A 57,671-nucleotide genomic window follows, 5' to 3' on the forward strand; every position below is an offset into this window, starting at 1 on the left:
AAGCGCGTGCGTTTTACGTATCAGCGAGCCAAGATTATGAAACAAATTACCGCGCAGTCACTCGCACAGTAATTACATCTTATAATCAAGTTGTTTCAGATATTGCGACTTACAAAGCGCTAGAGCAAGCGGTTGTTTCAGCTCAAAGTGCCCTTAAAGCAACTGAAGCCGGTTTTGAAGTAGGTACTCGTACCATTGTTGACGTACTAGTGAGTACGCAAAATTTATACGATGCAAAACGTAACCTTGCTGATGTGCGTTACCGTTATGTGTTATCTACCCTTCGCTTAAAACAAGCTGCGGGTACACTAACAAGTGAAGATTTGGTTGCTATAAACCAAGGTTTAAAATCAGCTTAACTTTTACAGCTAAACATAATATAGATTTATTCGAAGCCAGCATGTAGCTGGCTTTTTGTATTTTATAGCGCTTAGCGTTAAACTATCGTTTTTATTCTCAGAGAGATTTTTGTGGTCACCTCATCTCCTTTTAAAGCATCTTTTTTAGGCCCTCGATACTGGCTAACGTGGGTTGGCGTTTTATTTTTATACTTAATTTCTTGGCTACCACAAAAGCTACAGCTGGCAATGGGTAAGCAACTTGGCCGCTTAGTCCATAAATTTATGAAGCGCCGTCGCCATATTGCAGAAGTAAATATTAAGCTGTGTTTTCCTGATATGAGCGAAGCAGATCAAAAAGACCTTGTACTCAAAAATATGGAAAACACCGGCATTGCAATGGTTGAAACCGGCATGGCTTGGTGGTGGCCGCAGTGGCGAGTAAAAAGTGTATATGGCTCAATCAAAGGTTTGGAACACTTTGAGCGCGTACAGGCATCTGGTAAAGGTGTTTTATTACTTGTACCTCATATTCTGCATCTTGAAATGGCGAGTCGTGTAATGGGATTAAAATGCCAAGGTTTAGGCTTTTACCGCCCTCACAACAACGCTCTAATGGAATACTTTACAACTAATGGCCGCCTTCGTTCTAACGAATACCTAATTGGCCGAAAAGATGTAAAAGGTTTACTAAAATCATTAAAAAACAAAAAAGTATGCTATTACTTACCTGACCAAGATTACGGCCGTAACCGCTGTGAGTTTGTGCCATTTTACGCCGTCCCTGACACAGCAACGACAACAGGTACTCTTATGTTTGCTGGCAGTAAAAACTGCGAAACTATGAGCTTAATCTCGCGTCGTGACGAAAATGGAAAGTATCATTTAGAGGTAGTACCTGAGCTTGAAAACTTCCCAAGTGGTGATGATAAGGCTGATGTAACACGTGTAAATCAACGCATGGAACAATCTGTTAATGCAGCACCAGAGCAATACATGTGGCTACACCGTCGCTTTAAAACTCGACCGGATAAAAATACCCCTTCTTTTTACAAAAAGTAATGGTATAACAATAATAGGAACAAATAAGGTGGGTAATAATCATGTGGTTTTGGATTAGACATTTATCATTTGCAGCCGTGCTAATAGCACTCGCCGTATACTTCTTAGTGGGTGATGGTTCTGTATTTGATATTAAAAAATCTAAAAATGCAGCCGCCGAAGGATTATCACGCTTTTACTCCTCCATTCGTAACCAAGTAAAAAGTAATAAAGAACGAGATCAATTTGTTTTAAAACTTAAAACACCAGAACAAACCTTGGATAGAGTATTGGCTGAACGTGCGCGAACAGTAGATCCAATGCCTACAAATTGGACTGGAGAAGTTGAACCTAGGCGCTTTGAAAATGGCACAACTCTTAAAGATGTACTTAATCAATATGCTAAAAACGAGGGGATTGAGCTCTACTGGTACTTAAGTAAAGATTACGTAGTTAAAGATCATTTTAGAGTAGACAGTAACTTTACTTCAGCACTGTACCAAATTGGGCGCGCTATAAATGATGACTTTGAGCATGAGGTTTATACTTACTTTTGCCATAAACAAAGAGCAGCGGTTATTACCGAGTTACCATCAGAATTTGTACGTACAAACTGTTTAAAACTAAAGGTTTAAGGGTTTACACATACAAAAACCCAAGCAAGCGCTTGGGTTTTTCAGTTCAATTCAATTCAATTCAATTCAAAAATACTATTCCAAATATTAGTTACGTTAGTAATATCTTGTAAAAACGTTTCTCGCGGGATCAATTTGCCTTTTTGCTCCAAGCTCAACACGTGATAACACGAGCGATAATCAATATACGCTTTTATCAACTGCTGCTTTTGCTCTTTAGTAATACAACCTATATTTGCCGCATCCGTTAATATTCTTACGTTATCTGAGTAAACTGTAAGCTGTTCAAACTCGTTTGCGTGTTTAAGTACTAAATATTGCGTAATAAACTCAATATCAGCCATGCCACCAACATCTTGTTTTAAATCAAATTTCTCAGCATTTCCCTTCGCTAGATGGTCGCGCATTTTTTCGCGCATTTTTATTACATCAGCTTTTAGCACGGTATCATCGCGTTGCTGGCAAAGTATATTTTTACGAATTTGTGAAAAACGATCTATCAGATCGTTTTGACCTAAAATTAATCGAGCCCGAACAAGTGCTTGATGCTCCCACGTCCATGCTTGAGTTTGCTGATAGTGATTAAAGCTCTCTAAATTGATAGCCAATAAACCAGAGGCTCCTTCAGGACGTAATCGTGTATCAAGCTCGTATAAAATGCCCGATGCAGTACGGGTATTAAATAAATGCATTAGGCGCTGAGCGAGCTTTAAATAAAACTGGCGAGAATCTATCGGTTTTTCACCATTAGTTAAGCTTGAGCCATCATGATTATGCACAAACACCAAATCTAGATCTGAGTCGTACCCGACTTCTAAGCCACCTGTTTTACCATATGCAATAACAGCAAAACCTTTATTTTCATCATCTGTGCCAGGGGGCATACCAAAGCGCTTAACAGTGTTATGCCATGCAATATTAACAGCTTGGTCAACAATCGCCTCTGCCAGTACGGTTAAATGATCGCTTACTTTCATTACGTCAAGAACACCGGTTGCATCGGCGGCAGCAATTCGTAATTGATGCGTTTGCTTAAATTGCCTAAGCGACTCCATTTGCAGTTCTAAATCGTCATGCTCTATTCGTAAAAAATACTGTCTTATTTCATCTTTATACGCTGTGAGCGGGGTTGGCTTATAAAGAACTGCGGGGTCTATTAGTTCATCAAGTAATATGGGGTAGCGAGAAATATGCTCCCCTATCCATTTGCTATGACAACACAGTAAAACAAGTTGCTTTAATGCACCTTGGTTTTCGTAAAGCAATTCTAAATAGGCAGTACGCGAAATTATCTTATTAAAAATTTGGCAAACCATTGTGAAAGCTGCTGCACTGGCATTAAAGTCATTTAATTGATTTAGTAAAACAGGCATTAACTTATCAAGAGTGTCACGCCCTCGGTTACCTATATTTACCTTAGACAGCCTTAATTTAAAATCGTTAAGGGGTGCTTGCCATTCATCTCTGGCCTCTTTTAAAAAGCTCACATCACCATGATCCCAAGCACTAATAAATGCGCCTTCACAGGTATCAAGTGGCACGGTTTCCTCGCCAATCACAAGTGCAAACTCACCGTTAACTTGTTTCATCACCTTTTCTATAGTGTTTAAAGTGGCAGAAAAATCAGCTTGTTCTAATAATAAATTTAAGCGCTGCTGATTCAATTCATCATCGGGGAGTGTTTGCGTTTGCTGATCGTCAAATATTTGAAGGTACTGCTCAACTTTACGTAAATAAAGGTAATTGCGCCTCAGCCCGCTTGCTTCTTGCTCATCTATAACTTGGTTAAGTGCCAACTCATTTAATGCTTTGAGTAAAGATTGGGTTTGTAAATTAGCCTCTCGCCCACCTCTTACCATTTGCAGGGCTTGCACTATAAATTCAACTTCACGAATACCACCAGCGCCTAGTTTTATATTATTAGTTAAGCGTTTACGGCGAACCTCTTGTGCAATCATTAACTTCATTTTACGCAAGGATTCAATCACCGAAAAATCAATATACCGGCGGTAAACAAACGGCTTTAAGAGCTTAATAAATTCATCCCAATACTTATTAGGAGTGCCAATTAAGCGCCCTTTTAACATGGCGTAGCGTTCCCAGTCGCGCCCTTGTTCTTGGTAGTAATCTTCAATGGCATTAAAGCTCATAACCAAAGGGCCGCTTTCGCCAAACGGGCGTAGGCGCATATCAACTCTAAATACTTGCCCATCACCGGTGGCTTGGTTAAGTGCTGCAATCAGTTTTTGTGCAACTTTGGTATAAAACACTTGGGCCTCAAGGCTTCTGCGGCCACCTTGGGTTTTTGTGCTGCGCGGATACGCAAAAATAAGATCAATATCAGAGGAATAATTTAGCTCCTGTCCGCCAAGCTTCCCCATCCCCAATACCATTAGCGGCATTGCTTGGTTTTGCTCATCAAGCGGTTCACCATTTACTTTTGCCACCTGTGCATGCGCCCATTGGTTGGCGCTATTAATTAGCATGTCAGCCAGTTGGCTTATATAATTAATACTATCGGCAATGGGGTTATTACAGCATAAATCTAAAAAGGCGACTTTAAGCCAGTACTTTTCACGATATTGACGAAGTACTTTATGGCACTGTGCTTCATCAAGGTCAGCTAAATCCAGGTTTTTAAAAGGAGAGTCTATTACTCTATTTTGTATTTCGTCTTTGCATAATAGCCAGGTATTTAAATCAGGTTGTGACTCTAAACTGCGCCAAGCAAAGTCGCTTAATGCTAATAACCTTACAACTTCACTTTGTTTACTTTGCTGCGGGTATAACTGTTCAAAGCGCATCAAGCCAAGTTTTTGTAATTGAATAGGAAGTTGCTTTACGTTACTCATCAATCCTCTCTTTTATATCATCAATAACCGTACTAGAATGATTAAAACCTAGAAAGGTTAACTTAATTAGGATCACCATGTCATATTTGTCTTTATCTAACACTAGTTTTATTGCGATTGCCATTAGTTTTGCGGTTATTTGCATAACTATTTTTTGTTTACGAGTTGTCACTCAAATCAAAGCAAAACAAGCGCTTAAAGATGAGTTAGCGCAACACGACAACTTTGCCATGGGTATTAGTTTTGCATCTGAAATATCGGTTGTTATAGCCACTATAGCCTTTTTATTTGACGAAATAAGCGTAAGCACTGCACAGTCAAACCCGTTAAAAGTATTAATTATTATTGTTCTCTTATTCACTTTTATAAAAGTGGGCCATTTAATTCACAGAAAATGGATACTCCACAGATTTAATGAAGAAGCTGCCATACTAAAACAAAATGTATGTGCTGCATTGGTAGACTCAGGAATGTTAATCGCTAACTGTATTATTGCACTGGGCTTGTACACGTGGACCCACACGCAAGGGTTTAGCAACTTACTTATTGCTTGCGTTAGCTTTTTTACACTTCAGGGGATGTTTGCACTTGATAGCAAAATACGAGAACACCGTTTTGCAAAAGCAAACCAAGGTGCGTCACTACAAAGTAACTTTAACCTAGAAAATACATCTATTGGTATAAGATATGCTGGAAAATCAATTGGCTTAGCGTTGGCTGTATATGCTGGTTTATCTAGCGCAGCATTTCAAAACGGTAAAATGGTTGAAAACATATTTACACTTGTAATGCATTGCGGTGTAATGTGGATACTACTTTACGGCTTAACGTATGTGATAAAAGTTATCTCTTTACCAAATATTGATACGGCTCTTGAAATAGACCATCAAGATAATATTGGGGTAGCATGCATAGAATTTGCTGTTTTTTGTGCTATTGGTTATTTACTTATTAGTATGTTTTCTCTTTAGACCTTTTTTACTGAAAATACAGCAATTAAAACGTCTGCATTTAAGTAATAATGGTAATTACTTAGATGCAACAAGGTCCTAGCTCTATGCCGCCTGAAATAACGAACTATTTGTTAATTGACATAGACAACGAATTTAGCCGCGCATTTGCCGAATACTATGTAAATAGTAATGGCATAACAAAAGCGAGTACACTTATTGCTGCAGGCAGTAATACCCGCCAATTAGTAAAAATGATGTTTGACGAGCTTATTAAAGACTACAGTTATTGCGATCTTGAAAACGAAATAAGCGTTTCTGAGTTAATTAATTATTTAAAAGATCATCACGATTTACACGGAGTCCTTTTCAATAGCACCGATTATTTACTCGCAAGTGATAAGCAGCGCTTTATTTATAACTCCTTACATGAAGAACGCTTTTTAATAAATCTTGATGATACAGGCTATACACTCAGCCGGGTTACCGACGAGACGTTAACGGAACCTTCGCAAAATCATCACGATATAGCGCATACCCCACAAGATTTAATAGATCTCGCCGAACAACTTAATAAAAATAAATAATTGCGCACAGCCCCCAGCTTACTTACCATAGCAATATATATTTTACGCTATGTAGTAAGTGACGCCCTATGCGAGTTCCTCATATTTATCAAACATCGAGTATTGCCCTAAACACCCCTGTAACTTTAGATGACGATGCTGCAGGGCATATTGGCAGAGTGCTGCGCATGAAAGTAGGCGAGCATGTATCTATTTTTAATGGCGAAGGTGGCGAATACCTTAGTGAAATAATTGAGGTAACAAAAAAAACAGTCGTCGTAATGCCATTAGAACTTAACCCTCACGATGTAGAATCTCCACTTAAAATTCATTTAGGTCAGTGTGTATCCCGTGGTGATAAAATGGATTTTACAATTCAAAAGTCAGTTGAACTAGGTATTACCGAAATCACCCCTATTTTTAGTCAACGCTGTGGTGTGAAACTAATGGGCGATCGTCTTGAGAAAAAACACCAACAATGGCAAAAAATTGCAATTGCTGCGGCTGAGCAGTCAGGGCGTAATTTTGTGCCAATTATTCACCCACCTATAGATTTAAAACAATGGCTTGCACAACAAACCGATGCAATTAAGCTCACTCTTCACCCTCGTGCTGAGCACAGCATTAAAACCATTACGGTACCTAAAGATGGCGTACGCTTTTTAGTAGGCCCAGAAGGTGGCTTTACCGACGATGAAATGGCACTAACCAAACAACTAGAGTTTGTAGATATTCGCTTAGGCCCGCGCGTTTTACGAACGGAAACAGCCGCTTTAACGGTCTTAAGTGCATTACAACTTCAATTTGGCGATTTAGCTAATTGAAATAACTAAAAGCACCCTCATATAAACAGTAACATTTATAGTAAGGCACAGCGCATGGCAATTAAGTTAGGTATTATTTCAGATCCTATTAGTGGATTTAACATCAAAAAAGACACCGGTTTTGCAATGATGATGCAAGCGCAAGAACGTGGCTACGAAATTTATTATATGGAGATGGACGATTTATCTCTTCGTAAAGGCAAGTCGTACGCTACAGCGTCTAAAGCGCAAGTGTTTAATAATGCAGAAAAATGGTATGAGCTTGAAGAAAAAGCCACTATAGCCCTTGCCGATCTTGACGTAATTTTAATGCGTAAAGACCCTCCTTTTGATACTGAATACATTTACGCGACGTATATTTTAGAACGTGCTGAACAAGAAGGTACGTTAATAATTAACAAGCCACAAAGCCTTCGCGATGCTAACGAAAAGCTGTTTACAGCATGGTTTAGCGAGCATACGCCAGACACACTTGTTACACGTAGCCAAAAACAAATTCGTGAATTTTTAGCACAGCATAAAGACATTATTTTAAAGCCGCTTGATGGCATGGGTGGCGCATCGATTTTTCGCATCAGAGAAGACGATGCCAACATTGGTGTAATTTGTGAAACGTTAACCGAGCACGGCAGCCGCTTCGCAATGGTGCAAAATTACATTCCAGAGATCAAACAAGGCGATAAGCGCGTACTAGTAGTTGATGGCGAAGTTATTCCATATTGTTTAGCGCGTATACCACAAAATGGTGAAACACGCGGTAATTTGGCTGCAGGCGGTCGAGGTGAAGCCCGTCCACTTAGCGAATCAGATTTAAAAATAGCGCAAGCTGTTGCACCAACGCTCAAAGAAAAAGGCTTAATATTTGTAGGTTTAGATATTATTGGCGATAAATTAACTGAAATTAACGTAACTGCACCAACGTGCGTACGCGAAATTGAAGCTGCTTATGATATTTCTATCACAGGTATTTTATTTGATGCAATTGAGCGTAAATTAGGTAAGTAATTACCACAATAAAAAGCCCATTAGTTTAAGCCTTTCATGCAATTAATGGGCTTTTTATGTCAATTTAAATAACTATGCCATACTCAAAGTTCATTAACTAAAAAGGGTGAAATCTATGCAGTCATTAGAAAATCATTTTTTAATCGCGATGCCGTCAATGCAAGACCCTTTTTTTAAACGTGCTGTTACCTATATTTGTGAGCACAATGAAGATGGGGCTATGGGCTTGGTAATAAACCAACCTATTGATGTTACTGTTGGCGAACTTTTAGATAAAATAGAAATTGATAACGACAAAACGCAAAACGCAGCAAAAGTAAGTGTGTTTGCAGGTGGACCCGTTAAAACTGACCGTGGTTTTGTACTGCACTCTCCCCAATCGGGTTATTCAGCAAGTCAAAAACTCAGTAGCGATATTATGATCACTACCTCAAAAGACGTTCTAGCAAACTTAACCACTGCACAAGCACCAGAGCAGTTTATTATTACACTTGGTTATTCAGGCTGGGAGCAAGGACAACTCGAACAAGAGTTACTTGATAACAGCTGGTTGATCATAGAAGCCGATCCGAAGATCATTTTTGATACCCCCGTTGAAAAACGATGGGAAAAAGCAGTTTCAATGTTGGGCTTTGATATTAGCCAACTCAGCCCTGAAGCTGGTCACGCATAATAGTAACTAACCCTTAGCAAACTTAAACAAGATACACATGACAAAAAAATCGCTTAAGCCGCAAGGCGAACGCACTGTAATGGGCTTTGACTTTGGCACCAAAAGTATTGGTATTGCTATTGGGCAAGAGTTAACCGGCAGTGCGTCTAGCCTTAAGGCTGTAAAAGCACAAGATGGCATTCCTAACTGGGACCATATCGCCGTACAAGTAGCCGAGTGGCAGCCTGACTTAATGGTTGTTGGTTTACCACTAAATATGGATGGAACATCACAAGAGGTTACCTTTAAAGCAAAAAAGTTTGCCAACAGATTGCATAATCATTATGGCATTCCTGTGCAAACACAGGATGAGCGCTTAACGACAGCGGATGCTAAAGCGCGACTTTTTGAAAGTGGCGGCTATAAAAACTTAGGTAAAGGTAACGTAGATAATATGTCTGCGGTTATTATTTTAGAAAGCTTTTTTGAATCTAGTTACGGTGAATAAACTGGCTATATAAACAACCCTTAATACAAATAAAAAAAGCGCCAATTGGCGCTTTTTTATTAATTACTTTTAAATTATTGATCGCTATTTTTATCATCAAGGCCATCAATAGTAACGCCCTGTAAAAAGCCCGCACCTTGTTGTTCGTTATTGCGCAGTTTTATCATTAAGCGTAAATCATTTGGCGAGTCAGCATGGTGCAGTGCATCAGCGTAGTTAATTCGCTGCTGTCTGTACAACTCAAATAACGCTTGGTCAAAGGTTTGCATGCCCATTTCTTTCGACTTAGCCATTGCCTCTTTAATTCCGCCAATATCGCCATTTTTAATCAGTTCAGCGACCATTGGTGAGTTAAGCAATATTTCAATAGCTGCAACACGGCTTTCACCATCAGCAGTCGGCACTAATTGCTGAGCAACAATGGCACGTAAGTTAAGTGCTAAGTCGTACTTAAGCTTATCGTGTTTTTCTTTTGGTACTAAATGCATAATACGGTCAATCGCTTGGTTCGCATTATTAGCATGTAGTGTTGCAACACACAGGTGCCCGGTTTCAGCAAAGCTTAGGGCGTATTCCATCGTTTCTTGCGATCGAATTTCACCAATCAAAATAACATCTGGAGCTTGGCGTAATGAGCTTTTAAGTGCCGACTCAAAGCTTTCTGTATCAAGTCCTACTTCGCGCTGAGTAATAATACTTTTACGATGCTCATGAACAAACTCAATCGGATCTTCAATGGTCAGTATATGACCTCGTTGATTACGATTTCGATAACCAATAAGTGCAGCTAGTGAGGTCGATTTACCCGTGCCTGTACCACCTACAAACAAGACAAGACCGCGTTTAGACATAATTACATCTGTCAGCGTAGACGGCAGACCTAAATCACTCACATCAGGAATTTGCGTCACAATACGGCGAATAACCATACCTGCTCTATCGCGCTGCCAAAAAGCAGAAATACGAAAACGCCCTTCGTCGGTAGCAATCGCAAAGTTACATTCTTTCGTTGTATGAAATTCTGCTTTTTGCTTTTCGCTCATTGCAGATTCTACTAACTCAAGCGATTGCTCATCAGTCAGTCTATCGTCACTGAGAGCTGTTAGTTCACCGTTTATTTTTGCACTTACAGGTAACTGACTCGATACAAATAGGTCAGAACCCTTTTTCTCAATCATTATGAGTAAAAAGTCGTTTAAAGATAAAGCCATAATAATTTCTTACCCACCAAATTGTGTTTTGTCTTGCGCTTTTTCTTTCGCTGCCGCATTTGTAACAATACCGTGATTAACTAAATTAGTTAAACACTGATCCATTGTTTGCATGCCCACAGACGCACCGGTTTGAATAGACGAATACATTTGTGCAATTTTATCTTCACGAATTAAGTTACGAATAGCAGGGACTGCAATCATAATTTCGTGTGCTGCAACTCGCCCACCACCAATTTTTTTAAGCAGTGTTTGTGAAATTACCGCACGTAAAGATTCAGATAACATTGAGCGCACCATAGCTTTTTCTTCACCTGGGAATACATCAATAATACGGTCAATAGTTTTTGGTGCAGATGTTGTATGTAGCGTGCCAAACACTAAGTGACCCGTTTCGGCAGCAGTCATTGCAAGACGAATTGTTTCTAAATCACGTAACTCACCCACAAGTATTACATCAGGGTCTTCACGCAATGCACTACGTAGCGCGTTTGAAAAGCTATGTGTATCGCGGTGAACTTCACGTTGGTTAATTAAACTTAATTTATTATCGTGAACAAACTCGATTGGATCTTCTATTGTTAGAATATGGTGATGTTTATTTTGATTTATATAATCGACCATAGCGGCAAGTGTTGTTGATTTACCTGAACCCGTTGGCCCTGTTACTAACACGAGTCCACGTGGGGTATCAGAGATTGTTTTAAAAATATCTGGCGCACCTAAATCATCAAGCGTTAACACTTCACTTGGTATGGTACGAAATACCGCAGCAGGCCCGCGATTAGAGTTAAACGCATTCACACGAAAACGTGCTAAATTAGGCACTTCAAACGAAAAATCCACTTCGAGGTTTTGTTCGTAGTCCTTGCGTTGATTATCGTTCATAATATCGTAAACCAGACTGTTTACGTCTTTGTCTGCAAGGGCTGGTATATTAATGCGGCGAACATCACCGTCTACGCGTATCATAGGTGAAACACCCGACGATAAATGTAAATCGGATGCTTTGTGTTGCACACTAAACGCTAATAATTCGGTAATATCCATTTATGACTCCACAACTAACTGATAAATATATGGTTACAATAGCAGAACGACTCACATCCGCCTACGCTAGAATTGCAGACGCGGCAAAAAACACACAGCGAAACACTAACGAAGTTACTCTACTAGCAGTGTCTAAAACTAAACCAAGCGAAGATATTATTGCAGCTTATGAGCATGGTCAGCGCGAATTTGGTGAATCTTATGTTCAAGAGGCTATAGATAAAATAGCTCAACTACAGTCATATAGCGACATCATTTGGCATTTCATTGGCCCTATTCAATCAAATAAAAGTGCATTAGTAGCTGCTAACTTTGATTGGGTGCAAAGTGTTGATCGCATAAAAATAGCAAAGCGATTAGATTCCCAGCGCCCAGACGATAAACCACCTCTTAATATACTTATTCAAGTAAATATAAGTAATGAGGAAGCAAAGTCAGGTTGCCGCCGTGATGAAATAGATGAACTTGCCAATTTTATTAACCAATGTGAGCACTTAACACTTCGAGGTTTAATGGCAATTCCCGCTAAAAGCGACAAACTGGATACGCAAATTCAATCTTTTGAGCAATTACAAACTTGCTTTGATAAACTAAAGACCCAATATCCTCAAGTAGATACTTTGTCGATGGGTATGAGTAACGATGTTGAAGCTGCCATTAGCGCAGGCTCAACCATGGTAAGGATCGGCACAGACATTTTTGGAACACGAACTTAAAAGGTGATAACAGATTTATGTCAGATAAAAAAATCGCATTTATAGGCACAGGTAATATGAGCTACGCCATTATTGGTGGCATGGTAAAAAACGGCTTTAACGCAAGTAACATAATTGCGACTAACCGCAACCAAGAAAAGCTTGAAAAGGTAGCATTTGATTTCAAGGTGCAAACCACCAGTGACAATAACGAAGCCCTGCGCGATGCTGATGTAATTGTTTTGTCTGTTAAACCACAAATGATGGGCGATTTATGTAAATCGTTTCAAGAGTCGGGCGTAGATTTTAGCGATAAACTGTTTATTTCTGTTGCGGCGGGCTTAACTGTAAAACGTTTACGTGAAATGCTAGGCCAAGACGTTAAAATGGTACGTTGCATGCCAAACACGCCATCTTTATTAGGTCGCGGAGTATCAGGTTTATATGGTGCGGGCGAAACACAAAGCGAACACGAATTTGTACAACAAGTTTTTGAATGCACGGGCATTGTTGTATGGGTGGAAAAAGAGTCACAAATTAACGATATTATTGCTGTAACCGGCTCATCACCTGCTTACTTTTTCTTATTTATGGAAGCCATAGAAGAAAAAGCAAAAGCGCTGGGCTTTAACGATGAAGACGCTCGTCGCCTGGTACAACAAACAGCCCTTGGCGCTGCCGAAATGGCACTTAGCCAGCCTGACATTAGTATTTCGCAACTACGTTCAAACGTAACATCTAAAGGCGGCACTACTCACGCAGCTGTTGAGCACTTAAAAGATGAAGGCTTAACTAAAACCGTTGGCGATGCAATGGATGCGTGTATTGCGCGTGCAGAGCAAATGGAAAAAGAACTTTAAAACCACTTTTTATTGAAGGTTACACTATGAATGCCATGCAATTTTTAATCAGTACCCTGTTTGATTTGTTTTTAATGGTGGTATTACTGCGCTTTTGGCTGCAGTGGGCAAAAGCCGACTTTTACAATCCAATGAGCCAGTTTGTGGTTAAAGCCACTTCGTTTGCGGTAAAACCACTGCGTAAAATCATTCCGGGGTTTGGCGGACTTGATCTAGCATCTCTGTTGCTGGCATTTATAGTGGCTGTAGCCAAAATTAGTACTTTAATGCTTGTTATATATAATGCGTGGGCAATACAGCCTGTGCTTATTCAAGCACTTATAACGGTACTAAAAGAAGGCCTTAATTTAGTATTTTGGGTACTTATTATTCGCGCTATTTTAAGTTGGGTTAGCCAAGGCTATAACCCTATAGAAGCGGTTTTCCACCAGCTTACTGAACCAATGCTAAAACCAATTCGTAAAATATTGCCATCAATGGGTGGCTTAGATTTATCAGTTTTAGTGCTTATTATTGGTATTCAGTTTTTGCAAATGCTGCTTATGGATTTTTTAGTCTAATATGGATTTTTTAATTAGAGGCCCAAAGGCCTCTTTTTTATATGTTTTGAGGAATACATAATGAACCGTTTAATTAAGTTTTGTTTTATTGCTTGTTTAGCATTTGCATTTAACGCGCAAAGCGAAGAAATGCAGGGCGCACAATACAAAGAGCTTGGCCCTTGGCAAGTGCATTACATCGCCTTTCCTTCTACTTTTATTCAGCCAAAAATAGCAAAAGCGTACAACCTTGAGCGCAGTGGCTACAAAGGGGTTGTAAACATTTCTATATTAAAAAATGATGCCGATAAAACAGCACAAACGGCACAAACGGCAAAGCTTACAGGCACAGCTAAAAACCTACTTGGCAACAAACAAACGCTTACTTTTAAAGAAGTAAAAGAAGGTGAGTCAATTTATTACCTTGCCCAAGTTGATTACACCAACGAAGAGATTTTACGCTTTGAGATTGAAATACAACAAAGTAATCAATTTCAAAAATTACAGTTTCAGCAAAAATTTTACGTAGATTAATAACATGACCAAAACTTTAGTACTTGCTACAGGTAACCCTGGCAAAGTAAAAGAGCTAGCTAACATGCTAAGCCCTTTGAATATTAATGTAGTTCCACAGAGCGATTTTAACGTAGGTGAAGTTGCCGAAACCGGCACTACCTTTGTTGAAAATGCCATTATTAAAGCGCGCCATGCTGCTAAAATTACTGGCATGCCTGCTATTGCCGATGACTCAGGTTTGGAAGTTGATGGCCTAAATGGCGCACCCGGTGTTTACTCAGCCCGTTTTGCAGGCCCAGGTGCCAGCGATCAAGATAACATTGATAAGTTACTCGTAGATTTAGGTGATAACCCTATTCGCAGTGCACGTTTTTGGTGTGTACTGGTGTTAATGCGCCACGCAGACGACCCTACTCCGCTTATTTGTAGTGCTAGTTGGGAGGGCGAAATTACGCTCACTCAAAATGGCAACGGTGGATTTGGTTACGATCCTGTGTTTTTTGTAGCAGAGAAAAATTGTACGAGTGCTGAGCTTACAAAAGAGCAAAAAAATGCAGTGAGTCATCGCGGACAAGCGCTGCAAAAATTATTACTAGAACTACAGCAAAAAGGCGGCCTGTGAACCTTCCACCACTGAGCTTATATGTGCATGTGCCTTGGTGCGTGCAAAAATGCCCGTACTGCGATTTTAATAGCCACGGACAAAAAGGTGAAATACCTGAAGCTGAATATGTTCAACACTTAATTGATGACTTAAAAGCAGATTTGCACTTAGTGCAAGGACGTAAAATTCACAGCATTTTTATTGGTGGCGGCACACCAAGCTTATTAACTGGTGCAGCTTATACCCGTTTATTAAATGAAGTCGACAACCTAATTGGGCTTGAAGAACACTGCGAAATCACCCTTGAAGCCAACCCTGGTACAGTAGAAACAGGTCGCTTTAAAGATTACGTAAAAGCAGGCATTAACCGTATTTCTATCGGTGTGCAAAGCATGCAAAACGACAAGTTAAAAGCACTTGGTCGGATTCATGGCAGCGACGAGGCAAACTATGCCGCGCAACAAGCTAAAGAAGCCGGTTTAAATAGCTTTAACCTTGATTTAATGCATGGCTTACCTGGGCAAACACTTGATGATGCTCTGAGTGATTTAAAACAAATAATAGCGCTCGATCCACCGCATATATCTTGGTATCAACTAACTATTGAACCCAATACTCAGTTTGCTTCAAAGCCCCCTACCTTGCCACAAGATGAAACACTGTGGGACATTCAAGAACAAGGGGTTGAGTTACTCGCGCAAGCAGGTTACGTGCAATACGAAATATCGGGCTATGCAAAACCGGGCTATCAATGCCAACATAACTTAAATTATTGGCGTTTTGGCGATTATCTCGGTATTGGCTGCGGCGCACATGGTAAGGTTACTGATGCAAATACAGGGCTTATAACGCGTACCGAAAAGGTTAAACATCCACGCGGCTATATGGATTTAATTAAACCATATATGTATAAAAGCTGGCATGTAGAGCAGGACGATTTAGCGTTTGAATTTTTTATGAATCGCTTTCGCCTTGTTGAGCCTTGCCCAATTAATGATTTTAATAAACTAACAACACTGCCGCTGCAAAGTCAGCAAAGTGCATTAAACCAAGCAATAAATAAAGGTTTATTGACTCAAACAGACAGCCATTGGCAGGTAACCTTAAAAGGTCATCGCTTTTTAAATGACCTGCTAGAATTGTTTGTGTAGCGCTAAGGCACTGCACAACAATATAAAACTAATAAATATAAATCACCCTAATGGGTTTCTAACAACAAAAGGGAAAACAATGCGTAAACTCACTTTTATTGCGGCCGCAGTAAGCGTTGCACTACTTGCTGGCTGCCAGCAAACAACACAACAATCTACTTCAGCCCCTATTGCACAAGCAGTTCAATCACAACAAAGTGAAATAGACAAAGCCAATGCATTTTTTGAAGATACATTTAACCGCGATGTAATGAGCAGCCCTGTATATCAAACATACATGGGGATTAAGCAAGATTACGATAAATGGGACGATGGCAGCGAAGAAAGAAAGCTTAAAGATTTAGCACAAACAAAAGCTGACCTAGTTGCATTAAAAGCAATTAATCGTGATCTATTAGATGATGCAACAAAAGTTAGCTACGACTTAAAAAAACAGGATCTTGAAAGCTCAATTGCTGACTTTAAATGGCGCTACCATAATTACCCTGTGAACCAAATGTTTGGTACGCATTCTATGATCCCTGCGTTTTTAATTAATCAGCACTCAATTAGTAATGTAAAAGAAGCTAAAGACTACATTTCACGCCTAAATGGTGTAACTGACGTTATTGATCAGCTAATTACTGACTTAGAAACTCGTGCTGATAAGGGGATTATTGCTCCTAAATTTGTGTTCCCGCATGTTATTGATTCAAGCAAAAACATTATTCACGGTGCACCGTTTGAAAAAGGCGATGATTCTACATTGCTTGCCGACTTTAAACGCAAAGTAACAGCGCTTGAAATTAGCCAAGACGAAAAAGACTCGTTAATCAGCGATGCATCAGATGCATTAAAATTGGCTGTTAAACCATCTTACTCTAAGCTAATTAATTACCTAGCGCAGCTTGAGAAACGTGCTGATGATCGCGATGGCGCATGGAAATTACCAGATGGCGAAGCGTTTTATAACAACGCACTTAAGCGCACTACAACAACAGATTTAACGGCTAAAGAAATTCATGCAATTGGTTTATCTGAAGTGACACGTATTCATGATGAAATGCGTGAAATTAAAGATAAAGTAGGCTTTAAAGGCGACTTAAAAGCGTTTATGCAGTTTATGAAAACTGACAAACAATTTTACTACCCTAATGATGCACAAGGTAAGCAACGCTACCTTGATGAAGCCACTGGACTTATTGATACAATGAAAACACGCTTAGATGAGTTATTCATTGTTAAACCAAAAGCTGATTTAAAAGTAAAAGCAGTTGAAGCATTCCGTGAAAAAGCTGCGGGCAAGGCATTTTACCAACAGCCAGCTCCAGATGGTTCACGCCCAGGCATTTACTACGCTAACCTTTATGACATGGAAGCTATGCCAACATATCAAATGGAAGCACTTGCTTACCACGAAGGTATTCCGGGTCACCACATGCAAATCGCTATTTCGCAAGAGCTAGAAGGCGTTCCTAAGTTCCGTAAATTTGGTGGTTACACAGCGTATATTGAAGGTTGGGGTTTATACTCAGAGTTCATTCCTAAAGAAATGGGCATGTACTCAGACCCTTACTCAGATTTTGGTCGTCTTTCAATGGAGCTATGGCGCGCATGTCGTCTAGTGGTTGATACGGGTATTCACGCGATGAAGTGGACTCGCCAAGAAGGTATTGATTACTACGTAAATAACACGCCTAATGCAACATCTGACGGTGTTAAAATGGTTGAGCGTCACATTGTAATGCCTTCACAAGCAACGGCTTATAAAGTGGGTATGCTTAAGATTTTAGAACTTCGTGAAGACGCTAAAAAGCAACTGGGTGATAAGTTTGATATTCGCCAGTTCCACGACGTAGTGCTTAAAAATGGTCCTGTACCACTAAATGTACTAGAGAACTTTGTTAATGAATGGGTAGCAAGCAAAAAAGCTTAAAACCAATTTAAACAATTGCTTTAAATATGAAAGGTCGCATTTGCGGCCTTTTTTGTTTTATAGTAGTAAAAAAGATTTTTGGAAACAATAATGGATTTAAGCATACAACTACTTAATGCGCGTATTTCAAAGCAACAGTTAAATGAGCTCGATAACGACTTTAAGCAGTTAAGCCCTGCTCAGCAAACTTTGCAGCTTAACCATTTATATGACAGCGCCCAACGGTTAAGTGTTAAGTATGACTTTATGCAAAACATAGCAACGCGGATATTAAGCTCTAACACAGCGCCTTCTCCATTTATTAATCAACTCACTAATATTGACGCATTGAGCTTTTTTACCCCTGCGCTGAAAGTAAATAAAGGCTTTTTAGTACAAGATACACAAGGAAATAACGTACTGCACAATGTGTTTAAGCATGCCGATGCTACAAAGCTGCCATTTAACTATGTGCGCTCTTTGATGTTGTTTGAATCAAATGATGAGTTAGCTAAAGCGCTGGCGCAGCCCAACTCTCATGGCTTAACACCGGTTGCCTGCTACATAGCCTATGCAAATAAACCTAGCACACCGGTAAAGCATGAATTTTCAGCTTTGTTAGCATTAATGGAAATAGAGCAAAAACAAAATCCTAACGCTAAACAACAGCTTGCCAACGTAATAAAAGGGCAAAAAGTTAACGAGACCACAATTTTACTGAGCGCCGCTTACTTGCAACGCTCAACGGCGCAAGTTGCTCACTTAATCAAGGCGCTTTAATTCACTCACAACTTCTGTACGCACTCTGTCTATGGCATGTGTAATAGATTGCGCAGCACTTTGGTGATCAACCATATTTGGCCAATTTGTTTGCCAGACCTTTTGTAAGTCTTTTGTTTTTAAATGTACTTCATCAACGGCTAAGTAGTTTAAGTCATGAATTAAGTTAACTTTAACCCAGCCTTTTCTGGGGCTGCCATCTATTTTGTTATTATCGTAATGTGCCGCAAATACAATAAGCTCAAGCTCGGCTAGTTCTTGTAAGATTTGAAAGCTAGCAATGCGTGTATTGTTGTTATCTTCACTTGCCTCCATCTGCCATGCATTATAACTAAAGCCTATAAACGCAAATACTACGCTCGCTATAGCAGTGAAAAAATACGAACGGGGCGCCAGTACAAACTGACCATATTTAGACTCTGACATATTATTTCCTAGAGCCTGTTTATCTTTCGAGGTTAAATTTTCAGCAGTATGTTTGGTATTTAGGCAAGGCAGAGCCTATGCAGTGTGGTTATTTCCCATAAATAGGCGATAACGTGGAATAAATGCCAAACATACGCTGCCCGAAGGGTTCTACCTAGGGGCAATTTACTCTTTGTTGCCTACATGGATGTAGGTAAGGGGCGTGAGCAGGACGCGGAAGCTTTGCTCGGTTTTTACTTAGCCCACTAGGTTACAAACCTCACGCCGCGATTAAATCGCCCCTAGATTGAACAAATTTTAATCCTGAAAGGTCAACAGGCCCTAGTCATTTAAATAATATTCAACACTGGTTACCACTCTTATATTTTTTATTTGCGGTGTGTTTGAATCTCGATTACTGATACTAAATTGCCCTTGGCGAGCTGTTTTTATTTTGCCTAATTTTGAATTAGAGTCTTTAGCAAATTTATTAGCGACTTCACGCGCTTTTTCAGTTGCTTCTTGCACCATCGCAGGCTTTACATCATTGAGGCCAGTAAAGATGTATTCAACTTTTGTTTCGTAGCTATCCTGCACTATTGCGATATCTTGTTTAGCAAGTTGGCTTACTTTACTCAGCGCGTTTTGCACTTTATCTGGCGCAGCAGAATAAACAATAATATTTGAGCGCACTATGTATCTAAATTGTTGATTTTCATTACTGTATTCACGTGCTTGCTTATCAATAACTGACTGGCTACCTATTGTTATTTCATCGTCGTCAAAACCATGGAGTTTTAAAAAAGCAGTTACCGCATCATTTTTTTTCTCAACTCGGCTTACTAATTTTTCAAGGTTATTGTCGGCATCACTAAATTGCAGAGGCCAAATTACCGTATCGGCTATTACTTCTCGCTCGGCCAATCCCTTAACCTGCACAGTACGTTCCATCCCTTTCACACTCAAAGCGGTACTTTTTAAAATAAACCCTAAGCTAATTAAGCCTATACTTAAACAAATAGCCGCTATAACAATGTAAAAACCGGGGTTTTTATTCACAATAATCTCCTTGATTGATATCAATAATAAGCATCGAGACGCTCGAAATAACACAGTAAACAGGGTACATTGAGACAATAAATAACGCAAAATTTAATCAGCCTAGGAAAAACCATGAGCCTTAAGCGTATAACCCAATTTTTTAACCCAAGCTCAGTGGCCGTTATTGGCGCCTCTAACATATCAACTAGGGCTGGTTTTGTGGTTATGCGCAACTTACTTCAGGGCGGTTTTAAAGGGCCGATAATGCCTGTTACTCCAAGCCATAGCGCAGTACATGGCGTACTTGCTTACCCCTCTATTGCTGACTTACCAAAAGTACCCGACCTTGCTGTTATTTGTACTAACAAAAACACCTTAATTGATATTATTGAGCAGCTTGGAGAGCTTGGCTGTAAAACCGCTATTGTTATTGCCGATGGGCTGTCTGGGGAGCAAAAAAGCGCGCTTAAAGCATGCGCTCAAGCCAAGCAAGTTACTTTGCTTGGACCCAACTGTTTAGGCTTGCTGATCCCTCATATTGGGTTAAATGCGAGCTTTTCACATACCGTGGCAAGCCCAGGTAAAATAGCATTTGTATCGCAATCAGCAGCAGTATGCTCAACCATTTTAGATTGGGCTAAAAACAAAGAAATTGGCTTTTCATATTTTGTATCGGTAGGCGATTGCCTTGATATAAACTTTAATGAACTACTCGACTTTTTAGGTCGTGATGCTAAAACCAAAGCTATTTTACTCTACATTGATAACATTGAGGATATTCGTGGTTTTATATCAGCAGCAAGAGCTGCGGCTTTTAGTAAGCCTGTAATTGCGATTAAAACAGGTAAAACAAGTGCAGGCGCACTTGCAGCCGAAATTCACACCGGCGGTAAGCAAAGCTCTGATGCTGTTTACGATGCGTTATTTCAACGTGCAGGTATGCTGCGCGTAAATGATTTACGGGAGCTATTTGCAGCGACACAAACACTTGCCATGCATCCAAAATTATTAAAAGTAGAGCAGCTGACTATCTTAACTAATGGTGGCGGCCCGGGAGTTATGGCCGTTGATGAGCTTATTCAAAATTCAGGAAAGTTAGCAGAGCTAAGCATTGAAACTCGAAATGCGCTAAATAAAGTCATTCCACAATCAGAAACCACCTCAAACCCTGTGGATATTTTTGGCGACTCAGCACCTGCGCGTTATAAGCAAGCATTAGAAATTTTACTGCACGCAAAAGAAGTTAAAAACTTACTGATTATCCATACTCCCTCAGCGCTTGCGCCCAGCGAAGACTACGCCAACATTATTGTAGAAACCTTACAAACATTACCTAAAATGGCGCGCCCTTACGTTATAACTAACTTTATGGGTGAGGACGCATCTTACGCTGCCAGAAAAGTGTGCTCAAACAACGCAATACCCACTTATAGAACACCAGAGGGTGCTGTAGGCGCGTTTATGCACTTGGTAACGTATCGTCGTAACCAAAAGCATTTAACGCAAACACCCGAGTCGAACACTGATGACGCTAAAATAAATAAGGTGGCAGCTAGAACCCTTATTAATGAGTTTTTAGATGATGGACAAAGCTACTTACCTACTCATCAAGCAAGCCAAGTATTGAACCACTATGGTATTAAATGCATTCAAACTGAGGTCGCTTACACCCCAACAGAAGCCAAAGAGCAAGCCATAGAGCTTGGTTTTCCAGTCGCATTAAAACTGATTAGTCCAAGTATTGCCTCAAAGTCTGAAGTAGGTGGGGTGGTGCTTAATTTAAACGACGCCAACGAGGTTGAACAAACTGCTTTTGCGATGCTTATCCGTATTAAAAACACTTATCCGGATGCTGTTATTGAAGGGTTTTCATTACAAAAAATGGCGCCGCGAGCAGGGGCAAATGAGCTGCGAATTGCAATTAAAACCGAGCCTAATTTTGGCCCAGTTATATTATTAGGTGAAGCAGGCACCGGCCTTGAATATGCACAAGCCGCCGTTGCTCTGCCTCCACTGAATATGAACTTGGCAAAGTATTTAATTGCCGCAGCGCACGACAAAGGCGTATTAAAGGAGCGCATACTCCCCGAGAAAGTTGATAAGTATCGTTTATGTGCACTGCTAACGCGTATTTCTCAGTTAGTTATTGATCAACCCGATATAAGCTCAATGGAACTAAATCCTATACTTGCCAGCAATGGGCAGTTTTTAGTGCTTGATGCCACTATGACACTTAACCGCTATCAAGCTCAGAGCAATCGTAAGCGCTTATCTATTCGTCCCTACCCTATTGACCTTGTTGAAGTGGTAACACTTAAAAATAACACTCAAGCTACGCTCAGACCGATAAAACCGGAAGATGAACAAGCTCATAAAGTATTTGACGAGTCACTTAACAAAGAAGACAGATATAAACGCTTTTTTGGCGAGCTTCCACAGTTTAACCACGATCAACTCGCTAAAATGACGCAAATTGATTACGACCGTGAAATGGCGTTTATTGTGTGCCAACGCTTTGAAGGTAAAACCCGTACACTGGGTGTGTCTCGCGTCATTATGGACCCCGATAACCTACATGCTGAGTTTGCTATTGTAGTACGCTCAGACTGCCAAGGCTTAGGGCTTGGTCGTATACTAATGAGCGCTGCAATTAATCACTGTAAACGTCAAGGTGTGGAGTCGATTGAAGGCATAACCTTACCAGAGAATACAGGGATGATCGAACTTGCCCGTAAGCTAGGTTTTAAAATTAGTCGCGACTTTGAAGAAGGCAGTATTAACATGGTACTTAAACTTAAATAATGAATGAACCGCAAACGTTACGCCAAAAAATGGCTTGCCTGTTTGAAGGTACAGGTCAATATCAACGCTCAGGGCATATTCTTGATATTGCGCTCATTAGCATAATAATGATTAACGTTGTAGCCATTGTTATTGAGTCAATCCCAAGTGTGGCAGAGCAGTATTACAACGAATTCTTAGTTTTAGAAATTGTATCGGTCGCTATTTTTGCTATTGAATACTTAGCCAGGCTTTGGGCCTGTGTAGATAAAACACAATATGTAGCAATGGAAGGCTCGAACAGTAAACGCAGATTAAAGTATTTTTTATCACCACTTGCGTTAATCGACTTAATAGCGATTTTGCCAAGCTTAATGATGTTTTTATTTCCTCTCGATTTACGTTTTTTACGCATACTCAGATTATTAAGAGTATTTAAACTCACTCGCTACTCACGCGCCATGCAGCTACTTTTAAAAGCCTTTAACGATGAAGGTAGTTCATTAATGGCTGCTTTTTTTATAATGGCCGTTGTGCTTATTTTAGCTTCATGCGGAATTTATTTAATTGAGCACGATATACAACCCGATAAATTTGGCTCTATTCCTGCGGCTATGTGGTGGGCAATGGCAACACTAACGACCGTTGGTTATGGCGATGTAGTACCTATAACGCCATTGGGTAAGTTTTTCGGTGGCGTTATCACACTACTGAGCATGGGTATGGTCGCTATTCCTACCGGATTACTGGCGTCTAGTTTTTCAGAACAGATACGTAAACGGCGTCAGTTTTTTGAAGACGCAGTGCACGAGTCAATTCAGGATGGCACACTTAATGATACCCAACAAGTACACCTAGAAGAGCTACGCCATAAGTTAGGCTTGAGTAAACTAGAAGCTAATAAGGCCATTAAAACGCAGTTAAATGAGCATAACAGCCATTTGTTTTGCAGACACTGCGGTAAAAGGCCTTAAACAAGTACTGCTATGATTAATTAAATATATCACTCCAATCGCGATTAATAAGCGCGAGTACTTCGGTATTAGGTACCGGTTTACTAAATAAATACCCTTGGAAATGCTTGCACCCTCTCGCCTTTAAAAAAGCAAGTTGGTGCGAGCTTTCTACGCCCTCAGCGACACACTCTTTGCCTAAACTATCTGCAAGCGCGAGTGTTGATTGGATAATGGCCTCATCATCAGAGTCTATGCCTATGTCTTGTACAAAGCTTCTATCTATTTTAAGTACATCAATAGGGAAACGCTTTAAATAAGTAAGTGATGCGTAACCTGTACCAAAATCATCCATGTACAATCTACAACCCAACTTTTTAAGTTGTTCCATGCTGTGCAGCGCTTCTTTTGAATCACGCATTAATATTGATTCGGTTATTTCAAAAACAATTGCCTCAGATGATACACCTGAATTATTTAACGCTTTTTTAATTTCAGGTACGAGTTCTTTAAACTCAAAATCTAGTGCTGATAAGTTAATAGATAAATACAGGTTAGGTGAGGCTTTTCGCCACTCTTTTAACTCCAATAAAGCGCGCGCAAAGGTCTGCAGCATAATTTTTGTAATTAAGCCTATCCCCTCTGCAGCCAGCGAAAACTCTTGAGTTTGTACTAGTTTATTTTCGGGCCAACGCAGCAGCACTTCAAAGCCTTCTGTTTTTTGGCTCTTAGCATTAATAATAGGCTGATAGTAATTACAAAACTCTTCTTCTCGATACGCTCTAGTAAGCTGAGATTCAAGATGCAGCGCTCTTTGAACATGCTGGTTCATCTCTTGCTTATAAAACTGGTAGCGCCCTTCTAAAGAGTCTTTTGCATGATATAACGCTATGCTCGCAGCTTTTAAAAGTGCGGGGCCTTGCTCTGCGTCATCTGGCGATATCGACACACCAATACTTAAATTAACGTTTACAACTTGACCATTAATCGCAATATTTTGATTCACGCAATCCATCAACTTAGTACATATTATAAGTACTTGCTCTATCTGATGAATATCTTCTACTAACACGACAAACTCATCGCCACCAAATCGCGCAACACTATCCGATGGTCGCAAAGAGCACTTTAAGCGCTCAGCAACTTCTTTAATTAGCTCATCAGCCGCTTCGTGCCCTAATGAGTCATTAAAGTATTTAAAACGTTTAATATTGATATGTAACAAAGCCACTTTGCATCCATGCAGTTTTGCTTGTTCAAGGGCGTGTTCAACGCGGTCATTAAATAATGTACGATTTGGCAGCCCAGTTAAAGCATCGTAGTTGGCCAATAGGTGCAGCTCGTTTTCAGCTGATTTTTGTGCGTTTATATCGGTTAAAATAATGACATAACTATTAAGGCGCTGCTCGTTATCGGCCACTGCACTTATTTTCACAAGTACATGACGCGATTCACCATTAGCTAAAACCACACTGTCTTCGCACGAAAAATGCTCCCCAACAGATAGCTTTTGCATAATGCGTAAATAATCAAAACGATTGCTGCGCGATATACCTAAATTTAAAGTCCGGCTAGATAACGACTCAGCGGTGAAGTTAAAGGCGGTTTGCAGTGATTTATTAGAAGCCCGAATATTTAAGTTTTTATCGAGTATAAACACCCAATCACGTGTTTGCTCAAATGCTGCCGTAAATAGTAAAGCGTGTTCTTCAAACACCATCTCACGGGTCATATTTGTATAAGTACCCGCTACTTTTTGTGGAGTTTTATCATCCCACTCAACTACTTTTCCAAAGTCCTTATACCAGCGCCAATAGCCTTTTGCATGGCGCAGGCGGTAGGTACAATTAAAGTAGCCTTTATCGGTAGATAAAAATTCAAGCCACTCTAAGCGAAATAGCTGTTTGTCCTGCGGATGAATTTTAGATAAATATTCATCAAGGCTTACGGTTTCATTTTCGTAGCTTAACTCACTCGCTAAGCGGGGTTGGTAAATGCTTGGGTTGCTCGACTCCCAATCCCAGACACCCGATTCGCTGCCTTCAAGTGCTAATTTTAAACGCGCTTCGCTTTCTTTACTTTCTTTATTTGCTGCCAATAAAATACGCTGAATTTTATTACGGCGCATAACCCACATAGCAACAAAACCAATAAACAGCATGGCGTAAAGCACCATAAAATAAGGTGCACGCCAAAGCGGATACTTTACTTTTATTTTTAAAATAGCAGGCGAGGTATATTCGCCAGTCAGGGGGTCTTTAGCCCAAACTTTTAATTGGTAATTACCTGGATTCAATTTTGGAAACAATACGCGGTTGTTATTTCGAGTATAACTTTTTTGTCCGTTATCGAGTTGATACTCATAAATAATGCGTTCTTGATTACTAAATGCCATAGCCGAAAATGCCACTTCAAGCCCAATATCATCATGGTTTAACACAACCTCGTTAAGAGGCTGTTTTAAATCAAGCGATAGATCTCGTGACATTAAATCAACTCGCGTAATATTTACGTGATCAATAAGTGACTGGTAATTTTGGTTTTCCATTGGGTGAAAATAAGTAAAACCTTTTAAGCTACCATACGCAATATGGCCATCTTTAAGCTGTGCCATGGCGTTACTATTAAACTCAGCAGAGAGTAACCCTTCTGACGTAGAAAATTGTTGAAAATGAAGTGTTTCTGGGTTTAATCGCCAAATGCCTTTATGGCTACTCATCCAGATCATGCCATCATCATCTAGCACCATATCGTAAAGCAATGTGCCTAATTTATTCTTCTCTAAATCGATTGTATGTACTAATTGATAAGTAGATGCGTCAAGGCCTATCAAGCCAAAATTAGAAAGTGATATCCACAATATATTGTTGTTATCAATTAAATAAGAAAGCACGCTAATGGCTACGTTTTCGTGCTGCTTTGGCACTTTGTAAATCATTTTAAGTGCTAAATCACTTGGGTTTACTTGATATAAAATTCCAGCATTAAAAAATAGTGGCGAGTCTGGCTTATTGCTCAACGCGGGTAAAAAGCCATGAGCTAAAAAGGGTTCAAACTGGTCAAACTGGCCACCCAGACGCGTTATTACTTGAGAATCTATATTGTATATAAATACCCCATGATCTGAGTGCACAAAGTATAGATCGCCATTTGGCATGAGTGTAACGCCATGCACTCTACCAGTAATCAGCTCTTGATCAGCAGGGTTATGCACTTTTGGTTCGCTAACTTGATGCGTTACAGGGTCAAAAATAAATAAACCACGGTTTGTATAAAGCCATAAATTATCTTTATAGGGCGTTATTTCATATACGGTAAACTCAGTGGTGAGTAAGTCGACTTTGTAGTCTTTTAAATAAGCTTTACCAATATTTGTTTTTAAATCAACCTCGGTAATACCGTTATGCGTTGCAAGCCAAAGCTTGTCTTTATATTCGGTAATCCCCCAGATAGAGTGATGTGATAAACCATCCCCCCCGAGCAAGGTGCCATCGACATTATTAAAATGATAGCTGTCGTGAGATAAGTAAAACGCTCCATCAGTCTTAGTCGCAACCCATGTACCACCCGATTTATCTTTAGCCATATCAATAATACTGGTATCGGCAAGTGTGTACTTACTTTTGGCTATTCGAGTATTTTTAATCAGCTCTTTTGTGTTTAAATCAAATTTAAACAAGCCTTTGTCGGTAGCTAAATCTATTGTTCCGTGTTCGTTTACTATGCTCCAAACATTTAAGTCACTTAGTAATACCTTACTTTTAAAAGGTAAATCTGGGCGTTCAAACATTTTTGATAAGTTACTAATATCAACTTCGTATAAGCCTTGTACCGCCCCTACTAACAACTGTTTATTTTCACCTAATGCGAAAGACTTCACATTATTTTGGTAAATATGCTCAGCTTCACCTTTTAAATGCTGTAGAGGTCTAACTTGCTCGGTGGCAATATCAAATACGTATGCACCATGGCTTGTACCTATAAATATATAACCATTGTAGGCAAACAGCTTTCTCACAAGGGTATTTTTATATTTAGCCGGAAGCTCAAAAATAGTTGTTATTTTTCCGGTTGCGATATCAAGCTTTGCAAAATCGCGGCCTCGCCCAATCCAAAGTGTTTTTTTATCAACGGCCACCATACTAAAAACAGACTGATTGATAATTTCTTCTTCACTGGTCGGTTTTTCTAGAAATTGCTGATATGAATCTGTTACGGGGTCGTATCTAAACAGGCCTGCAAGTAAAGAGGCTATCCAAATGTGCCCTTGAGGGTCTTGGTAAATACGATCGATGATCGCCTCTTCTAACTCACCATTAGGGCCGTTTATTGGAATAACTTGATAGCCATCATAACGATTAAGCCCGGCCTCTGTCGAAAGCCAAAGGTAACCGTTAGTGTCTATAAGCATTGTATTAACGTAGCTTTGTGATAAGCCTTCGCTAGGAGATAAACGTTTTACTTGTGCCCCTACTTGGCAACTTAGAATAGTTATTAAAACTACAAAGCAACTAATGATCCCATTAACGTATTTACTCATGCTTATTCCATATTATTATTTATTATTATGGGTACTCTAGAGCGACTATATTTCGATGTTTGTAAGTATCAAAAAGTACTTGTAAAGCAAGAGTATATGTTAACACCTGGTTAAAACCAATAGCACAATATAAATCAGCTACGTTTTCATATGCGAAGGTCTTTATCTCTCTATTTTGCGACTTTAAGAGTGTTGAAAGCAATTGTTTTGCAATCCCTTTACCGCGATGTCCCAGCGCAACAAACATGGTAGATAAAAATAAAAACTCTGTTTTATCTTGTAACCTACATGCTGCCACTATTTCATTATTATAGTAAGTAACCCATACCTTATCTTGTTTATTAGCACGCCCTCTTACGCTGTGCTTTTTGTAGAATTTATTCACAAGTGGGGTTTTTAGTTCATTTAACACTTCAACTTTATACATTTTTATATCGATATTTAGCTAAGCATTAGCGCTAAATACTGTTCAAATTTTTGTTTCAAAACCATTTGCTCTGCCACTGGGCGGCTGTGGATTGTGTTGTAAACTTGCTCTCTCGTTTTTTTATTACGCTTAATTTGATACGCCCAAAAAGACGCTTCATAATCTAACTGAATTTGATATTTTTCTTCACGTGGTAATAGGCATAAATTAAAACTCACAATACTTCCTCATTCGCTTTTAAGATTATTTGATTCCCCCTCTAAACTGGGCAAGAGGTAATCTCCTTGTTATTATACGCGTCTTATTTTATTTATTTCTGTAGTAATTGGAACTGATAATGAATAGACATTTTAGTATCTTGTTATTATTGGTAAATTTATTTTTTAGTGCCTCTTGTTTTAGTCATCAATACAACCTCACTTTTAATCGTCCGCAAAGTACACCTCAAGCTGATTATGCCCTCGAGCTATTAAAGTTAGCATACGCAGATATCGGTTTTAAAATACATATAATCGATTTTAGTCACCAAAATGCTTTGCTCGCTGCAAATAATGGCGTACTTGATGGGCAGTTAGGAAGAGATGCAAGCGTTGAAGAAAATTACGAAAACTTAATTAGAGTCGATTATGAGCTATTTAAGTTTGACTTAGTATTATATAAAAACTGTTTACCTAACAGTTTAGAACAGCTCGATAGCGTCGCAATTGTTGATGGCTACCCTGTGCAAGAACATTATTTAGCAAGCACACAGTTTGCAGGGAATATTATTAAAGTTAAAAGCATGAATACCCAACTTAATTTGCTTGCTCAGAAAAAAGTACAGGGAGCTTTGATGATTAACTTTATAATGCAAAATAATGAGCTCCCGTCACCTCAAGGCTGTTTTGTAAAAGAAGTATTGAGTACTTATCCGCTTTATCATTATTTAAATAAACGTAATGAAAACTTAGTAGAAAAGCTTAAAATGTCATTAATTAACCTAACTAACAATGGCACTGCGTACGCACTAAGAGCCAAATATGGATTAAGCTTTTAAAAGTCGAACCCTTGCTGCTGCGCCTGCGTGCTTGGCACTGCATTTTGCTGCTTTTTTTGAAGGTAGCGCTTGTAGCGCTGCTGGCACAAACTAAGCACCTTCTTTTTTTGGTCGTTCGATAAGGTATTCCACGAAAAGCGCTCATCCCGACTACGATAACACCCTTTGCAATACCCTCTGTTGTTAACTAAGCAAATACTTTTGCAAGGACTTGGAATATCAAATATTTCAATTTGTTGCATGCATAAGTACCGCCCAGTTGAAGAGGAGGTATTAGTATAGCGTTATTTTTGAGCAAAAAAAAAGCAGCAATTTAATTGCTGCTTAGTTTTGTTGAGCTGGGATTATTAATACTCACAGCTATTGGTATTTATCTCTGTTTTACGGTGAAATGGCTTAGCGTACATGGCCAGCACTAACGGTTTTAACTCTTCTGGTACACAGGCTAAACGCTGTTCAAACGTCGCTGTATCTGGAGAGTCTATTACCGCCTCTTTACAGCCACCAGCAATGTAATTACCTGGGTGCAAATAAAACGAATCTACAATTTGCCTATCAATTGTTTTAGCAAGCTCTTCAGCACTATCACATTTAGATTCGATTGGCTGTCCAAATGCTAAATGCACATGCCCTTTAGCTGAACTAAAACCTTCAACAATACTGGCAATATCTTCACCCGCTGACTTAATATATTCACCATGATGCTGTTTATGATAAAGCTCTTTAGCCTTAGCAATTGCACACGGTTCATATTGATAAGAAATAGAAACAGGCACTATTTTTAACTCTTTAATATAATCGCCAAATTCTTTCTTTTGTTTACGTCCATTTAATTGCAACATTTTTAAAAGGGCAGGATCTGTTTGATCAAAACCGTCTTTTGCACGTCCTTCTTTTTGTGCAATCCAAATAGAATTTCCACCGATTAAAGAGTCATAGATATATGACGATAACTGGGTTAATGCTTTTAACATTTCTTTTGGTGCTTTAGCAGAGCGCTTAACAATGAAACTTTTATTTAAACGCATAAGCTCAGTAATGTAAGGTATTTGCAATAAATTATCGCCAATAGCAATACGCACTGTTTTCATTTTATGCTGATATAAACCCCAATTAACTAATGCAGGATCAAGCACTATGTCTCTGTGGTTTGAAATAAATAAATAGGCCTGATTAGCGTCTAACTGTTCTAGCCCAGAAAAGGTAACTTTTGATGTGGTGCGCTTCACTAGTTTATCTAAGTATTGCGCCACTTCATTTTGCACATCTTCAACGGTGCTTACTTTGCCCCATTTTTTGCGTAACTGACTTCTTACCATTGGACGTGCAATAAAAGGCACTGCCGATAAAAAGCGCGGTAAATTATACTTTGCTATTACATCAATAAACGCATCATCGTTAATCAAACGTGTAAGCGACGCCGCAACTTCGTCGTCATTGTATGGGCGTATATCTGCGTATTTATCTTCTAATTCACTCATTACTACATCTACAATGTTAAAAAACGGCACGCTAAAGCGCACCGTTTATGTCTATATCCGATTATAACTCAGCCAATCTAAAATGCGAAATAACCAAAAAAACGATTTTTTATTTTAGCAACTTGCTTTAAAGCCGAGTTTAATTACCTTCTATGACCATAGGCTTGCTTATAAGTGCAAAAAAACTGATCAGTCTAGCAAAATACCATGTTCTCAATCTGCTAGTGGGCAGACCACTACTACATAGCCCTCTAATCATTTGGTAGTAATACCATTAACAAAGCCTTTCTTTCGTAGTACCTTAAGCCCATATTTTAGACTTTTGATGGATCGTAAGCCTCTTTTTTACGATTTTAACTCTTTCAGATCCACTTATTTTAGGGCTCATAATGAACATTACTATTCTTGATAACGCAACGTTAGCTAAAACATCTCTTTCGTGTATAGAACAACTTGGTAAATTAACGACTTATGAACTTACCAGCCCAGAGCAAGTTATTGAGCATTGCCAAGGCGCTGATGTATTAATCACTAATAAAGCAGTTTTGAATCGCGATACAATTAGTCAGCTAACACAACTGAAATTAATTTGCGTAAGTGCAACCGGTACTAATAATGTTGATTTAGAAGCCGCTAAAGAATTTGGTATTGCCGTAACTAATGTAGCTGGCTACTCAACCCCTTCAGTTGTTCAACATACATTTTCTTTAATTACTAACTTACTGGGTAACACCCACCGCTATCAGGCGGATTGCCAGCAAGGCGCATGGCAAAAAAGTGAAATGTTTTGCATACTCGATTACAGTTTTAACGACTTGCAAGGTAAAACATTTGCCATTATAGGCGGCGGTACGCTAGGCAAAGGCGTTGCTAAAGTGGCTGAGGCATTTGGCGCTAATGTTATTGTTGCAGAGCGTAAAGGGGTTAAATGTCGCGATGGTCGTACGCCTTTTGAAGACGTCATTAAAACAGCCGATATAATCAGCGTACACTGCCCGCTTACAGATGAAACACGTGATTTAATCGCACTTAATGAGCTTAAAATGATGAAGCCAAGCGCTATAATTATTAATACAGCACGTGGTGGTATTATTAACGAAGCCGACTTAGCAACAGCGCTTAAGCAAAACCTAATTGCTGGAGCGGGTGTTGATGTACTAACTAAAGAACCTGCTGAAACTTCAAATCCACTTGCTAATTACACAGGCAATAACTTATTACTTACTCCACATATTGCATGGGCAAGTACTGAATCTATTGTGCGTTTAATTAATGAAGTAAGTTTGAATATTGCGGCATTTACTAAAGGTGAATCACGCAACCGCTTGGTTTAATCATTTTATTGTAGTAATCAAATAAGCTAAAAAGTGGCTGTTTTTACTAATATATTTAATATTTTATTAGATAAAAACAGCTTAACTCACTTAACAAACTGATTCATAACAACTTATCAATATGGTCTACTCTTTGCTTTAATACAGTTAATAACCAATTAAAAATCTTATTAAGGTAAATAAAAATGAAAAAATCACTTTTAGCAGCCGCTTTAATCGCTCCATTTTTAACAGGCTGTGTTATTGCCGTGTCAGATGGCGAAGCTGAGACTCATTGGGCAGGGAAAAACTCATCAAGCTGGCAAGCACAGCATAAAAATAATCGTGAAGTTATATCGGAGCTAAAAATGGATAGCAGCTATCAGTCTGTTTTAACGCAATTAAAAACGCCTAATTTCACTGAGCTATTAAAAAAAGATGATGATGTATACCAAGTACTTTTTTATGTAACGCATAGCAAGCATTCAGATTCAAAAACAACAAAAGATGAATGTACGCCACTTGTATTTAAAAATGATAAGTTAGTGGGCATTGGTGACACCGCTTTAGGTATGATCACGCAGTAACCAATAAAAAGTAGTTCGATACAAAAATGCCAATATATGAATATTGGCGTTTTTTGTATATTAAGTTTTTAGCGTGCGACTATTCTATCTCTCCCTGCATCTTTAGCGGCATATAAGCCTAAATCGGCCTCTTCTAATAATGCTTGCTCAGCATACACCTTACCACTTTGTGTAGTGGCAATACCTATACTTATAGTGATGTGGTCTGCATTTAATGAAGCTTTATGTTCTATATTCAAAGCATTTACAGCATTGCGTAATTTATTAGCAAACTCCATTGCCTCGTGCTTATCAATTCCTGGTAGCACAGCAGCAAATTCTTCTCCGCCATAACGAGCAATAAAGTCACTGCCACGTTCACATTGAGCTGCAAGTGCTTGCGCAACATTCTTTAAACACTCGTCGCCAGCACGGTGTCCATAGCAATCGTTATAGCGTTTAAAGTGATCTATATCCATTAGTAACACCGATAGCGGTGTGCCACTTCGTTTGCTGCGGCGCCATTCTCGAGATAAGTTTTCATCAAGGTAGCGTCTATTTGGTATCTCAGTTAAGCCATCTATCGAAGCTAGCATTTCTAGCAAATCATTTTTTTGCTTTATGAGGAGTTGGTTGCGCACTCTAACGCGAACAATAGAAGGACTAAATGGCTTGGTTATGTAGTCCATTGCACCGAGCTCTAAACCCTTTGCTTCATCATCATGGCTACGATTGGCTGATATAAATATAATAGGAATAGACTGAGTTATTGGGTTCTCTTTAAGCTCCACAAGTACTTGATAGCCGTCAATTCCAGGCATAATTACATCAAGGATTATTAAATCAACTTGCGCTGTTTTTACAAAGGTCAGTGCTTTTTCACCACTTTCAACTAAGAACACGTCGTGTTCTGCTTTAAGTGTTTTTTCAAGTACTAATCTGTTGATTGGATCATCATCCACAATAAGTACTTTAGCTCTTTTCGACATCCCTAACCCCTAGCCCTTTTATAAAAACAATTACCTGTTCTAGCTGTATGATAAGCTCTTGTAGTGTAATCTCAATAGGCTTATTAGTTGTTTTAAGCGTTCTTTCACACAATAAAGCACAATGTGATAATCGTCTAAAACCTAAATTACCTGCTACACCCTTGATACTATGCACTAAACGTACCAAATCATCCTTATTGGTTGTTTCTTCTAGTTGCGATAGCTGGGTTTCACACAAGCTAGCAAACTTATCAATCATCGTATTAAGTAGTTTTTCATCCATACTAAACTGCGTTAAAGCAAATGATTTTTCAAAAAAGCTTGGTTTAACTAAGTTTAAATCAGCAATTGCATCAATAAGTACTTTAGCAACAACCGGTTTAGTTAAATGTTTATTCATGCCGCACTTTAAAGAACGTTCTACATCAGCAGGTTCACAATGAGCCGTTAAAGCAAAAATAGGCAGTTGCTTTGCGTCAAACTGTTGACGAATCAAAGCGGTTGCTTGACAGCCATCTATTTTCGGCATTTGCACATCCATCAATATTAAGTCAGGCTTCAAAACTTGCAATAACTCCATACCAATTGATGCGCTTAAAGCCGTAACAACATTTACGTTTGCTTGGCGCAGAACACTGCTAATTATTTCTAAGTTAAGCTGATTATCATCAATGGCTAATACAAGTAGACCCGATATATCAGCTTTACTTTCAGTTGCACTGTGTACTGCGGCACTTGTATTAACTATAGGCTTTTGCTGAGAGTTCAAACTAAATAGCCTTTGCCCTAATGCCGATGCTTTAACGTGATGCGCAGCTAAGTGCTCGCTTGTCGGTAAATTAAGTGTGTGCTGATGATTAATAATAATTACCGATGTTTCTTTAGCTGATAACGAATCATTAATCGCTTCAACATTTAAAAGTGCAGGTAAGTCAGCTGCATCAATTATTATTTTTTGAGTATTAGAGAGCTTAATTGGGTATTTTAGTACCTCATCTAAATTAATATTAGCAAGTTCGTTATATGCATTTGTCACCTGCTTAAGCTCTTTACTTTGATCAGATAAAATAGCCAATGTATTAGTCGGTAACACTGTGTTTTTAGTGGTATCAACTAAAAAGCTAATACTGAAATAAAATTCGCTGCCGTGGCCTTTTTTACTCTTTAAAGCAATCTCCCCACCCATTAACGATACTGCATGTTTAACAATAGCTAAACCTAGCCCAACCCCTTGGTGTATGCGGGTTGAAGATTCATCACCTTGAGTAAAAGCATCGAATAAGCGACTTTGATCAGCTTCATCTATACCCATGCCAGTATCGATTACTTTAAAGCAAATATGCTGTTGCTCTAGGCTATCGCTTTCAATAAGTTCCATTTTTAAAGTAATGGAACCTGTTTTTGTAAACTTAACGGCATTAGTTAATAAGTTACCTAATATTTGCTGCAAACGTATACTGTCGCATATCAAATCAGGTGCTATTAGCGGGTCAATATCAATAACAAATTCAATACCTTTTCCTTCGCACAATGGAGCCGTTAAGCTTTCACAAATATCCACCAGCTCAACCATGCTAAAAGACGCTTGTTTTAAATCGGTTTGCGAACCTTCAATACGTGCAAAATCAAGCATTCTATTAAGCATTAATAACAAGCTTTGTGCTGCATGCTTAGCTTGATCTGTTTGTTGTAGTTGCTTTTGCGTTAAGCCTTGCTCAATTAACATATCAAGCAACCCTAAAACAGCGTTCAAAGGGGTACGTATTTCATGACTTAAATTGGCTATAAAGCGGCTTTTAGCTAGGGTTGCTCGTTCGGCATCTAGTTTTGATTTAGTTAATGCACTCACATCCTGAATGTGTATAACATAATAAGCTGGATCGCGGTTTTCATCCCAGACAAGCGATACACTTAGTTGCAACCAGCTTGTTAAGCCCCCTTGAGCAAGCGTTAAATGGTATACGCGTTTTTTGTCATCTAGCAATTGCGCTAAAGTGCTTTTTATCTGCTTCCATTGGGAGTCATCAAATAATGCTTTCAACTGCTCCCCAACGAGTACTGGCTGATCAGAAAACTGCTTTCTTGCTGCTTTATTTACTTGCAATATGGTGTGTTCAAGCGAGAGTAAAACCACGCAGTTAGCCGCAAATTCAATTGCACTTCTAAATTTAGATTCAGATGATTTTAAGGCCAATAATGTTTGTTGCTGCTCGGTAATATCGCGACCAATGCCCATGGTTCCTAACAGGTGTTGGTGCTCGTTATAAAAAGGTGCAATAGTAAGTTGATACGATTTTGTATCGGTTTCTATTCGCTGTTCAACACTATTTCTGTTTTGTAATACTTGTTTTTCAAGCGCATTTATTTGCTGATCATTGTCACCTAAATCATCTACATATTTACCAACTAATGCAGTTTGATCTTTACCGATATATGCCTCAAATGCTTTATTGCATCCTAAGAATGAACCATCAATATTTTTAAAGTAAATAAGGTCTGGCACACTGTTTAGCATAGTGTTGAGTAAAGCTAAGTGGCGCTCTTTCGCTTCGTAACTGCGGCTTAGTTTTTCTGATTGCAGCTGAACTTGGTCGTCCAGAGCTTTATTTGCACTTTGTAATGAATCAACTAACTGTTTGTTTTTAGTAAATACACGCTTCACTTTAGAAAACCAAGGTTGCCAGCTCAGTGGAACTTTGTAATTTAGCTGCTCTTCTTGTTGTGTCCCGTTACTCTCAAGGTATGACATTAAGTGAGTCATCGGCTTTATAAAAATGCGCTGACTTAACCAAAAAAACACGCCAAACATAATACTTAAAAATAGCGTTAAAAAAGTAAACTCTAGTAATATCTCATACTTAATTGAGCTTATTAATTGGGGTTTGTGCTCGTAAAATGCGGCGTGAATAGGTAACTCATCCATAGGCTGCATAAAGTAATTACTATCACTAGTTAATACTGTTTTTTGACTCTGATGATCGGCCAAGTCTGGCCAATAATTTTTTAACGCAGTCGCTTGCTCTATTATCTGTTTAGAGCTGGCGATAATTTGATGCGATTGGTTCATAAAAACGTATTCACCACTGTTCGGTGACACCTTTTTTAACCATCCAGAAATTGCTTGAACATCATAAATTAAAATAATGTAATCGGCTGAGCCTGTGCTTCGTTGTCGACCAATAGCAAAATACGAATTGTCATTCACTTTAACAATAGGACTTGAAGTAAGTTTGTTTTGCGCAAATTTTGGCTTAAATTTTCCATTTAAAATTTCAGTAAGCATAAAACTTTGGCTTTTGTTGTGCCTGCTTACATAAGCAAAACCATTATCATCAACATACGCTACAGCAGATAACGACTGCATTAATGCAAGCGTTGTATTAAACGAAGGCCCTAATGTAATAGCCTGCTGCCACTGCATTAATGCCTTAGCAGATAACGCAAACTCACCTTTACCCACTATTTCAGTACTTTGATCAATAAAATGACGATAATAGTAACCATCATATTGATTTATGCCTTCGAGCAAATCTTGGTTTATTTTGGGATAAGTCGCTTGCTCGTATAAGTTAAACATGGTGGTAAGTAGATTACTCACCGAGTCCATCCCGTGGGTAACTTGCGCTGAAACATTTGTAAAGTCAGCTTGGCGTTTTTCAACCGTCCGCTCAAGCTTTATATTATATAAGTGCAAGCACAGTAAAAAAGCGACAATCAATGGCACTAACAGCGCAATAAATAATGAACGATAATAATGCTTCAGAGGTAAAAAATTCAATGTACTGCCTGCCATTTGGCTCGAAAATCAATCGATAGACTATCGAGCCAATTTGTTAAGCGCAAGTTATAAATTTTCTTCTGCAAATGACGCTAAGCGACTACGCACAACACCGTTGAGGTTTATTGTTGCGCTGCCTTCAAAGTTTTTAAAGCGCTCTACTATGTACGTCAAGCCCGATGTTACTGGCGTTAAATAGTTACTATCTATTTGCGCCAAGTTACCTGTACAAATTAATTTAGTACCTTCGCCGCAGCGAGTAATAATCGTTTTAAGCTGAGATGCCGTTAAATTTTGGCTCTCATCTAAAATTACCACTGCATTTTGAATGCTACGCCCGCGCATAAAGTTAACCGATTTAAACTGTACATTAGCCTTCTCCATTATGTAATTTCGACTCGATATTGGATTTTCGTCGCCTTTGTGCAATACCTCCAGCGTATCAGTGATAGCTGCAAGCCATGGCGCCATTTTTTCCTCCTCAGTGCCTGGTAAAAAGCCTATAGACTCTGCTATTTCTGGCGTATTACGGGTAACTATTACTTTATCGTAAATACCTTTTTCGATGACCATTTCAAGGGCGCTGGCAAGTGCTAACAAGGTTTTACCACACCCTGCTGGTCCTGTTAAAATAACAAGCTCAATACTTGTATCCAGTAGTGCATCTAATGCCATCCCTTGATAAATATTTTTGGGCTTAACGCCCCATGCTTGTTGATGCATTAAACGCTCAACACCAATATCTTTGAGCATTATGTGCTCGTCATCGTACGATTTAACACGCGCCGCAAACTGATCCCCTCCATCAAGTAAATATTCATTACAAAATACATCAGGGATTAAGTTTTTAGGCACATGATGAAACGTATCGCGTCCGTGTTGCTGCGTATTACACTCCCCTACATGATCCCAAAAATCACCTTCAATTTTTTTATAACCACTAGTGAGTAAGCTTATATCGTCAATAAGTTGGTCGGTGCGGTAATCCTCAACATATTTAAGTCCGGCGCCTTTGGCTTTTAAACGCATGTTTATGTCTTTTGTAACAAGTATTACTTTTGAATCACTGTGCTGCTTTTGTAAGTACACGGCGCAATTGATAATACGATGGTCGTTTTCGTTACCAGGCAAACCAGAAATAGAGTCGGCAAATAAATGGTCGTTTACAATAATGAGGGTACCTGCAGAGCTCGCTTTTGCCTTTTTGTTACTCGGCAGCGCCACGCCTTGTAGCATTTGTTCGGGCGTTGCATTTTTAAGAACTTCATCTAATCCACGAATAGCGACGCGCGCATCACGGCTTACGTCGTGTTTTCTGTCTTTTATATGGTCAAGTTCTTCAAGCACCGTCATCGGAATTACAACGTCATGCTCTTGAAAAGACAAATAAGCGAGTGGTTCGTGAAGTAGTACGTTGGTATCTAGCACATACATTTTACTTTCAAGGTTCGAAGCTTTTTCCATAGCACTTTCCTTACGTTTTATGATTTTTATGCTATACCAAAATAACTAAGTAAAACGGGCAAAACTTAAACCTGCAATACTTAATTGCTAAGGCATAATGTAAGTTTAGTCTATTTGTCATAAAAGTCCGTTTTATTACAAACTGTAATTAGTTTTGATTTACCTAAAAAAGAGTCATAGACAAGCTGTTTTAATAGTAATAATTAACACTTACAAAATTAATTAAAAGTGAGCCAAATAGCGCCTTGCAGTGGTGTTAGCTTACAGGTAACATAGCCGCCTTTTTCATCATAGACGAGACATACATGAATTTTTCCTTAGGTCAGCGTTGGATCAGTGATACAGAGTCAGATTTAGGATTAGGCACCGTTGTTGCCATTGAAGGCCGTCAGGTCAGCATATTATTTCCTGCCAGTGGTGAAAACCGTGTTTATTCTAGTGCAGAAGCACCTGTTACCCGTGTGGCATTTAATCCTGGCGATGTGATCAAAAGCGTTGAAGAATGGGAATTAGAAGTAGAGTCTATTGAAGTACAAGGCGAGTTACTTTGTTATCACGGCACCCGTGTTGATAATGGCGAAACGGCTAAACTTAAAGAAACCTTTTTAGATCATTTTATTAAATTTAATAAACCACAAGATCGTTTATTTGCAGGCCAAGTAGATCGTTTTGATCGCTACACACTTCGCTACCAAACGTGGTTACATAAATTTGAACGTGAACAATCGCCTATTAAAGGTTTAATTGGTCAGCGTGCTAATCTTATTCCGCACCAGCTTTATATTGCACAAGAAGTGGGTAAACGTTTTGCCCCACGCGTACTTTTATCAGATGAAGTAGGCCTTGGTAAAACAATTGAAGCGGGCATGATACTACATCAACAAATTATTAGTGGCCGTGCAAGCCGCGTACTTATTGTGGTGCCTGAAAATCTACAACACCAATGGTTAGTAGAAATGCTACGCCGCTTTAACTTACGTTTTTCTATTTTTGATGAAGAGCGCTGCGATGAAGCGTTTGCAGATTCTCCAAACGTATTTGATACAGAGCAACTAGTACTTACCAGCCTTGAGTTTTTAACCAAGAAAAAACGTTGGTTTGAACAAGCAACGCTTGCTGATTGGGACCTTTTAGTAATAGATGAAGCCCACCACCTAAGTATCAATAACGGCAAGCCAAGCTCAGAATACCAACGTATGGCAGAGCTTAGCCAAGATATTCCGGGTCTTATTTTGCTTACAGCAACGCCTGATCAACTTGGTCACAGCAGTCACTTTGCACGTTTACAGTTACTCGATCCGGATCGTTTTTACGACTACGACGTGTTTAAAGAAGAAGAAGCAAATTATAAAGACGTAGCGCAAGCGGCAAATCAATTACTGCAAGAGCAAGCTCTGGACGACGCAGCCAAAGCCACGCTAATTGAGCTATTAAAAGAAACCGACATTACTGATATTCTTGAAAAAGCACAGCAAGGTGATTTACCAGCGCGTAAAGAAATACTTAACATGCTACTCGATCGCCACGGCACAGGTCGTATATTATTCAGAAATAGCCGCAGCGGCATTGACGGCTACCCAAGCCGTAAATTACACGCCTACCCAATGGCATTACCAAAGCAGTATAAAACGGCTATGTCGGTTCTTGGTAATATGGGCGGTATTCAAAACCCTGAACTAAGTGCACACCGTGCTCTGTTTCCTGAAAAAATATTCCAAGAATTTGAAGGCGAAAGCGCAAGCTGGGGTTTATTCGATCCACGTGTAGATTGGTTAATCGACACCCTTAAAACACTTAAGCGCGAAAAAGTACTGCTTATATGTGCTAAAGCTGAAACAGCTATCAGCCTTGAGCAAATACTGCGTGAACGTGAAGCAATTAAAGCGTCGGTATTTCACGAAGGCATGTCGATTATTGAGCGTGACCGCGCTGCTGCATTTTTTGCAGACGAATACGATAATGCACAAATATTACTGTGTTCAGAAATTGGCTCAGAAGGTCGTAACTTCCAGTTTTCGCATCACTTAGTGTTGTTTGATTTACCACTAAATCCAGATTTGCTCGAGCAACGTATTGGTCGACTAGACCGTATAGGTCAAACGCAAGATGTGAACATTCATGTGCCATATTTTGAAAACACCGCTCAAGAAGTACTGCTACGTTGGTATAACGAAGGTCTAGATGCATTCGAATCTACATCAACAACGGGGCAAATGCTTTATAAAGAGTTCCGTGATGACCTACTTGAGCATATTTCTGCGCATAACTGCGATGAAGACGAACTCGATCCATTACTTGAGCAAGTAGCACAACAAAATGCGGTACTGCGTAAAAAAATGGAAAGCGGACGAGATCGTTTACTAGAGCTACATTCATCGGGTCAAGGTGCTGCCGACTCGCTTGTGACTGATATCGAAAAACTCGATAACCAGTTTGAATTGCCAAGCTACATGATCAACGTGTTTGACACATTTGGCGTAAGCCAAGAAGATAAAGGCGAAAACACCATTATCTTAAAGCCAACGGAACATATGTTAAATGCATCGTTCCCATCGCTTAAAGAAGACGGTATGACGGTTACCTTTGATCGCGACACGGCACTTTCGCAAGAAGATGTACACTTTATCAGCTGGGATCACCCTATGGTGCAAGGCACCATGGATATGATTTGTGACGACGACTTTGGTAGCGCATCGGTGGCTTTACTTAAAAATAAAAAGTTACCGCCTGGTACCTTTTTTGTTGAGCTTATTTTTGTTGCAGAAGCAATGGCACCAAAAGTATTACAAGTTGGTCGCTTTTTACCGCCTACACCAATTCGTATATTGCTCGATAAAGCAGGTAATAACCTAGGTGAAAACGTGGCATTTGAAGGCTTTAATCAGCAGTTATCAGCCGTAGGCCGCCAAACAGCAAGTAAGCTTGCCGGTGCATTGCAAAGCGCTGTTCACCCGATGATCACTACCGCTAAAGATATGGCACAAGAAAAACTTGAAGTTATTCGCGCAGCGTCACTTGCTAAAATGCAAACATCACTCAGTGAAGAGCAAGAGCGACTTGTTGCCCTGAAGCAAATTAATCCGAATATTCGCCAAGAAGAAATTACCTTCTACGATAAGCAACGTAACGACCTAACTACGTATATTGAAAAAACGCAGTTACAACTTGATGCAATTCGCTTAATAGTGGTTTCACACTAAATATTTAGTTTTTAGTCTTTTGAGCCGACTCCAGAGTAAATTTAGAGTCGGCTATTAAGCTTAATTGATATAAATAGCTGTACCTTTTTAAACTTCATTTAAAAACCGCGTGTTCTTATTTTACTATGAGCCACTTCTACCCTCTCTAGCTATATATTAAGCCCTTTGTTGAACTGTTGATTTTGCCCAACATAACCATATCTAAAAACTCAAGCTGCACTCTATACAACTATTCTGTGAGATAGTTGATAGGTTTATTTTCCCTTGCATAAAGTTGTTTTTTTGTTAACCTACTCGCCTTCCATTTTAGTCTTTTTGAGGTGTTTATGGCGTTTCTATCTCGTTCGATATTGGCGTTTTCCATAGCGCTCTCAAGCACTAGTGTCTTTGCTCAAGCCCAATGCGATGTTGAATTACGTCATGGTTTAATTATTACTGACGATGCAATTCGCATATTAGATAAAGGCCAAACTCGTGTCCAAATTAATAACAATAACCAACTGTTTATTCGCGGTTATTGGGTTGATTTAAGCGATGACGAAAGCAAAGTACTCGAACAGTTTAGTAATGGTATTCGCCACACAGTCCCCGAATTAGTAAACCTTGCTACCGATGGTGTTAACTTAGGTTTAAGCGCTATTGAACACGTAGTTGAAGGTATGTCAGACAAAGAACCTGAAGTACTTAAAACACAATTGCAGTATGTAGAGCGCGCGCTAATGGATAAGTTTAAGCGCGGAGATGACTTCTTTTTTATAGCCCCTCAATCACTTTCGCAAATAGATGATTTTTTCACTAAAGAGATCAGCCAGCAAATTCACTCTGCTGTTCATGGATCGTTAGGTGCTATTTTGGTATCACTTGGAGATGCGTTTAAATCGCGTGAAGGTAATATAGAAGATCGCATTAACGACATGGGGCAACGCATGGATATTATCTCAAGAGAAATTGATAAGTCGCTACAAAAAAAGGCGCATCAATTAGAGCTTAAGGCTTCTGAGTATTGCGAATGTTTAAATGCACTCGATGTAACCGAGTCTCGCTTACAGGCAATAGTACCTGGTATGGCCGATTACGATTTAGTGCAAATAAAATCTTAGAGTACGTATTCGTTTTTAGAATAAAATAACACCGAGTATAAATATACTCGGTGTTTTGCTTTGTAATTGATTAAATGATTGATTTAAAATAAGCGCTTCTACTTTTTATTCTAAATTGGTGAGCCCGGTGGGATTGGCAGCACTTTAAAGTTGTTTGGCCATTGCCCTTTAATTAAAAACTGATTTACTTGCTCAGCTAAATATTGCTTAAACGCACTCTCGCCAGTACTTGTATGGCTCAGCATTGAGTTTTGGTTAAAGTCTTCACTTAACTTAACTAAGTAGTAACGTAACTGCGCTTGCACTTCAGGGCTTACACTATCGCTTGCTACTAAATCAGCCATGGCTTTTGCAGTTAAAAATTGCACGCGCTGAGTGATTTTACCTGTCATTGTATTAGGTGATGACGCGTTAAACACTTGGCTATATAGCTCCTCAAGCAACTCATCTAAACTATAAAAGTCATTACTACGTGCTTGCTGCTGCGCTAGGCGGTTTAAACGTTGTGCATTTAATAAAAGCGACAAGCTATGCTGCACTGCAACCTCGGGTAATGCCATTGCATCGAGCGTTAATCCTGTGCGCCCAACTATACTCTCGCGCGATTTAGACTCACCATATGCTTTTGGCGGAATTAGCGATAGTACCGATTCAGGAAGTAATAAGTTACTTGGCTTAAGCGTTGCAAAAATAGCGTTTACTGCTTCTTGCTGTGTTTTTTTATTAACGACTTGTGCGCCTTTTACGGCTGAGTCGCCGCGTGTTTCGTATTCGTAATCAACACCGGCAATAAGCTTAACCGCAGCCTCAACCTGAAAACGGTGAAACAGATAAAGCGGAACTAGTTTTTCCTCTAATTGCGATAATGAATCGCCCGTTTTAATATTATTAATACCAAACTTCGAAAGCGCTTTTTTACGTACGTCGAGTACTCTTAAAAGTTCCTGCGAAGGATTAGTGCCGTTATCCCATAGATGAGCTGTTGGATGCGCGCCACCTTTAGCACGAGCGTCGCTATCTGATATAAACTCAAGGCCTTTGGCTTTATTTTCTTTTAAAATAGCAGCAAGTTCTGCGCTTTCATCTTGGTTAGTAAAATCGCTATAACCATATTTAATTACCTGGGTATCCCATACGCCCATGCCTGTTGCATAGCCGCGCGTTACATCAAGCTTACCTTGTTCATTAAAACTAAGTAGCGGGTGTGGGTAATCCATTACAGAAGCTCTATCACCTACCGATGCCGCAAAGTTATGAGCAATACCTAACGTGTGACCAATTTCATGCGCACTTAATTGGCGAATACGATCAAGCGCCATTGCTTGCAAGTTTTTAGCAACTTCATTGCCTTTTAAATAAGGAGCAGCGAGTGCTTCAGCTATTAAAATATCTTGGCGAACACGCAATGAGCCAAGTGTTACGTGCCCTTTAAGTATTTCACCTGTACGTGGGTCAATTACAGAACTTCCGTATGACCAACCACGCGTTGCACGGTGTACCCATTGAATGACGTTGTAACGAATATCCATAGGGTCGGCGCTACTTGGCAGCACTTTTACTATAAATGCATTTTTATATCCTGCAGCAGTAAATGCGTCGTTCCACCATTTCCCACCTTCAAGCAAAGCGCTTTTAACGGGCTCTGGAACGCCAGGATCAAGGTAATAAACAATTGGTTTAACAGGTTCACTAATAGGTAAACTTGAGTCCTTTTTAGTTAGACGATGACGCGGTATATAACGCACATACATAGACTCACCAAGCGGCGCTGCGTAATCTTTATGTTCTATACTCCAAAAACCTGATTGCGGATTAAACTTACGAGGCGTGTAGTTATCATCTGGTAATTGAATAAGTGAATGATGCATATGAACAGTAAGCGCATAAGGGTCGGCACTTACTTGGCGAACAAATTCACCTGGTTTTGTGCCCTTAAATGTAAGTACGGCTTCAAGCTCAGTGTTTTTTACAAATGCTTTTGAGCGATTCATATAAACGGCGCTACGTGATTCATCAAGGCTAAAGTTGCCTTGCTTACGTGCAGCAAGTGTGCGGCTTACGCCATGTACATCACTTAATAAATAAGGCGTATAATCAATAAGTGCTGTGGCTTTATCCTCTGCAACCACTTTAAAACCAGCAAGTATACTTGATGCAAACGCTTCTTTAATACTTTGCTGTTCGGCCTTGTTACTTGTATTAGCACGATAGTAAGTATTTACAGCCCGCAGCATTACTTTGTCGCCAAAACGCTCAAACTGCACAAGGTGAGTATTACCAAGCTGACCTCTATCAAGGCCTATATCGTTAGAGCCGATACCGTAAGGCAAGCTTTGCTGCAGTAAAAATTGTTGTTCAAACTTATCAACTTTTAAATATACTTTTCCCTTTTGGGTATCGTAAAAAAACGAATAATAGCCCGGAAAATGATTCATTTGCGTAGTAAATTCATCAATTGACTTAATTGCTGCGTGCGCTTGAGTTATGATAGAGCACAGCACAGTAAAGAATATGTAACTTAGTAGTGGTATTTTTTTCATAATCTTATCTTTGTTATTTGTGTTTTAAGTACGATTAGGTGGTCCCATTATAGGGTGCTATTTAAACAATACAGTTATTTAAGACGAATTTCAGCGCTCTAAGCTAATCTCTCTCACATTATGATTGGTTTTAACACGTTATCAGGAAAATAGAATGCGTAGACTCCCTCCAGTATTACTTGAAGATGGTTGTTCAAGAGAACTTTTATCATTAATTCGAACAGTTTTAGCGGCATGTAAAGAAATTTCGTTTCGCGTTGGTCAAGGCGCGCTTTCTGGCGTATTAGGCTCAACCCTTGATGAAAACATTCAAGGTGAAACTCAAAAAAAGCTCGATGTATTATCTAATCAGCTGTTAAAAGATATTTTACTGGAATCAGGTACGGTTAAAGCAATCGCCTCTGAAGAAGAAGACTACACAGTAGCAGGTAACCCAGACGCTAAATTTGTAGTGGCATTTGATCCACTCGATGGCTCGTCAAATACGGATATTAACTCACTTGTGGGTACTATATTTTCTATTATGGAAGCGCCTGAAGGCTCTGACGCTGCTGATCAAAGCATATTTATGCAGCCCGGCCATAAGCAAGTTGCTGCAGGTTACGTACTTTACGGGCCATCAACAATGCTTGCGCTGACTACAGGTAAAGGCACGCGCATGTTTACTCTTGATAAAACACAAGGCAGCTTTTTACTTACACAAGATTTTGCCGAAATCCCTGCTGATACAAACGAATTTGCCATTAATACGTCTAACCAACGCCATTGGCAGCCAGCTATGCAAAACTATATCAATGATTTGCTAGCAGGCGATACAGGCCCGCGCGCTAAAAACTTTAATATGCGCTGGATTGCAGCAATGGTGGGCGATGTACATCGCGTGCTTAGCCGTGGCGGTTTATTTACTTACCCTACCGACACCAAAGATCCTAAAAAGCCAAATAAATTACGCCTACTTTATGAAGCAAACCCAATGGCTATGTTAGTAGAGCAAGCTGGCGGTATCGCATCAACCGGTACCGAGCGTATTATGGATATTCAGCCTGATGCAATCCACCAGCGAGTAGCCGTTATTTTAGGTTCTAAAAACGAAGTAGAAACGTGCTTGGGATATCATAAATAATCGCTTAAAACGGTTGTCCTCAATTTAAAAAACCGCATTCAATTGAAGTGCGGTTTTTTTTAGGTGAGGTTTTACACCTCGCTTTTTAAACAAATCAAACTTTTACTAACGCAACTATTTGAGCAAGCTTTTGATGATTAAGCTCTCCCATTTGCTCGCTATTACTGAGCGCATAAATAAAACCTTCATGCTCAGTACAATCAATGTCATCTCGCGATTCAATTACGTTTGCCCAAAGCTCCAAATCATCTAAGTCTATTTCGTTACTTAAACAGCGTTTAAGCACATCAATTAAAACCTCGGTTGAGAGAGTATAGTGAGCTTTATTGCTATCAGCAGGGCTTGAAACGATAACCGATATAGCTTCGTCCCTTTGCTCTCCAAATGTAATAAATTCAGCTAATGCTTTTTGTGTATTCATAATATTTGTTATTCTTGGCTCACTGTTACTAAAAAGAATTATAATGACTCAACTTAACTGTACTCAATGCCACAGTACTCTAACGTGTAATGTAGACGATATATCAGCGTGTTGGTGCAATGAGCTGCCGGCTATTTTACCGCTTGATATCACAGCAACAAGTTGTTTATGCCGCAAGTGCACGCTTAATAAAATAAATACTTTTTTAGAGGGTGTTTATACACAACCTATTAAAACCCAAATAGACTTTGCAAAGCAATATAGAGGTAACGACAATTTAATTGAAGGGCTCGACTACACCATGCAAAGTGGTTACATGGTATTTAGTAAGTGGTTCTTTTTAAAGCGTGGTTCGTGCTGCAAAAATGGTTGTAAAAACTGCCCTTATGGTTTTAAAAAGTAAAAGCTATTTAATACAACTACGAGCAAACATTGATTTTTATCTTCTCATTTTCTTCTCTTTCACTTCTCCTTGTGAGTAATATTTTTAAATACTGTTATTCACAAAGAGGTTTAGAGGCGCTGCGTTTTTAGAGTAAGTGATTGTATAAAAATAGTATTCAAATACGAGCAAGCACTGGTTTTTACCTTCTCATTTTCTTCTCTTTCACTTCTCCTTGTGAGTAATATTTTTAAATACTGTTATTCACAAAGAGGTTTAGAGGCGCTGCGCTTTTAGAGTAAGTGATTGTATAAAAAGAGTATTCAAATACGAGCAAGCACTGGTTTTTACCTTCTCATTTTCTTCTCTTTCACTTCTCCTTGTGAATAATATTTTAAGTACTGTTATCCACAAGAAGGTTTAGAGGCGCTGCGCTTTTAGAGTAAGTGATTGTATAAAAGAGTATTCAAATACGAGCAAGCACTGGTTTTTACCTTCTCATTTTCTTCTCTTTCACTTCTCCTTGTGAGTAATATTTTTAAGTACTGTTATTTACAAAGAGGTTTAGAGACGCTGCGGCTTTAACGTGAGCAAGCTCTAAACCCACAACACATCTACTTTTCTCCTGTGGCGATGGGTAATGAATCACTTGCACCCCACTCACTCCACGAACCATCAAAAACACTTAAATTACTGTAACCACATTCAGTAGCAAATAACGCTAAAGCACACGCTGTAATACCTGAGCCACAGCTAAACTGTAACTGCCGCGCATCATCAACCACGTCACTAAATATCGCTTTAATTTCGGCAAGTGGTTTAGCTTCACCTTTATTAAGTAAATCCATAAAAGGCAACGAGCGACTATTTGGGATATGCCCGCTACGTATGCCTTTTCGGGGTTCACTTTCTTCGCCTGTAAAACGCTTATAAGCACGTGCATCTAGCAATACAATGCTGGGCTCATCAATTGCGTCAACCACTTGTTGGCTATTGATAAAATACTCAGGATTATAGCTTGCCGTAAAATCACCTTTACCTAACGATTTACTATAACCTTGCTGTGTGGCGTAACCACTCTCTAACCACTTTTTAAGGCCACCACTGAGTACTTTTACGTTGTTATGCCCCATAGCTTTAAACATCCACCACGCTCTTGCTGCGCTAAATAAACCGCCATCTTCGTATACAACTATAAACGAATCGTTATTTACTCCTGCATTTTGCATCACGTGGGTAAACTGCTGCTCGCTGCATACCGTACTTGGTAAGGGGTTAGATCTATCGGCCAACTCATTTTTTATGTCAAAACGTTTAGCGTTGGGCAGCATTGCTTGCGGCGAATAAGTACCCAAAACACCTGGGCGCAGCATACCTGCATCAAATATCACTAATGCAGGATTATTAATTTGCTCGTGTAATTGCTGACAGCTAATTAGGTTTTTCACTACGATTCCTTATCACCATGATATTTAGCAAACTCATCATTACCCGTAAAACGCGCTTCAATCGCTTTAATGTGTTTATCTTCAGTGTGTTTCCAAACGCCAGGAATACAATATACATGTTCAATAAAGCTAAAAAACTTATCCTTTAATAATGTATTTGGTTGCCAGCCCTGCATTACTTCGTTCAGATTTGCTGCAAGCTGCTCTGCAGTGCTCGCATGCTTTACCAAACCCTCAATGTTGTAACAGGCTTGTCCAAGAGTTAAAACTCGTTTATTTAGCAGTAATGCTTCTAAGCCGACCGTTGAATTAATCGTTAATACGGCTTCTGCGCACTTAATCAAATCACTCGTTTGATTTCCATTAGCAAAAATTGCAATCGGATCTTTTTCATAAAGATGAGCGTAATGTTTATGCCACGACGGATGCTCTTTAAAAACCACTTTTAAACTTGGATCATTTAAGCTTTTGACGGCTTTAATCACCTCGTCGTAAAACATGTCCATAGAGTTTATCCACGGAGAAAAGCTAGCTAATTGAGTATCGTGAGGTACTTGAAAAGGCGCAAATATATAGCGTTCTGGCACATCGGCGCACTCAAATTCACAGCGCTTTTTATGATCAGCTCTTGGAATTAAATCCGGCGCAGAAAAGTTTAACTTATTTTGTGGGTCAAAATTTAGGTAAAAAGAAGGGTCACGGCTTAACGACGCATTATAGTTAATACCATTAGGGTCTAAACTGCTTGTACCGGGTAGTAAACCATTTTCATAATAAAACTGCTTTACACCTAATGCTTTTGCAGCCATAGCAACGGTTGTATTTGGAAGTTTATTGCCGTTCCAAATGACAATGTATTCAGGATTAGTCTCGGTTAATAAGGCTAAATACTTGGCGTATCGTAATCGTTCAAATAAAACTAAACCAGCACTATAAACCGCAGTAACGATAGAATTATTCCAAGTTGTATTACGTGCTCTTTTACGTTTTAGTTGAGAGTTTACTACACCAGTAAAATTAACTTGGAACGCATCTATTAAATATTTCACAGCAGAAAGCTTAGGCGCTCCCATGATGTGTAATTGGCAATTCATCGACAATCTTTTGATTATTTTTTTATAGTATTTTGCGTGTACATTTTTGCGAGAAATAAATAGATAAGCCATACAAGCTATATTTGCCAATTGTTGTTTTTATGAAATAATTCTATGTGGACAATGCAATCAAAGCAAGGTTCCCTTTACTTAATAATTACTTTGAAAGCTTTATAGTTACATTTTTATAATTTCATCACGAAGTGGCGCCATTCTAGAAAGAATATCGTTTTGTAAGCTATGGCTAACATCTTGCTCATTCATTGCATTTATAAGCAAATCAACAACATGATTAAAATCTTTCTCTGTAATATGCATACCAGTATGAATTGCCACCATAGAGTCACCATCGTATGTACACGGGCCCTCTACTAACATGCACATATGATTAATAAATCCTTGGCGGAAATGCGCTATATTACTGTGTTCAAAGTAATGAATTATCTGCTCGTCATTGCCTATTTGATAGATAAAGCTATCAACAATTCTGCCTATCCCAGCTTTACCATCCAGCTTTTGATAAAGTGAGAGCTTAGTAGAATTTGCACACCCACTAAGCAACCCTAAACAAATCAAAAAAATACCAACGCTTTTCATTACCAATACCCTGTAACCGATAAATACCAACCTGTTTGATCGTCAGCCCCTGCAATGCTTCCTAAATCAAGGTAAGCCGCAGTCACACTCACATGCTTGTTAGGCATCCACGCTACAAATAAGTCTTTCCAATCTTGTTCGCCTAAGTTTAAGTTATTTGATTTTTGACGATACTCAACACCTACGGCTATTTCGCGACTCAAAAATAGTGCTGTGCTGCCTTCAAATAATACTTTTCCGCTAGTATTTTCTCCACCGTAACCAAGTAAACCAAGTTGATTAGCTTCACTGTATCTTGTAGTTACGTTCCAAAACCAGTTATAGCCAGCAATAGCCCCTAAATGTAATTTACTAGCAGCGAGGTAGTAGTCAGTACCGCTAGTCTCTTCTGCGCCTACAAGTGTTGCAATACTGCCATCATCCAGTGATTTATGCTGAATCCCTAAGCTAAGCTGTGGCCAATCACTGTAAACAATATCGCCGTACAAACGTATTTTAGCACCTGTAATTGATTGCTCTATTTCAGCATCAAGTGCTGGTACATCAAAGCGCTGTTGGGCATAACTAAGCTCAACACGATTAAATAAATTAAGTTGTGCACCACATACGTCAAGTGTGTAGTCGGTTACATCTGCGCGACTACAAAAGCCATTTACCGAAAATTCATCATCACTTGCGTACCCAGCAAGTTGTGCCCACGGTACAATCCCCCCGCCGCCACTGCCTTCAATTTGAGAAACTCCCGGCGTAGCTAGCAGTTTTCCATTGCTTGCAATGCTCGGCACACTAACTATTAAAAACAAACTTGCTAATAAGTATTTAATTTTTTGCATAGTATTCCTCCAGCCATTCTTCTAATAGTTCTGCTTTTAAAGGCCGACTTAAGTAATAGCCTTGTGCATGGTCGCACTGCATGCCTCTAAGTAAATTTAATGAGCCAAGCGTTTCAACCCCTTCAGCTACAACCGAGAAACCTAGCTGATGTCCCAACGTAATTGATGATTGCACTATAAATTGATCTTTTTGCGATTCATCAAGTTTTAGGATAAAGCACTTATCTAGCTTAAGCTCATCAATAGGCAGCATTTTTAATCTACCAAGTGATGTTTGCCCTACACCATAATCATCTAATGATATTTTAACGCCAATTGCCTTTAGATTTTCGAGCGCTTTAATACCTTTTTCTTCGTTTTCGATCATATCGCGCTCAGTAAGCTCAATAGTGATCAGCTTAGAATCTAATTTGTACTTTTTAAGCGTGCGAACTAATGCAGCGTGAAAGCCCGGAAATGCTATGTCTTGCGCAGATACATTTATTGCAGCCTGTAAGTTTATATTTTTAGACTGCCAATCAGCTACTTGTGCTACAACCGTATGAACAACCCACCCAGTAAGTTCAACAATAAGCCCCGACTGCTCAGCTAAGTCAATAAACAGTTCAGGATTGACCCAGCTACCATCTTTTCGCTGCCAGCGAATAAGCGACTCAACTTTATCTATTTTTTGCGATTTCAAATGTAATTTTGGCTGATAAGTCATAAACAATTGACCATCGTCATCACTAATAGCCTGCTTTAATTCATCAAGCATTATTAAGCGCTCTAAGTGCGCTTCGTCTTCGCCATTTTGATAGTAATGTATGCTCTCTTGTTTGTTTGCAGCACTTTCAACTGCAATTAGCACACGGCGCATTAAGTCATCACTTGCAATACCTTGTGTAGGATACTGCACAATGCCTGCACTAAAGCGTAAATTAATTTTTAGTTTTTGAATGGTGTAGCACGCTTGTAATTGTGCCATTAAGCCGACAATACCGCTTTTGTGTTCACGCGCTGCAGCAGTCGGAAACACAGTTAAAAACTCATCGCCGCCAATACGGGCATGAAAGCCCCCTAACTCATCCGAAAACTCACTTATTCTGCAAGCAACGGCCTTTAGGCAGTCATCACCAATGCGCGGACCGAGCTTATCGTTTATATGGCGAAGACCTTTTATGTCTATTGCAACGAGCGTGTACTCGGCTGATGAATCTAACTCATCATCAAGCACCTCAAGCATGGCTGAGCGGTTATAAAAGCCTGTTAGGGAGTCGTGTCTGGCTTGAAAGCTAATTTGTTGCTCGCGCTGATTAATATCATTACCCATGCTATCAAACGCTGCGACTAGCGTGTCTATTTCGGTACTTTGCCTTTGGCCTTTAAATTCAAAAGCATAATTCCCTTGTGCAAATTGCCTTGCTATTACAGCTAGTTGAGTAAGTGGCGTAGTTAAATTATTTGCAAATATGCTGCTCGTAATAACACCTACAAACATAGTTAAAATAGCTAAAATAATAAGTGTAAAAAGCAGTTTTTCGAAATCACTATAACTTTGTGTTAAATCGGCACTCAGCAAAATAATTATGGGATGGGTCAACAACGATGGTAAATCTATTTCTCGGTTACGAAACACTAAATACTCACCAAAAAACCGCGATGTGGTTACGGTACTAAAATAGCTAACAGGTTCAAATTGCTCAGGACGATTAGCTAATGAGCTAATAACAATATCGTCAGCACTGCCTATAAAACTTACATCCATGCCTGTTAAGCTTTTTAGTTCATGGGCTACATTGTCGTCAATTTTAAAGCCCACCAAACTATAGGCTACTGTACGTGGCGCTTTTACAGGTAATAAAATAATTTGATACAGCTCGTTATTAAGCACCACAAAACTAGACTCTTCTGGCGCACTTAAAAGCTCTTCCATCAAGGGCTTTAAGTTGTGTGCAAAAACGTCTTCGTCAGTATTGGCGGAAATTAGCTTACCCGATAAATCAAGTAACAACATTAATTCGGCATCAATACGCTGACTGTGATTAAACAACACGCTGCTGATTGTACCTGCATCTCGCGTTGCTACAGCTTGCTTAAAACCAAAATCGGAGGTGAGTACTTTTGCAGCGGTTAACAGTAGGCTTTCTTTTGACTTTAAATATTGCTTATAAACATTTTGCGCTACGGTAATATCTTGATTTACTTTTTCTTCTTGAAATTTACTCGTAGACCACCAAAAACTAAACAAGCTGACCATAGTGGTTAATAACACTAAGCCAACACATAAAATGGTTATGCGATTTCGTAAACTATTAGTCATTACCAGCCTTAAACTTACTACCAAAGGTATTTCTGGGTGCTGGAGTTGATGTGTTTACTGCTATCTGTAACTGTTTTTGAGAATTAATTGTTATCATTTTTTTATTCTCCAATGGTGCTGTTTGTAATGGATGCCACACACTCACTTGTGCAGGCAGTGTATTAATAGGCAAATTTACATAGCCTTTTTTATCTGTTTTATATACGAATTCGCTGTTAGCTACATAGATATAGCCAACCATAGAGTCATGTATATTACACCCCAAAACAACAACCCCTTGTTGCTCAAACGTAATGGGCTCTTTTGGTTGGCCTGAATATAATCTTAGTTGAAAAGGCTTAGCTTGTGAAAAAGAATAAACATGATGGCGAATATTATCGCTGTTAGGAAAGTTAACTTTTTGACCCTGTTGTACAACTAATAATTCGGGTAAAAACTGCTTATGGACTTGATCCATTATAGCAATGGGCAAATTTGATGATGTGGCTTGTTTACCAGCAATATTAAGCTCAACCACAGCACCTGATAACTTTTGGCCGTGTTGATCTTCTATTACTAATTCAACATTTGCACTTAAAGCAAACTGACTAAAAAACAAACCTATAGCTAAAAAGTAATGACTTTTAGCAAACTTTTGCAATGCCCGTTCAAACATAACAATACCTAAACATTAATATTAGGTTAAGTTAATTAGAGACGAGCACTAATTGCAAGAATTATAGCCCAGTAACTAAAAATAAAGATTTAGTTACTGGCTTTATTAGCACTTAAGTGCTGTTATTTAACAATTAATCCGTAATCGTTATCTAAAATAGTAATAACTTCTTGGCGAGGATCTTCAGGGATCACGATATCTCTGCCAACAATTTTACTCGCTATGCCAACATAGGTATTTGACACTTCAAGCATTACTGATTCTGGTAAAATATAATCTTTAGCTAACTGCTCACGCTCACTCATGCGATCTTTATTTAATAATACGTCGCTCTCTGGCACGTTATTAATCAGTAATTGACGAAAGCCTTCTTTAGAGTTTTCAACAATTTTACCGTCTTTGTAAGCGGCTTCATCCCAAATACGTGACGAATCAGGCGTGCCTACTTCATCAATATATATAAGCTGTTGCGCGCCATTTAAACCCTCTACATAACCAAACTCAAATTTAGTATCTACAAAAATTTGGTCAAGCTTCGCTAGTTCATCACTAATTAATTTAAAACCTTCAACTAACAGTTTTTCGTATTTGGTTACATCATCTGCCGATTTAAAGTTAAATACATCTAAGTTATTAGTAATATTAGCGCGAGTAATATTTACATCATCAACAGGCGGAATATCAGCAACGCCTTCAATAATACCTTTTGTTGACGGCGTAATTAAAACGTTATCAAGCTTTTGGTTCGCTTTTAAACCCTCTGGTAATTCAATACCACAAAAGTTACGTATGCCTTTAGCGTAATCGCGCCACATGCTACCCGTAATATATTGGCGAGCAATTGCCTCTACCTTCACTGTACTGGCTTTACGTACAATCCACACATACGGATGCGGAATATCTACAATATGATTGCCCGCAAGACCCGCTTTATCAAATAACTTAAACCAATGGGCTGCCACTGAGTTTAGCGCTATACCTTTACCTGGTACGCCATTTAAACCGTTTTCGCCCTGCCAAATGCAATCAAATGCAGAAATTCGGTCTGAAATAACCATAATAGCAAGCTCAGTACCTGTCGGTACTTGGTAGCCTTTATCTTTAATTAATCGTGCGCTGTCTTCATCAGTTAACCAATAAACTGAACGAACTTTACCGCTGTGTACTTCACCTTTGGTACGAATGGGTAAATCATCGTTTACGTCTAAAACTTTATAGCTAGTCATGCTATCTCCGGGGTTAGGGATGCTCTTTGAGCAAAGTATGGTATGGGGTTATATGGGCTGTATAATAATCTAGCCAACCTCAAAGCTCAATCGGATGCTTAAAACAAATAAAGGCATATATTTATAAGCGAGTCGCAATGGGGTAAACTTAATGTGCTAACCAGCCTGAGGAGATAGCTTGAACTACTTAAATGCCACTAAAAATAAAAAATACTTAATGTATATTTCTCAGAATTATTCATACGCTATCTTGAGACCTTTGCAGGCGCAAATATTGACACATGGTGGTGAAGTACGCTGGTTTTTAGCGGGTAGCGAAGTAAACCCCGATTTTTTAACCACAGACGAGCCACGTTTACATACCATAAAAGATGTAAAAAGCTGGGCTCCAAACATTACGTTTATACCGGGTAATATAGTACCTAGCTTTATTCCAGGTAAAAAAGTAGCTGTATTTCATGGTTTTAATTCTGAAAAGCGCAGCTCTGAAGGTAATCGTGGTCATTTTACTATTCGTGGTTGTTACGATTTATATTGTACGCAAGGCCCAAATACAACAACCCGATTTAAAGAGCTAGCTAAGCAGCATGGTTTCTTTAAAGTAACTGAAACTGGCTGGCCAACACTCGATCCACTTTTTAGTAATACTTCAAATAATCCTTATGTAAGCGACGACCCTCGCCCTACTTTACTTATATGCTCTACTTTCTCACGAAAGCTATCACTTGCTCCTAAATTATATGAGCAAATAAAACATTTTAGTGAGCAAGGTAAGTGGCGTATTTTGATGCAGTTTCATCCTAAAATGCCTGCCGAATGGGTTAATAAATATAAAGCGCTGAGTAACGAAAATCTAACATTTATTGAAACCGATAACGTTTTGCCGTTACTGCAAGCTGCTGATGTTATGCTGTGCGATACATCGTCAGTTCTTTTAATGTTTTTACTACTACGTAAACCGGTAGTCACGTTTTGTAATCAAAAACCACTTCCTCATTTACTTGATATTACCGACGCAGATGAAGTAGAAGCAGCTATTGAACACGTGCTTACTAAACCTAGTGATTTAATGCAAAATATTGAAAGCTATTGCCAGGAACTTCATCCGTATACCGATGGCCAATCTAGCCAACGCGTATTAAATGCAGCTAATGAATTTTTACAAAGTAACGAAAAACTAAAACCCAAGCCATTAAATATAATAAGACAGCTAAAAATGCGTAAAGATCTAAACTACTGGGGTTGGTAATCGGATAATGATAAACCTGAAAAACGTAACTTTTAAGTGGCATAAAAGCGATAGCT

At 39.2% G+C, this 57,671-nt stretch carries 50 protein-coding genes (2 of these 50 cut by a window edge); 28 read left to right on the forward strand and 22 right to left on the reverse strand.

Features of this window, described 5'->3' with window-relative positions; all coding sequences use genetic code 11:
• The 3 genes from tolC to H5117_RS12885 form a co-directional block, all read left to right on the forward strand.
• A protein-coding gene (tolC, locus tag H5117_RS12875; RefSeq protein ID WP_002961956.1) for an outer membrane channel protein TolC crosses the window boundary here: on the forward strand, positions 1-359 show its end. Its footprint begins 997 nt before the window's first position; only the last 359 of its 1,356 coding nucleotides appear in the window; its start codon lies beyond the left edge, outside the window; it ends in the stop codon at positions 357-359.
• A 111-nt stretch (positions 360-470) separates the two neighbouring features.
• Positions 471-1,400: an LpxL/LpxP family Kdo(2)-lipid IV(A) lauroyl/palmitoleoyl acyltransferase gene (lpxL, locus tag H5117_RS12880; protein WP_002961955.1), complete on the forward strand. Its 930-nt coding sequence runs from the start codon at positions 471-473 to the stop codon at positions 1,398-1,400.
• 41 nt (positions 1,401-1,441) lie between these two features.
• Positions 1,442-2,014, forward strand: a complete 573-nt coding sequence (locus H5117_RS12885) for a toxin co-regulated pilus biosynthesis Q family protein (RefSeq protein ID WP_002961954.1) — start codon at positions 1,442-1,444, stop codon at positions 2,012-2,014.
• 56 nt (positions 2,015-2,070) lie between these two features.
• On the opposite strand, the gene glnE is transcribed toward H5117_RS12885, so the two are convergent.
• Complete coding sequence (gene glnE / locus H5117_RS12890) at positions 2,071-4,866, reverse strand: bifunctional [glutamate--ammonia ligase]-adenylyl-L-tyrosine phosphorylase/[glutamate--ammonia-ligase] adenylyltransferase (protein WP_182738234.1); 2,796 nt, start codon at positions 4,864-4,866, stop codon at positions 2,071-2,073.
• Positions 4,867-4,943: 77 nt separating this feature from the next.
• On the opposite strand from glnE, the gene H5117_RS12895 reads away from it, so the two are divergent.
• From H5117_RS12895 to ruvX, 6 genes are all read left to right on the forward strand, one after another.
• Positions 4,944-5,837, forward strand: coding sequence for a hypothetical protein (locus H5117_RS12895; protein ID WP_002961952.1), 894 nt, complete (start codon positions 4,944-4,946; stop codon positions 5,835-5,837).
• A 65-nt stretch (positions 5,838-5,902) separates the two neighbouring features.
• Positions 5,903-6,403 carry a hypothetical protein gene (locus H5117_RS12900; RefSeq protein ID WP_082007357.1) on the forward strand — a complete coding sequence of 167 codons (501 nt, stop codon included), beginning with the start codon at positions 5,903-5,905 and terminating at the stop codon, positions 6,401-6,403.
• Positions 6,404-6,471: 68 nt separating this feature from the next.
• Positions 6,472-7,206, forward strand: a complete 735-nt coding sequence (gene rsmE, locus H5117_RS12905) for a 16S rRNA (uracil(1498)-N(3))-methyltransferase (RefSeq protein WP_002961950.1) — start codon at positions 6,472-6,474, stop codon at positions 7,204-7,206.
• Between the two features lie 54 nt (positions 7,207-7,260).
• Positions 7,261-8,211 (forward strand): glutathione synthase, encoded by a 951-nt coding sequence (gene gshB / locus H5117_RS12910; RefSeq protein WP_154903711.1) that lies wholly within the window; start codon positions 7,261-7,263, stop codon positions 8,209-8,211.
• A 115-nt stretch (positions 8,212-8,326) separates the two neighbouring features.
• Positions 8,327-8,884: a YqgE/AlgH family protein gene (locus tag H5117_RS12915; protein ID WP_002961948.1), complete on the forward strand. Its 558-nt coding sequence runs from the start codon at positions 8,327-8,329 to the stop codon at positions 8,882-8,884.
• Positions 8,885-8,921: 37 nt separating this feature from the next.
• Positions 8,922-9,371 carry a Holliday junction resolvase RuvX gene (gene ruvX / locus H5117_RS12920; RefSeq protein WP_002961947.1) on the forward strand — a complete coding sequence of 150 codons (450 nt, stop codon included), beginning with the start codon at positions 8,922-8,924 and terminating at the stop codon, positions 9,369-9,371.
• Positions 9,372-9,445: 74 nt separating this feature from the next.
• Here the strand turns inward: ruvX and H5117_RS12925 are convergent, their stop codons facing one another.
• Positions 9,446-10,582 carry a PilT/PilU family type 4a pilus ATPase gene (locus H5117_RS12925; RefSeq protein WP_024596219.1) on the reverse strand — a complete coding sequence of 379 codons (1,137 nt, stop codon included), beginning with the start codon at positions 10,580-10,582 and terminating at the stop codon, positions 9,446-9,448.
• 9 nt (positions 10,583-10,591) lie between these two features.
• Complete coding sequence (locus H5117_RS12930) at positions 10,592-11,632, reverse strand: type IV pilus twitching motility protein PilT (RefSeq protein ID WP_039488318.1); 1,041 nt, start codon at positions 11,630-11,632, stop codon at positions 10,592-10,594.
• A 2-nt stretch (positions 11,633-11,634) separates the two neighbouring features.
• Here H5117_RS12930 and H5117_RS12935 point away from each other — a divergent pair, with 2 nt between their 5' ends.
• The 8 genes from H5117_RS12935 to H5117_RS12970 all read left to right on the forward strand — a co-directional run bounded on the left by H5117_RS12935 (position 11,635) and on the right by H5117_RS12970 (position 18,671).
• The gene (locus H5117_RS12935) at positions 11,635-12,348 is read left to right on the forward strand and encodes a YggS family pyridoxal phosphate-dependent enzyme (RefSeq protein ID WP_182196817.1); all 714 of its coding nucleotides are present in this window, start codon (positions 11,635-11,637) and stop codon (positions 12,346-12,348) included.
• Between the two features lie 17 nt (positions 12,349-12,365).
• Positions 12,366-13,187, forward strand: coding sequence for a pyrroline-5-carboxylate reductase (proC, locus tag H5117_RS12940; RefSeq protein ID WP_002962567.1), 822 nt, complete (start codon positions 12,366-12,368; stop codon positions 13,185-13,187).
• 26 nt (positions 13,188-13,213) lie between these two features.
• Positions 13,214-13,747, forward strand: coding sequence for a YggT family protein (locus H5117_RS12945; RefSeq protein WP_002962568.1), 534 nt, complete (start codon positions 13,214-13,216; stop codon positions 13,745-13,747).
• A gap of 60 nt (positions 13,748-13,807) precedes the next feature.
• Entirely contained in the window at positions 13,808-14,260 is a 453-nt protein-coding gene (locus H5117_RS12950) for a DUF4426 domain-containing protein (RefSeq protein WP_182712847.1), read from the forward strand.
• Between the two features lie 4 nt (positions 14,261-14,264).
• Positions 14,265-14,864, forward strand: coding sequence for an XTP/dITP diphosphatase (locus H5117_RS12955; RefSeq protein ID WP_039488314.1), 600 nt, complete (start codon positions 14,265-14,267; stop codon positions 14,862-14,864).
• On the forward strand, positions 14,861-15,997 hold the full coding sequence (hemW, locus tag H5117_RS12960; protein ID WP_002962575.1) for a radical SAM family heme chaperone HemW: 1,137 nt from the start codon (positions 14,861-14,863) through the stop codon (positions 15,995-15,997). The genes H5117_RS12955 and hemW overlap by 4 nt, the downstream gene beginning before the upstream one ends.
• A 79-nt stretch (positions 15,998-16,076) precedes the next feature.
• On the forward strand, positions 16,077-17,912 hold the full coding sequence (locus tag H5117_RS12965; protein ID WP_182738236.1) for a DUF885 family protein: 1,836 nt from the start codon (positions 16,077-16,079) through the stop codon (positions 17,910-17,912).
• Positions 17,913-18,002: 90 nt separating this feature from the next.
• Positions 18,003-18,671: a hypothetical protein gene (locus tag H5117_RS12970; RefSeq protein ID WP_002962577.1), complete on the forward strand. Its 669-nt coding sequence runs from the start codon at positions 18,003-18,005 to the stop codon at positions 18,669-18,671.
• On the opposite strand, the gene H5117_RS12975 is transcribed toward H5117_RS12970, so the two are convergent.
• Together H5117_RS12975 and H5117_RS12980 are read right to left on the reverse strand one after the other, a co-directional pair.
• Positions 18,654-19,097, reverse strand: coding sequence for a hypothetical protein (locus H5117_RS12975; RefSeq protein ID WP_182738238.1), 444 nt, complete (start codon positions 19,095-19,097; stop codon positions 18,654-18,656). The two genes, H5117_RS12970 and H5117_RS12975, sit on opposite strands and share 18 nt — an antisense overlap.
• Before the next feature lie 321 nt (positions 19,098-19,418).
• Positions 19,419-20,135, reverse strand: a complete 717-nt coding sequence (locus tag H5117_RS12980) for an SIMPL domain-containing protein (RefSeq protein WP_182671393.1) — start codon at positions 20,133-20,135, stop codon at positions 19,419-19,421.
• A 114-nt stretch (positions 20,136-20,249) separates the two neighbouring features.
• Between H5117_RS12980 and H5117_RS12985 the strand changes: the two genes are divergently transcribed.
• Together H5117_RS12985 and H5117_RS12990 are read left to right on the forward strand one after the other, a co-directional pair.
• Positions 20,250-22,919, forward strand: coding sequence for a bifunctional acetate--CoA ligase family protein/GNAT family N-acetyltransferase (locus tag H5117_RS12985; RefSeq protein ID WP_182738240.1), 2,670 nt, complete (start codon positions 20,250-20,252; stop codon positions 22,917-22,919).
• Positions 22,919-23,872: an ion transporter gene (locus H5117_RS12990; RefSeq protein ID WP_182712851.1), complete on the forward strand. Its 954-nt coding sequence runs from the start codon at positions 22,919-22,921 to the stop codon at positions 23,870-23,872. The genes H5117_RS12985 and H5117_RS12990 overlap by 1 nt, the downstream gene beginning before the upstream one ends.
• Before the next feature lie 16 nt (positions 23,873-23,888).
• Here H5117_RS12990 and H5117_RS12995 read toward each other — a convergent pair whose 3' ends face one another.
• From H5117_RS12995 to H5117_RS13005, 3 genes are read right to left on the reverse strand one after another with little or no spacing between them, the layout of a single operon-like run.
• Entirely contained in the window at positions 23,889-28,391 is a 4,503-nt protein-coding gene (locus H5117_RS12995) for an EAL domain-containing protein (RefSeq protein WP_182716616.1), read from the reverse strand.
• A gap of 25 nt (positions 28,392-28,416) precedes the next feature.
• Positions 28,417-28,818: a GNAT family N-acetyltransferase gene (locus H5117_RS13000; protein ID WP_182712853.1), complete on the reverse strand. Its 402-nt coding sequence runs from the start codon at positions 28,816-28,818 to the stop codon at positions 28,417-28,419.
• Positions 28,819-28,832: 14 nt separating this feature from the next.
• Positions 28,833-29,036, reverse strand: a complete 204-nt coding sequence (locus H5117_RS13005) for a DUF3283 family protein (protein WP_024596204.1) — start codon at positions 29,034-29,036, stop codon at positions 28,833-28,835.
• A gap of 119 nt (positions 29,037-29,155) precedes the next feature.
• Here H5117_RS13005 and H5117_RS13010 point away from each other — a divergent pair, with 119 nt between their 5' ends.
• Positions 29,156-29,854: an ABC transporter substrate-binding protein gene (locus H5117_RS13010; RefSeq protein ID WP_182737075.1), complete on the forward strand. Its 699-nt coding sequence runs from the start codon at positions 29,156-29,158 to the stop codon at positions 29,852-29,854.
• On the opposite strand, the gene H5117_RS13015 is transcribed toward H5117_RS13010, so the two are convergent.
• Together H5117_RS13015 and H5117_RS13020 are read right to left on the reverse strand one after the other, a co-directional pair.
• Positions 29,851-30,096 (reverse strand): DUF1289 domain-containing protein, encoded by a 246-nt coding sequence (locus H5117_RS13015; protein WP_008170756.1) that lies wholly within the window; start codon positions 30,094-30,096, stop codon positions 29,851-29,853. The genes H5117_RS13010 and H5117_RS13015 overlap by 4 nt on opposite strands.
• A gap of 105 nt (positions 30,097-30,201) precedes the next feature.
• Entirely contained in the window at positions 30,202-31,335 is a 1,134-nt protein-coding gene (locus tag H5117_RS13020) for a 1-acyl-sn-glycerol-3-phosphate acyltransferase (protein ID WP_039488367.1), read from the reverse strand.
• Positions 31,336-31,724: 389 nt separating this feature from the next.
• On the opposite strand from H5117_RS13020, the gene H5117_RS13025 reads away from it, so the two are divergent.
• Together H5117_RS13025 and H5117_RS13030 are read left to right on the forward strand one after the other, a co-directional pair.
• Positions 31,725-32,669 (forward strand): D-2-hydroxyacid dehydrogenase, encoded by a 945-nt coding sequence (locus H5117_RS13025; RefSeq protein WP_182712855.1) that lies wholly within the window; start codon positions 31,725-31,727, stop codon positions 32,667-32,669.
• A gap of 185 nt (positions 32,670-32,854) precedes the next feature.
• Positions 32,855-33,235: a DUF3192 domain-containing protein gene (locus H5117_RS13030; protein WP_024596200.1), complete on the forward strand. Its 381-nt coding sequence runs from the start codon at positions 32,855-32,857 to the stop codon at positions 33,233-33,235.
• 68 nt (positions 33,236-33,303) lie between these two features.
• Here H5117_RS13030 and H5117_RS13035 read toward each other — a convergent pair whose 3' ends face one another.
• Genes H5117_RS13035 through H5117_RS13045 form a run of 3 tightly spaced genes read right to left on the reverse strand, consistent with a single transcriptional unit; the run spans position 33,304 to position 39,445 of the window.
• Positions 33,304-34,203, reverse strand: a complete 900-nt coding sequence (locus H5117_RS13035; protein ID WP_024605076.1) for a diguanylate cyclase — start codon at positions 34,201-34,203, stop codon at positions 33,304-33,306.
• Entirely contained in the window at positions 34,187-37,996 is a 3,810-nt protein-coding gene (locus H5117_RS13040) for a PAS domain-containing hybrid sensor histidine kinase/response regulator (RefSeq protein ID WP_080670021.1), read from the reverse strand. The genes H5117_RS13035 and H5117_RS13040 overlap by 17 nt, the downstream gene beginning before the upstream one ends.
• 51 nt (positions 37,997-38,047) lie before the next feature.
• A complete protein-coding gene (locus H5117_RS13045) occupies positions 38,048-39,445 on the reverse strand; it encodes a PhoH family protein (RefSeq protein WP_182716620.1) in 1,398 nt (465 codons plus the stop codon).
• Between the two features lie 305 nt (positions 39,446-39,750).
• Between H5117_RS13045 and rapA the strand changes: the two genes are divergently transcribed.
• Both rapA and H5117_RS13055 read left to right on the forward strand, forming a co-directional pair.
• A complete protein-coding gene (gene rapA / locus H5117_RS13050; RefSeq protein ID WP_182695548.1) occupies positions 39,751-42,645 on the forward strand; it encodes an RNA polymerase-associated protein RapA in 2,895 nt (964 codons plus the stop codon).
• A 326-nt stretch (positions 42,646-42,971) separates the two neighbouring features.
• Positions 42,972-43,745, forward strand: coding sequence for a YggN family protein (locus H5117_RS13055; protein ID WP_024605080.1), 774 nt, complete (start codon positions 42,972-42,974; stop codon positions 43,743-43,745).
• A gap of 110 nt (positions 43,746-43,855) precedes the next feature.
• Here the strand turns inward: H5117_RS13055 and H5117_RS13060 are convergent, their stop codons facing one another.
• On the reverse strand, positions 43,856-46,285 hold the full coding sequence (locus tag H5117_RS13060) for a zinc-dependent metalloprotease (protein WP_182738242.1): 2,430 nt from the start codon (positions 46,283-46,285) through the stop codon (positions 43,856-43,858).
• A gap of 154 nt (positions 46,286-46,439) precedes the next feature.
• On the opposite strand from H5117_RS13060, the gene H5117_RS13065 reads away from it, so the two are divergent.
• Complete coding sequence (locus H5117_RS13065; RefSeq protein ID WP_182738245.1) at positions 46,440-47,408, forward strand: class 1 fructose-bisphosphatase; 969 nt, start codon at positions 46,440-46,442, stop codon at positions 47,406-47,408.
• A 94-nt stretch (positions 47,409-47,502) separates the two neighbouring features.
• On the opposite strand, the gene H5117_RS13070 is transcribed toward H5117_RS13065, so the two are convergent.
• Positions 47,503-47,829 carry a hypothetical protein gene (locus H5117_RS13070; protein ID WP_024596017.1) on the reverse strand — a complete coding sequence of 109 codons (327 nt, stop codon included), beginning with the start codon at positions 47,827-47,829 and terminating at the stop codon, positions 47,503-47,505.
• Positions 47,830-47,872: 43 nt separating this feature from the next.
• Between H5117_RS13070 and H5117_RS13075 the strand changes: the two genes are divergently transcribed.
• Positions 47,873-48,232: a DUF5522 domain-containing protein gene (locus tag H5117_RS13075; protein WP_024596018.1), complete on the forward strand. Its 360-nt coding sequence runs from the start codon at positions 47,873-47,875 to the stop codon at positions 48,230-48,232.
• A gap of 593 nt (positions 48,233-48,825) precedes the next feature.
• Here the strand turns inward: H5117_RS13075 and H5117_RS13080 are convergent.
• From H5117_RS13080 to H5117_RS13110, 7 genes are all read right to left on the reverse strand, one after another.
• A complete protein-coding gene (locus H5117_RS13080; protein ID WP_182738247.1) occupies positions 48,826-49,659 on the reverse strand; it encodes a sulfurtransferase in 834 nt (277 codons plus the stop codon).
• Positions 49,659-50,753, reverse strand: a complete 1,095-nt coding sequence (locus H5117_RS13085; RefSeq protein WP_240915897.1) for a capsular biosynthesis protein — start codon at positions 50,751-50,753, stop codon at positions 49,659-49,661. The genes H5117_RS13080 and H5117_RS13085 overlap by 1 nt, the downstream gene beginning before the upstream one ends.
• 177 nt (positions 50,754-50,930) lie before the next feature.
• Positions 50,931-51,350 carry a group 1 truncated hemoglobin gene (locus H5117_RS13090; protein ID WP_024597015.1) on the reverse strand — a complete coding sequence of 140 codons (420 nt, stop codon included), beginning with the start codon at positions 51,348-51,350 and terminating at the stop codon, positions 50,931-50,933.
• Entirely contained in the window at positions 51,350-52,183 is an 834-nt protein-coding gene (locus tag H5117_RS13095) for a DUF3034 family protein (protein WP_024597016.1), read from the reverse strand. The genes H5117_RS13090 and H5117_RS13095 overlap by 1 nt, the downstream gene beginning before the upstream one ends.
• Positions 52,170-54,485, reverse strand: coding sequence for an EAL domain-containing protein (locus tag H5117_RS13100; RefSeq protein ID WP_182738249.1), 2,316 nt, complete (start codon positions 54,483-54,485; stop codon positions 52,170-52,172). The genes H5117_RS13095 and H5117_RS13100 overlap by 14 nt, the downstream gene beginning before the upstream one ends.
• Positions 54,478-55,140 (reverse strand): methylamine utilization protein, encoded by a 663-nt coding sequence (locus tag H5117_RS13105; protein WP_182738251.1) that lies wholly within the window; start codon positions 55,138-55,140, stop codon positions 54,478-54,480. The genes H5117_RS13100 and H5117_RS13105 overlap by 8 nt, the downstream gene beginning before the upstream one ends.
• 122 nt (positions 55,141-55,262) lie before the next feature.
• Positions 55,263-56,366, reverse strand: coding sequence for a phosphoribosylaminoimidazolesuccinocarboxamide synthase (locus H5117_RS13110; RefSeq protein WP_182738253.1), 1,104 nt, complete (start codon positions 56,364-56,366; stop codon positions 55,263-55,265).
• Between the two features lie 178 nt (positions 56,367-56,544).
• On the opposite strand from H5117_RS13110, the gene H5117_RS13115 reads away from it, so the two are divergent.
• Both H5117_RS13115 and H5117_RS13120 read left to right on the forward strand, forming a co-directional pair.
• Positions 56,545-57,615, forward strand: coding sequence for a CDP-glycerol glycerophosphotransferase family protein (locus H5117_RS13115; RefSeq protein ID WP_182738255.1), 1,071 nt, complete (start codon positions 56,545-56,547; stop codon positions 57,613-57,615).
• Positions 57,616-57,622: 7 nt separating this feature from the next.
• A protein-coding gene (locus H5117_RS13120; RefSeq protein ID WP_182738257.1) for an ABC transporter ATP-binding protein crosses the window boundary here: on the forward strand, positions 57,623-57,671 show its beginning. It continues 650 nt past the right edge of the window; the window shows 49 of its 699 coding nt (coding positions 1-49); it begins with the start codon at positions 57,623-57,625; its stop codon lies off the right edge, out of view.

Origin of the sequence: Pseudoalteromonas sp. SG45-1, assembly GCF_014164135.1 — a bacterium.
Taxonomy (GTDB): Bacteria; Pseudomonadota; Gammaproteobacteria; order Enterobacterales; family Alteromonadaceae; genus Pseudoalteromonas; species Pseudoalteromonas distincta.

What these genes read in the sequence shown, in the direction of transcription:
- H5117_RS13065 (WP_182738245.1), top strand. Translation starts at nt 46,440, where the DNA reads ATGCGTAGACTCCCTCCAGTATTACTTGAAGATGGTTGTTCAAGAGAA.
- H5117_RS13110 (WP_182738253.1), bottom strand. Translation starts at nt 56,366, where the DNA reads ATGACTAGCTATAAAGTTTTAGACGTAAACGATGATTTACCCATTCGT.
- H5117_RS12915 (WP_002961948.1), top strand. Translation starts at nt 8,327, where the DNA reads ATGCAGTCATTAGAAAATCATTTTTTAATCGCGATGCCGTCAATGCAA.
- H5117_RS12950 (WP_182712847.1), top strand. Translation starts at nt 13,808, where the DNA reads ATGAACCGTTTAATTAAGTTTTGTTTTATTGCTTGTTTAGCATTTGCA.
- H5117_RS12925 (WP_024596219.1), bottom strand. Translation starts at nt 10,582, where the DNA reads ATGGCTTTATCTTTAAACGACTTTTTACTCATAATGATTGAGAAAAAG.
- H5117_RS12900 (WP_082007357.1), top strand. Translation starts at nt 5,903, where the DNA reads ATGCAACAAGGTCCTAGCTCTATGCCGCCTGAAATAACGAACTATTTG.
- H5117_RS13045 (WP_182716620.1), bottom strand. Translation starts at nt 39,445, where the DNA reads ATGGAAAAAGCTTCGAACCTTGAAAGTAAAATGTATGTGCTAGATACC.
- H5117_RS13015 (WP_008170756.1), bottom strand. Translation starts at nt 30,096, where the DNA reads ATGCAACAAATTGAAATATTTGATATTCCAAGTCCTTGCAAAAGTATT.
- H5117_RS12970 (WP_002962577.1), top strand. Translation starts at nt 18,003, where the DNA reads ATGGATTTAAGCATACAACTACTTAATGCGCGTATTTCAAAGCAACAG.
- H5117_RS13075 (WP_024596018.1), top strand. Translation starts at nt 47,873, where the DNA reads ATGACTCAACTTAACTGTACTCAATGCCACAGTACTCTAACGTGTAAT.
- glnE (WP_182738234.1), bottom strand. Translation starts at nt 4,866, where the DNA reads ATGAGTAACGTAAAGCAACTTCCTATTCAATTACAAAAACTTGGCTTG.
- H5117_RS12985 (WP_182738240.1), top strand. Translation starts at nt 20,250, where the DNA reads ATGAGCCTTAAGCGTATAACCCAATTTTTTAACCCAAGCTCAGTGGCC.
- H5117_RS12995 (WP_182716616.1), bottom strand. Translation starts at nt 28,391, where the DNA reads ATGAGTAAATACGTTAATGGGATCATTAGTTGCTTTGTAGTTTTAATA.
- H5117_RS12935 (WP_182196817.1), top strand. Translation starts at nt 11,635, where the DNA reads ATGACTCCACAACTAACTGATAAATATATGGTTACAATAGCAGAACGA.
- H5117_RS13060 (WP_182738242.1), bottom strand. Translation starts at nt 46,285, where the DNA reads ATGAAAAAAATACCACTACTAAGTTACATATTCTTTACTGTGCTGTGC.
- H5117_RS13035 (WP_024605076.1), bottom strand. Translation starts at nt 34,203, where the DNA reads ATGTCGAAAAGAGCTAAAGTACTTATTGTGGATGATGATCCAATCAAC.
- H5117_RS12885 (WP_002961954.1), top strand. Translation starts at nt 1,442, where the DNA reads ATGTGGTTTTGGATTAGACATTTATCATTTGCAGCCGTGCTAATAGCA.
- gshB (WP_154903711.1), top strand. Translation starts at nt 7,261, where the DNA reads ATGGCAATTAAGTTAGGTATTATTTCAGATCCTATTAGTGGATTTAAC.
- ruvX (WP_002961947.1), top strand. Translation starts at nt 8,922, where the DNA reads ATGACAAAAAAATCGCTTAAGCCGCAAGGCGAACGCACTGTAATGGGC.
- H5117_RS13095 (WP_024597016.1), bottom strand. Translation starts at nt 52,183, where the DNA reads ATGCAAAAAATTAAATACTTATTAGCAAGTTTGTTTTTAATAGTTAGT.
- H5117_RS13070 (WP_024596017.1), bottom strand. Translation starts at nt 47,829, where the DNA reads ATGAATACACAAAAAGCATTAGCTGAATTTATTACATTTGGAGAGCAA.
- H5117_RS12930 (WP_039488318.1), bottom strand. Translation starts at nt 11,632, where the DNA reads ATGGATATTACCGAATTATTAGCGTTTAGTGTGCAACACAAAGCATCC.
- proC (WP_002962567.1), top strand. Translation starts at nt 12,366, where the DNA reads ATGTCAGATAAAAAAATCGCATTTATAGGCACAGGTAATATGAGCTAC.
- H5117_RS12990 (WP_182712851.1), top strand. Translation starts at nt 22,919, where the DNA reads ATGAATGAACCGCAAACGTTACGCCAAAAAATGGCTTGCCTGTTTGAA.
- H5117_RS12895 (WP_002961952.1), top strand. Translation starts at nt 4,944, where the DNA reads ATGTCATATTTGTCTTTATCTAACACTAGTTTTATTGCGATTGCCATT.
- H5117_RS13085 (WP_240915897.1), bottom strand. Translation starts at nt 50,753, where the DNA reads ATGAATTGCCAATTACACATCATGGGAGCGCCTAAGCTTTCTGCTGTG.
- H5117_RS13040 (WP_080670021.1), bottom strand. Translation starts at nt 37,996, where the DNA reads ATGGCAGGCAGTACATTGAATTTTTTACCTCTGAAGCATTATTATCGT.
- H5117_RS13055 (WP_024605080.1), top strand. Translation starts at nt 42,972, where the DNA reads ATGGCGTTTCTATCTCGTTCGATATTGGCGTTTTCCATAGCGCTCTCA.
- H5117_RS12965 (WP_182738236.1), top strand. Translation starts at nt 16,077, where the DNA reads ATGCGTAAACTCACTTTTATTGCGGCCGCAGTAAGCGTTGCACTACTT.
- H5117_RS12945 (WP_002962568.1), top strand. Translation starts at nt 13,214, where the DNA reads ATGAATGCCATGCAATTTTTAATCAGTACCCTGTTTGATTTGTTTTTA.
- rsmE (WP_002961950.1), top strand. Translation starts at nt 6,472, where the DNA reads ATGCGAGTTCCTCATATTTATCAAACATCGAGTATTGCCCTAAACACC.
- H5117_RS13010 (WP_182737075.1), top strand. Translation starts at nt 29,156, where the DNA reads ATGAATAGACATTTTAGTATCTTGTTATTATTGGTAAATTTATTTTTT.
- H5117_RS13105 (WP_182738251.1), bottom strand. Translation starts at nt 55,140, where the DNA reads ATGTTTGAACGGGCATTGCAAAAGTTTGCTAAAAGTCATTACTTTTTA.
- H5117_RS13030 (WP_024596200.1), top strand. Translation starts at nt 32,855, where the DNA reads ATGAAAAAATCACTTTTAGCAGCCGCTTTAATCGCTCCATTTTTAACA.
- H5117_RS13000 (WP_182712853.1), bottom strand. Translation starts at nt 28,818, where the DNA reads ATGTATAAAGTTGAAGTGTTAAATGAACTAAAAACCCCACTTGTGAAT.
- H5117_RS12955 (WP_039488314.1), top strand. Translation starts at nt 14,265, where the DNA reads ATGACCAAAACTTTAGTACTTGCTACAGGTAACCCTGGCAAAGTAAAA.
- H5117_RS13100 (WP_182738249.1), bottom strand. Translation starts at nt 54,485, where the DNA reads ATGACTAATAGTTTACGAAATCGCATAACCATTTTATGTGTTGGCTTA.
- H5117_RS13025 (WP_182712855.1), top strand. Translation starts at nt 31,725, where the DNA reads ATGAACATTACTATTCTTGATAACGCAACGTTAGCTAAAACATCTCTT.
- H5117_RS13020 (WP_039488367.1), bottom strand. Translation starts at nt 31,335, where the DNA reads ATGAGTGAATTAGAAGATAAATACGCAGATATACGCCCATACAATGAC.
- rapA (WP_182695548.1), top strand. Translation starts at nt 39,751, where the DNA reads ATGAATTTTTCCTTAGGTCAGCGTTGGATCAGTGATACAGAGTCAGAT.
- H5117_RS12975 (WP_182738238.1), bottom strand. Translation starts at nt 19,097, where the DNA reads ATGTCAGAGTCTAAATATGGTCAGTTTGTACTGGCGCCCCGTTCGTAT.
- H5117_RS13090 (WP_024597015.1), bottom strand. Translation starts at nt 51,350, where the DNA reads ATGAAAAGCGTTGGTATTTTTTTGATTTGTTTAGGGTTGCTTAGTGGG.